The sequence below is a fragment of the Microbacterium mangrovi genome (assembly GCF_000802305.1).
GTDB lineage: Bacteria > Actinomycetota > Actinomycetes > Actinomycetales > Microbacteriaceae > Microbacterium > Microbacterium mangrovi.
On the sequence record NZ_JTDK01000005.1, the window covers coordinates 1 to 56,392 of the forward strand.

Sequence of the window (56,392 nt, forward strand, 5' to 3'; positions counted from 1 at the left end):
TGTGGGAGAGTAGGACACCGCCGGACTTCTTTTACGAAATGGCCACCCGATCGGGTGGCCATTTCGCATTTGTGGGCCAGGATGGCCATGGGAGGCAAAATGAGCGACGCGGACGAGCGCAAGGGCGCCGGCAAGCACGACGGGAAACGTGACGCACACGGATCCGGACGACCGACCCATGGCAGCAGCCGCGGCGGACAGCGCCGCTACAGCGAACACCGGGACGGTGCCCCGCGCCGCGACGGTGAGCGTCGGTACGGCAACCGTGATGGCGCGCCGCGTCAGGGCGGTGCCCCGCGTCACGATGGTGAGCGTCGGTACGGGAACCGCGACGGTGCGCCGCGTCAGGGCGGTGCCCCGCGTCACGATGGTGAGCGTCGGTACGGGAACCGCGATGGCGCGCCGCGTCAGGGCGGTGCCCCGCGTCACGATGGTGAGCGTCGGTACGGCAACCGCGACGGTGCCCCGCGCCGAGACGGCGACCGGCACGGCAACACGGGCTCGTACCGCGGCGAACACGGCCGGCCCGATTCGCCCCATTCGCGCGACGGGGAGCGCCGCCCCTGGTCCGGCGACAAGCGCCATGACGAGCGAAAGCCGTACCGCGGTGGCAAGCCGGCAGACCGGTCCGACGACCGCCGTCACGACGACCGTCGTCATGGTGGCGGGTCCAAGGGCGACGGCAAGTACGGCGCGTCGCGCGACGGCCGCCACGGCGGTCCCCGCCGCAACGACCGCGACGACAGTCGGCGTTCCTCGCGCCCGCCGCAGGACGAACGCGCCAAGCGCGCACCCGAGCCGGAACTGCCCGAGGACATCACCGCGCGCGACCTGCACCCGTCCGCACGCAACGAGCTGAAGACCCTCAGCAAGGAGAACGCCGACGCGGTCGCGCGACACCTGGCGATGGCCGGCATCCTCATCGACGAAGACCCGCAGCTCGCTCACGAGCACGCCCTGGCGGCAAGTCGGCGCGCGGGTCGCGTGGCCGTCGTGCGGGAGACTGTGGCGATCACCGCCTACGCGATCGGCGACTACCCGCTCGCCCTCCGTGAGTTGCGCACGTACCGCCGCATCTCGGGGCGCGACGACCAGATCGCCCTCATCGTCGACAGCGAGCGCGGCGTCGGCCGCCCCGAGCGTGCCCTCGAGGAGGGACGCGCCGTCGACCGCTCGACGCTTCCGATCCCGGTGCGCGTGCAGCTCGCGATCGCCATGTCCGGTGCGCGTCTCGACCTCGGCCAGGCCGACCGCGCGCTGATCGAACTCGACATCCCCGAACTCGACCCCGACCGCGCCTTCGAATGGAGCCCGGCCCTCTTCCTCGCCCGCGCCACGGTGCTCGACGAGCTCGGCCGCACCGACGAGGCCGAGCAGTGGAACCGCCGCGCGGCCATCGCCGCCGAGGCCCTCGACGCGGCCGCGGGCGTCGGCGAAGACGAGACGATCGAGGTCGAGGAGATCTTCGAGGAGCACGACGACGAAGAAGCTCCGGCCGAGGACGCCACGGCGGAGGAGATCGTCGTCGTCGACGAGCTCATCGAGGACGAGCGCGACTGATGGGCCTGTTCCGCAAGGGCGCCCGCGCCGACCGGTCGGTCGGTCACGCGCCGATCGCCGGCATCGACGCCCTGCTCGCCGACCTCGACGGCGTCGTGTACGCGGGCGCCGCCGCGCTTCCGCACGCGGTCGACAGCCTCAACCGGGCGAGCGCGGACGGCATCCGGCTCGGCTACATCACCAACAACGCGTCGCGCACGGATGCCTCCGTCGCGGCCCACCTGCGAGAACTCGGGCTCGGCGCCACCACGCCCCACGACGTCGTGACCAGTCCCCAGGCCGCCATGCGCCTGCTGCGCGAGCGCATCGCTCCCGGCGCGACCGTGCTCGTCGTCGGCGGCGACGGCCTGGTCGTCGAGGTGGAGAAGGCCGGGTTCGTCGTGACGCGCAGCGCCGACGAATCGCCCGCCGCCGTCGTGCAGGGCTTCGCGCCCGAGGTCGGCTGGAAGGACCTCGCCGAAGCGGCGTTCGCACTGGCCGTCCCCGAGGACGAGGGCGGCATCCCGTGGATCGCCACCAATACCGACTGGACCATCCCGCAGGGGCGCGGCATCGCTCCCGGCAACGGCACCCTGGTGTCCGCCGTGCACACCGCGGTCGGCCGCCTGGCGACCGTCGCCGGCAAGCCCGAGACGCCGATCTTCCACGAGGCGGTCGCGCGGTTCGACGCGCAGAGCCCCCTGTTCCTCGGCGACCGTCTGGACACCGACATCGCCGGAGCCCAGGCCGCCGGCATCCCGTCGGCGCTCGTGCTCACCGGGATCGACCGGCCGAAGCACGTGCTGGCCGCACCGGCGAACTCCCGGCCGACCTACATCCTCGAGGACCTCCGCGACCTGTTCGAGCCCTACCCGAACACCGTCGTCGACGGCGACGTCACCCGCGTGCGCGAAGCGGCCGTGCGCATCGACGGCCCCGATCTGAAGCTGGTCAGCGCCGGTTCCCGACCCATCGACATCGTCCGCGCCGCCTCCGCGGCGGTCTGGGCATCCGGTCGGGCCATCTTCGGATTCCAGGTGGACGAGGCGCTCTACGCCGACCCCTTCCGCCGCCCCTGAGCCGCGCTCGGCGCGTGCGGAGACCCCCGATGTCGCACACGTGGAATACCGTGGAGACATGAGCCAGGACACCGAGTCCACCGAGCAGGAAGCCGACGAGCTGATCCCGCGCCTGCGCGTCATCGAGCAGCAGCCGCTCTCCGAGCGCGCCCCCGCGTACGCGGCACTGCACGACGAACTCGCCCGTCACCTGGAATCCGGTCCGACCGGATGAGCGAGCGTCTCGACGTCGTCCTCGCCGCCCGGGGTCTCGCACGCTCGCGGACGCACGCGGCATCCCTCATCGCCGCAGGCTCTGTCACCGTCGACGGTCGCGGCATCGTCAAGGCCGGCGCGCGCGTCGACGAAGACGCCGTCATCGAGGTCGCCGGCCTCGACCACTACGTCAGCCGGGCCGCCCACAAGCTCATCGCCGGACTCGACGCGTTCGGCGTCGACGTCGCCGGACGCCCCGCCCTCGACATGGGCGCCTCGACCGGCGGCTTCACCCAGGTGCTGCGCGAACGCGGGGCGGAGCCGGTCGTCGCCGTCGACGTCGGCCACGGGCAGCTCGCACAGCCCGTCGCCCTCGACCCCGGCGTGATCGCCGTCGAGGGCTTCAACGTCCGCCACATGACCCGCGAGAGCCTCGCTGCCGCCGCCGGCACCGACATCGTCCCCCGGGTCGTCACCGGAGACCTGTCCTTCATCTCCCTGACGCACGTGCTCCCGGCCGTGCGTGCGGTGTGCTCCGACGACGCCGACATCGTGCTGCTGGTCAAACCGCAGTTCGAGGTCGGGCGGCAGGGCGTGCGCGAGGGCCTCGTCACCGACCCCGCCCTCCGCGTCGACGCCGTCAGCGACGTGCTGTGGGCGGCGTGGGACGCCGGATTCGGCACGCTCGGCGTCATCGCCTCACCCATCGTCGGCACCCACGGCAACCGCGAGGCGGTGGTGCACCTGGCCCCGGGGCGGGGGAGCGATCCGTCAGAATGGTGGGGCACCGTGAACGAGACGATGGGGACGCGATGAGCACACCGCACCGCAACATCCTGGTCGTCGCCCATGCCCTGCGCGACGACACGGTGCGCGCGGCCGAACGGGTCGTCGCGGCGCTCCACGGCGCGGGCGCGCAGGCCGTGGTCGCGCTCGACGACCGCAGCGACCTCGCCGCCGCGCACCCCGCTTTCGCCGACCTGCCCGCCCTCGGCGAGGAGATCGCGGTCGCCGACATCGAGCTGGCGATCGTCCTCGGCGGCGACGGCACCATCCTGCGCGCGGCCGAGCTGGTCCGCGGCGGAACCGCGCCCGTCCTCGGCATCAACATGGGCCACGTCGGCTTCCTCGCCGAGATCGAGCGCGACGACATGGATGCCGCGGTGCGCCGCGTCATCGACCGCGACTACACCGTCGAGGAGCGCCTTGCGATCTCGATCCGGGTGAAGGATGCCGACGGCACCGTCATCTACCGCACGTGGGCCCTCAACGAGGCGACCGTCGAGAAGGCCAGTCGCGAGCGCATGCTCGAGGTGGTCATCGAGATCGACGAGCGGCCGCTGTCGAGCTTCGGCTGCGACGGTGTCGTCGTCTCGACCCCCACCGGCTCCACCGCCTACAACTTCTCCGGCGGCGGCCCGGTGATCTGGCCCACCGTCGAAGCGATGACCGTCGTGCCGCTGTCCGCCCACGCGCTGTTCGCGCGGCCCCTGGTCGTCGGGCCCGAAGCGGCCATTGCCATCGAACTGCTGCAGCGCACCGACGGGGCCGGCATCCTGTGGTGCGACGGACGCCGCTCGCACCCGCTGCCGCCCGGGGCGCGCGTCGTCGTGCGCCGCTCCGACGACCCGGTGCGGCTCGCCCGGCTGCACCCGGCCGCGTTCACCGACCGGCTCGTCCGAAAGTTCCGGCTGCCGGTCGCGGGCTGGCGCGGACCCGACGCCCACCCCGCGAAGGGACTCCCACGATGATCGAGCAGATGCGCCTGCGCGACCTCGGCGTGATCGCGGAGGCGACCCTCGAGATCGGGCCCGGCTTCACCGCCGTCACCGGCGAGACGGGCGCCGGCAAGACCATGGTCGTCACCGGACTCGGCCTGCTGCTGGGCCGCCGCGCCGACTCCGGAGCGGTGCGCGCCGGAGCGGCGCAGGCGTCGGTGGACGGGGTCTGGATCGTCCCCGAGGAGGGCCCGGTCGCCGAGCGGGTGCGCGAAGCCGGCGGAGACCTCGAACCGATCGGCGGCGGCGACGCCGAGCTCTACATCGGCCGGACCGTGTCGGCCGAAGGCCGCGGCCGCGCCTCGGTCGGTGGGCGCGCTGCGCCGGCCGGCGTGCTCGCGGACCTCGCCGACGACCTCGTCGTCGTGCACGGGCAGTCCGACCAGCTGCGCCTGAAGTCGCAGGCCGCGCAGCGCGACGCCCTCGACCGCTACGCCGGCGAGCCCGTCGCGGAGGCGCTGACCGCCTACCGTGCGGCGTACGACACCTGGCGCGCCCTCGACGCCGAACTGGAGACGCTCACCCGGGACCGCGACGACCGCGCCCGCGAGGCCGAGGCTCTCCGCGAAGCCCTGACGCTCATCGAGCACGCCGCCCCGCAGGCGGGCGAAGACGCCGACCTCGCCGAACGCGCCGAACGGCTCGCGAACGCCGAAGAGCTGCGGGATGCCGCGGCATCCGCCCACGAGGCGATCTCCGGTGAGGGCGACGCGCCCGACGTGCTCACCCTCATCGCCGAGGTGCGGCGCGGGCTCGAACGCGCCGCCGACCCGGCGCTCGCCGACCTCGCCGCCCAGGCGGAGGACATCGGGTACCGGGCGGCCGACCTCGCCGCCGCACTGTCCAGCTATCTGGCCGACCTCGACGAAGCCGGGCCCCAGGAACTCGCCGCCGTCGAGGAGCGCCGCGCGGTGCTCGCCGGCCTCGTGCGCGCCCACGGCACCCTGGACGCCGCGATCGAACTCCTCGACACCGGCTCGGCACGCCTCGCCGAACTCGACGACGACGGCGACCGCATCGAGCGGCTGACCGAGCAGCGCGAAGCGGCGGCAGCCGCGCTCGACGCCGCCGCCGACGCGCTCACCGCCGCCCGCACAGCCGCGGCCGTGCGACTGGGAGACGAGGTCTCCGAACAGCTGCACGAGCTCGCCATGCCGGATGCCCGCGTGACCGTGTCCGTGGCCCCCGGAACCCCGGGGGCGGCCGGGCGCGACGAGGTGTCCATCCTGCTGGCCCCGCACCCGGGCAGCGACCCGCGACCGGTCGCGCGCGGCGCCTCCGGCGGCGAACTGAGCCGCGTGATGCTCGCCATCGAGGTCGTCATCGCCGCCACCGACCCGGTTCCCACGTTCGTCTTCGACGAGGTGGATGCCGGCATCGGCGGCGCCGCGGCCATCGAAGTCGGGCGGCGCCTGGCGCGGCTCGCCCAGACGTCCCAGGTGATCGCGGTGACCCACCTGGCGCAGGTCGCCGCATTCGCGTCGAACCACCTCACGGTGGTCAAGGCCTCGGACGGCTCGGTGACGGCATCCAGCGTCCGCCGCCTCGCCGGCGCCGACCGCGAAGCCGAGATGGCCCGCCTGCTGTCGGGCATGTCCGACTCCGAAGCGGCCCTCGCGCACGCGCGCGAACTGCTGGAACTGACCGTCGACGCGTGACGCGCCGGGGTGTCGCCGGGCGACTCACACCCGCATGTCAGTCTCGGCTGATAGGGTGAAAGCCCGTGACGGACACATCGACCACGGGTATTAACAACGACACCACCAAGCACATCTTCGTGACGGGCGGTGTCGTTTCGTCTCTGGGCAAGGGACTGACGGCGGCCAGCCTGGGCAACCTCCTCACCGCGCGTGGACTGCGCGTCGTGATGCAGAAGCTCGACCCGTACCTCAACGTCGACCCGGGCACGATGAACCCGTTCCAGCACGGTGAGGTCTTCGTCACCGACGACGGCGCCGAGACCGATCTCGACATCGGCCACTACGAGCGCTTCCTGGACGTCGAGCTCAGCCAGGCGGCCAACGTCACCACCGGCCAGATCTACTCGCAGGTGATCGCGCGCGAACGGCGCGGCGAGTACCTCGGCGACACCGTGCAGGTGATCCCGCACATCACCGACGAGATCAAGCGCCGCATGCGCCTGCAGGCCGGCGAGACGCCCAAGCCCGACGTCATCATCACCGAGGTCGGCGGCACGGTCGGCGACATCGAGTCGCAGCCGTTCCTCGAATCGGCCCGCCAGATCCGCCACGAGCTCGGCCGGGCCAACGTGTTCTTCGTGCACGTGTCGCTGGTGCCGTTCATGGGCGCCTCGGGCGAGCAGAAGACCAAGCCCACCCAGCACTCGGTCGCAGCGCTGCGCTCCATCGGCATCCAGCCGGACGCGCTCGTGCTGCGCAGCGACCGGCCCGTGACCGAGTCGAACAAGCGCAAGATCGCGCTCATGTGCGACGTCGACGAGCGCGCCGTCGTGAACGCGGTCGACGTGCCGAGCATCTACGAGATCCCCACCATGCTCAACGCGCAGGGCCTCGACGAGTACATCGTGCGCTCCCTGAACCTCGACAAGGCGCAGGACGTGGACTGGACCCGCTGGAACAAGGTGATCCAGGCGGTGCACAACCCGAAGCACGAGGTCAACATCGGTCTCGTCGGCAAGTACATCGACCTGCCCGACGCCTACCTGTCGGTGACCGAGGCGCTGCGCGCCGGCGGCTTCGCGCAGGAGACCAAGGTGCAGATCACCTGGATCCCCTCCGACGAGTGCGAGACGCCGGAGGGCGCGCAGAAGGCGCTCGGCGGCCTCGACGGCATCGTCGTGCCCGGCGGGTTCGGCATCCGCGGCATCGAGGGCAAGCTCGGCGCGCTCCGCTTCGCTCGCGAGCAGGGCATCCCGACCCTCGGCCTGTGCCTGGGAATGCAGTGCATGGTCATCGAGTACGCGCGCAACATCGCCGGGCTCGACGGCGCCTCGTCGAGCGAGTTCGACGAGAACAGCCCGCATCCCGTCATCGCGACCATGGCCGAGCAGATCGACATCATCGAGTCGGGCGACATGGGCGGCACGATGCGCCTCGGCCTCTACCCGGCGCGCCTCGCCGACGGGTCGATCGCGGCCGAGGTGTACGGATCCACGACCGTGCAGGAGCGGCACCGCCACCGCTACGAGGTCAACAACGCGTACCGCGGCCAGCTGGCCGACGCCGGGCTCTGGTTCTCGGGCCTGAACCCCGACCTGGACCTGGTCGAGTTCGTCGAGCTGCCCCGCGACGTGCACCCGTACTACATCGCCACGCAGGCGCACCCCGAGCTGCGATCGCGTCCGACCGAGCCGCACCCGCTGTTCCGGGGCCTCGTCGCCGCGGCGCTGGAGCGGCACCGCGCCAGCGAGCTGTTCGAAGTCGAGCCCTTCGACAAGCTCAGCGACCTGGCCTGAGCGGCGGGGGGAGCAGCGACATGACGAACGCATCGGTGGCGGCGGACCTCCGCGACGAGCCCTTCGAACCCACGGTGCTGGAGAGCACCGTGGCGATGCACGGCCGGGTGTGGGACATCCGCCGCGACGTCGTCGCGTACGGCGACGGCGAACTCGTCCGCGAGTGGATGGTGCACCCGGGTGCCGTCGCGATCGTGGCCGTCGACGACGACCAGCGGGTGCTGCTCATCCAGCAGTACCGGCATCCGCTGCGCCACCGCGACTGGGAGGTCCCGGCGGGGCTCCTCGACATCCCGGGGGAGGACCCCCTCGAGGCCGCCAAGCGCGAACTCGCCGAAGAGGCCGACCTGGAGGCGACCGACTGGGAGCCGCTCACCAGCATCTGGTCGTCGCCGGGCAGCAACTCCGAGATCGTGCACATCTATCTCGCCCGCGGCGTGACGACCCTGGAAGCGTTCGCGCGGGAGGCCGAGGAGGCCGACATCCGCGCCGAATGGGTCCCGCTGGATGCCGCCGTGGACGCCGTGATGGGCGGACGGATGCACAACGGCATCCTCGTCGCCGGCATCCTCGCGGCAGCACGCCGCCTGCAGGCATGAGATGACGCCCGCGCGCGCCGTCGACGCGTACCTGCGACACGTCGCCGTCGAGCGCGGGCTGTCCGCCCACACCGTCGCCGCCTACCGGCGCGACCTCGGCCAGTACCTGGCATGGCTCGATGCGCAGGGCGTCGACGACGTCGCCGCGGTCACCCCCGAGCAGGTCTCGGCCTTCATCGCCGAGCGCGCCGGCGCCGAACCGCGGCCGGCATCCTCGAGCCTCGCCCGCCTGCAGTCGTCGGTGCGCGGCATGCACCGGTTCATCCTGCGCGAGGGGATCGTCGACGACGAGCCCACCAAGCGGCTGCGTCCGCCCAAGCTCCCGCAGCGCCTGCCGAAGGCGCTCACGATCGACGAGGTGCAGCGCCTGCTGGATGCCCCCGACCCGGAGACTCCCGCCGGCATCCGGGACCGGGCCCTGCTCGAGCTGCTGTACGCGACCGGCGCCCGCGTCTCGGAGGCGGTCTCGCTCGACCTGGACGACGTCACCCACGGTGACATCCTGCGGGTGCGCGGCAAGGGCGACAAGGAGCGCATCGTGCCGCTCGGATCATACGCGCGCGACGCGATCGACACCTACCTCGTGCGCGTCCGCCCGGGCCTCGCCGCGCGAGGGCGGGCGACGTCGAAGCTGTTCCTCGGGATGCGCGGCGCGCCGCTGTCCCGGCAGAGCGCCTGGCTGGTCATCCAGGAGGCCGCCGAGCGGGCGCACCTGACCTCGCACGTCTCGCCGCACACGCTGCGGCACTCGTTCGCCACCCACCTGCTGCAGGGCGGCGCCGACGTGCGCGTGGTGCAGGAACTGCTCGGCCATGCGTCGGTGGCCACCACGCAGATCTACACGCACGTCACGGCGGACACGCTGCGCGACATGTACCTCACTGCGCACCCGCGGGCCCGGTAGTCCGGGACAGACCGGGCCGGATACCGGCGCGGACGCCGGCCCGGGCCGCCCTCCGCCGAGGCCGGAACCAGTCGGCGGCGGCCGCCAGGGCCACGCGACGCGAGGGCATGTAGGCGTGGAAGAAGAACCAGCGCGCGCCCCACGCCGACCAGCCGGTGAGCGGGATGCCGTACAGCTCGGCGATCCCGCGCCCGACGCCGAGGCTCGCGCCCTGCCCCAGACCGGGGAACCGGAACGGCCGGGGCGGTCGGCCGTCGAGCGCGCGCACGATGTTGCCGCCGATGCGGGTGCCGTGGTGGATGGCCCACAGCGCATCAGCGGGGCAGGCGCCCGACGTGTGCGGATGCGGCACGGCGGCGCCGTCGCCGCCCGCCCACAGGCCCGGGCCGATGCGCAGGAACCGGTCGGTGACGAGCCGGCCGGCGGCGTCGCGCGGCAGGGCGTCCAGGCCGGGCAGGGATGCCGGGGTCTGACCGATCGCCGCCACGACCGTGGCGGCCGGAAGGGAACCCGCCGCGCCGAACTCGGCGCCGTCCGCCGTCACGGCGGTCAGTCGCGCGTGCGGCAGGAACTCCACGCCGGCCGCCCGCGCCTGGACCACGGCGTAGTCCGCGACCCGGTCGAACCGCGGGCGCAGGGAGGGAAGGACGTGCGCGCCCGGATGCGCGAGGACGACCCGGGGAGCCGGCCCGCCCACGTCGCGCAGTCGCTGCGCGATGGCCGTGGCCACCTCCACACCGGTGAAACCGCCGCCGGCGACCACGACCGTGCGCAGCCGCGCCGCGACCGTGCCCTCGGCCAGGCGCTCCCGAGCGAGCACGTCGGTGAGGTGCCGGCCGAGCTTCTCGACCCCCTCGGTGTCCTTGAGCGACCAGGCGTGCTCGGCGAGCCCCGGCACCCGGTCCGCCGCGTCCCGGCTGCCGGCGGCGACGACGATGTGGTCGCCGATGAGCGTGCGCGAGCCGTCCGGGGTGGCGACGACGACGGCGCGCCGTTGCGGATCGACGCGGCGGACGCGCCCGGCGACCAGGTCGACGCCCGGCAGCAGGTCGCGAAGCGGGACGCGGGCGTGCTCGGCGCGGACGTGGCCGGTGAGCACCTCCGCGGTCCAGCCGTGGAACGAATGATACGGCCTGTCCGAGACGAGCGTGACCACGACGCCGGGTCGCGCCCGGGCGATGCGCCGGGCACACCACACCCCGGCGTAGCCGCCGCCGATGACGATGATGCGGGCCACGTCAGACTCCCCGGGGCACGGATGCCGTGGCGGTCGCGGCGTCCGGCCAGGCCGCCGGCCGACCGAACGACAGCGGTTCGGCGAGGGTGAATCCGAGATGGGCGAACCGGCGGGCGGCATCCCGCATCCGCCGGGCATGCCCCACGTCGGCCTGGCCGGTGGACGACGTCGTCTGCCCGTCGAAGCTCATGAGCATGGTCTCGCACAGGCACGCGTAGGCGAGGCCGCGCGGCAGTCCGATGTCGCCGCGGATGTCGATGCCGGGAACGGCGGCGACGCCGCCGTCGATGACGAGCACGTCGGGGCGTTCCGACCGCAGTCGCGGGTCGGTGTTGCGCGGCTGCGTGTCGTCGAGGACGAGGGCCCCGCGCTTGAGGTGCTGGGATCCGAGGAGCGCGTCCGCGGCGGAGGTCAGCACGAGGACCAGGTCGGCATCCCGGACGGCATCCATCGACGTCGCGGTGCGTACGGCGACCCCGGAGCCGCGCACCTCGTCGCCCAGCGCCTCCAGCCGCGGCCCGCCGCGGGAGACGAGCGTGAGATCGCTCGCGATCGGCTCCTCGGACAGCAGCCGCACGACGCAGGACCCGACGCTGCCGGTCGCCCCCACGATCGCGAGGTGCGAGCCGGATGCCGCGCCGGCGAGGCGCCGCAGAGCCTCCACGGTGAGGTGTGCGGTGAACGCGTTGCCGGTGGTCACCGCCAGGCCGGGCCGTTCGCGGAGCATCCGTCCCGCGCGCGTCGCGGGTGCCGTGAGCGCCCCGAGTCCGACGATGCCCGCCCCGAGCGCCTCGGCCCGGTCGATCGCGCTCTCCACGCGCGAGAGCACCCACCCGCGGTCTTCGGTGAGCAGCTGCCGGGGCGTGGCCGGCACGACGAGGATCCAGCCGGCCGGCTCGTCGGTCGTCGCGTCGCGGCGGTGGACGGCCGCGAGCCGCAGCGGCGGCACCGGAAGGCGCCGGAGTCCGTACTCCCACGTGCGCGCAGGGATGCGCCCGAGCGGGCGCCACACCCGGGCCATGTCGGTCGCGACGGCGCTGCGCGGATGGACGAGGAAGGCGAACTTCCCGGGGGTCGGCGGGTGCGGGATCATGCCGTTTCCTTCCGTCGGCTCATGACCTCGAAGAGGACGCCCGGGCCCCGCTGATACGCCGCGGCGCGACTGAGATCGTCAAGGGTCTGAAGTCAGACCATTGACACGCGTGTCGGCCCGGGCCAGAATCGGCGCAACCGCACATCCCGCGCGGGCCCCCGAAAGACAGGCACACATCCATGACTGATGAGACAAAGGCGCCGCCCAGTCATCTCGACGACGACGCCGCCGAACTCGCCAAGCTCGGCTACAAGCAGGAACTCCACCGCGGCATGTCGGGGTTCTCCAACTTCGCCGTGTCGTTCTCGATCATCTCGATCCTGGCCGGCTGCATCACCTCGTACGCGATCGCCCTGAAGTCGGGCGGGGCATCCGCCATCACGATCGGCTGGCCGCTCGTCGGCGTCTTCGTGCTGATGGTCGCCCTCGCCATGGCGGAGGTCTGCTCGAAGTACCCCACCGCCGGCGGGCTGTACTTCTGGGCCGGACGCCTCGCCAAGCGGAACAAGCGCCAGTGGGCGTGGTTCGTGGGCTGGTTCAACTTCCTGGGCGAGGTCGCCGTCACCGCGGCCATCGACTTCGGCGCCGCGACCACCATGATGGCCTTCGCCAACCTGGTGTGGGGCGTCGAGGTGAACCCGTTCAACACCTTCGGCCTGTTCATCGTGCTGATCGTCGTCCACGGGCTGCTGAACACGTTCGGGGTGAACCTCGTCGCGATCCTGTCGAACGTGTCGGCGTGGTGGCACATCGTCGGCGTGCTCATCATCGTCGCCGCGCTGTGGATCATGCCCACGCAGCACCAGTCGGTGGCCTGGACGTTCACCGGGTACTTCAACGGCACCGGGTGGTCGTTCGCCCCGTACGTGTTCCTCATGGGCCTGCTCATGGCGCAGTACACGTACACCGGGTACGACGCCTCCGCGCACGTGGCCGAGGAGACCAAGGGCGCCTCCACCGCAGCCCCCAAGGGCATCGTGATGAGCGTCGTGATCTCGATCATCGGCGGCTGGATCCTGCTGTACTCGATCACCGCCTCGATCCAGGACAACTCGGACAAGGGCATCACCGCGCTGCTGGGCTCGGCCACCGGCCTGCCGCCCGCGCAGATCTTCCTGGACGCGCTGAACAACCCCACCATGGCGAAGTTCCTGCTGTTCATCGTCTGCGGGGCGCAGTTCTTCTGCGGCATGGCATCGGTCACCGCCAACTCGCGCATGAGCTATGCGTTCTCGCGCGACAACGCCATCCCGGGCTCGCGGCTGTGGTCGAAGGTCAACCCGCGCACGGGCACGCCCACCAACTCGATCTGGCTGTGCGTCGTGCTCTCGATCCTGCTCACACTGCCGGCCATGTGGAACCTCACCGCGTACCTCGCGGTGACCTCGGTCGCCGTCATCGGCCTCTACATCGCGTACGTCACGCCGGTGCTGCTGCGGCGCCTCGACAAGGACTTCGCGCCCGGCCCGTGGAACCTCGGACGCTGGAGCGCGATCATCGGCTGGATCGCCGTGGTCTGGGTGGCGTTCATCATCGTCCTGTTCGTGCTGCCGCCGCTGTACCCGATCACGATCGACACGTTCAACTACTCGCCGATCGCGGTGCTCGTCGTCGCGCTCCTGGCCATCGTGCTCTGGTATGCACGCGGCAGGAAGCACTTCATGACCCGCGAGGAGGCGGAGCGCCTGACGCTGCCCGCCGACGAGCTGCTCGAGGAATAGCCGGCCGATGGGGGAGAAGGCGCAGTCGCCGCTGGTGGATGCCGTCCTCCAGCCGGTGCGGGGCCAGATGGCGTTCGAGTCGTGCGTGGAGCAGCTCGGCTCGGCCATCCGGCTCGGGATCTTCCGCGAGGGCGAGAAGCTGCCCGGGGAGCGCGAGCTCGCCGAGCGCCTCGGAGTCTCGCGGGCGACCCTGCGCGAAGCGATCAGCGCCCTCCGCGCCGCCGGGTTCGTCACCACGACCCGGGGGCGCGGAGGGGGCACCGTCGTCGAGCCGCCGACGGCCGCCTGGCCGGCCGACCAGCGACCGGCCCGGGACGCCGAGGTGGCCGACATCCTCGTCTTCCGCTCCGTCATCGAACCGGGCGCCGCCTACCAGGCGGCGCGGACGCCCCTCACCGACGAGCAGGGAGGACTGCTGGATGCCTGCCTCGCCGACCTCGCCGCCGCCCGCACCCCGGCCGAGTACCGCCAGTCCGACGCCCGGCTGCACCTCGCGATCGCCACGGTGTGCGGCTCGGACGAGCTGACCAAGGCATCCAGCGTCATCCAGGTGAAGATCCACCAGTTCCTCGCCGAGATCCCGTTCCTGCGCAAGAACATCGAGGGATCGGACGAACAGCACCGCGCGATCGTCGCGGCGATCCGCGCCGGCGACGCCGAGCGGGCCCGCGACATCATGCACGCGCACTGCGACGCCACCGCGGCCCTGCTGAAGGGCCTCCGCGGCCGCGTCGCGCCCACGACCGACCAGAAGGACGAATGAAGATGAACACACCCGTCAGACCCCGCAACGACCGGATGCTGAGCATCGGCCAGCTGCGCGACGCGATCCTCGCCGACGAGATCGACACGGTCGTCCTGGGATTCACCGACATGCAGGGACGCCTTCAGGGCAAGCTCCTGCACGGACGCTTCTTCCTCGACAGTGTGCTGGAGCACGGCACCGAGGGCTGCAACTACCTGCTCGCGGTGGATGTCGAGATGAACACCGTGGACGGCTACGACATCTCCAGCTGGGACTCCGGCTACGGCGACATGATGTTCGAGCTCGACCTCGCCACGATCCGCCGGCTGCCGTACCGGCCGGGGACCGCCCTCATCCAGTGCGACCTGACGCTGCTCGACGGCACCCCGGTGCGCGTGTCGCCCCGGGCGATGCTGCGCGCGCAGGTGGAGCGGGCGGCATCCCTCGGGTACTCCGCGATCGCGGGGACGGAACTGGAGTTCGTGGTGTTCGACACCAGCTACGAGGATGCCTGGGACAGCGGATACCGCGACCTCACACCCGCGAACCGGTACAACGTCGACTACTCGATCCTCGGATCGAGCCGGGTCGAGCCGCTGCTGCGCGAGATCCGCAACATGATGTACGGCGCGGGGATGACGGTCGAGTCCGCCAAGGGCGAGTGCAACTTCGGCCAGCACGAGATCGCGTTCAAGTACGACCAGGTGATCGCCACCGCCGACAACCACTCCGTGTACAAGACGGCCGCCAAGGACATCGCCCAGCAGCGCGGCAAGTCGATCACCTTCATGGCCAAGCCCAACGAGCGCGAGGGCAACTCGTGCCACATCCACATGTCGCTGCGCGGGCAGGGCGACGAGCTGGTGTTCTGGAAGGACGGGGCCCGCACGGCCGTCTACGACCACTTCATCGCCGGGGTGCTGGCCACCATGCGCGAGTTCACGCTGTTCTACGCGCCCAACATCAACTCCTACAAGCGGTTCGCGAAGGGATCGTTCGCCCCCACCGCCGTCGCGTGGGGACTGGACAACCGCACCTGCTCCGTGCGACTCGTCGGTCACGGGCCGTCCGCCCGCATGGAGAACCGCCTTCCGGGCGGGGACGTCAACCCCTACCTGGCCCTCACCGCGATGCTCGCCGGCGGGCTGTACGGCATCGAGCACGAGCTCGCCCTCGAACCCGAGACCGCCGGCAACGCCTACGAGTCCGGGGCGCCGACGGTCCCCACCACGATGCGCGAGGCGCGCGATGCGCTCGCGGCATCCGCCATCGCCCGCGAGGTGTTCGGCGAGGACGTCGTCCGCCACTATCTGAACTACGCCGACGTCGAGCTGGCGGCGTTCGAGTCCGCCGTGACCGATTGGGAGCTGCGGCGCGGATTCGAGAGGCTGTGACGATGCGCTTCCCCGAATCGACCGTCGCCGCGGGCGGCGTCACCGTCGTCCGAAACCCCGCCACCGCCGACCCGGTCACCGAGGTGACCCTCGCCGACCTCGCCGAGACGGATGCCGCCATCGAGCGCGCGCATCGCGCCTTCCCCGCCTGGCGCGCGGTGGCCCCCGGCGAGCGGGCGCGCCTGCTGCGGGCGTTCGCCGCGGTGGTCGACGCCCACAACGAGGAGCTCGCCCGGCTCGAGGTGATCGGCGCCGGCCACACGATCGGCAACGCCCGGTGGGAGGCCGGCAACGTCCGCGACGTGCTGAACTACTACTCAGCGGCTCCGGAACGGCACTTCGGGCGCCAGATCCCGGCGCCGGGCGGACTGGACGTGACCTTCCACGAGCCCCTCGGCGTCGTCGGGATCATCGTGCCGTGGAACTTCCCGATGCCGATCGCCGGCTGGGGGTTCGCGCCGGCGCTCGCCGCCGGCAACACGGTCGTGCTCAAGCCCGCCGAACTCACCCCGCTGACCGCGATGCGCCTGGGCGAGCTGGCCCTGGAAGCCGGCATCCCGGAGGGCGTCTTCACCGTCATCCCGGGGCGCGGCCGGATCGTCGGCGAGAGGTTCGTCACCCATCCGCTGGTGCGGAAGGTCTGCTTCACCGGGTCCACGGACGTCGGCAAGGGCATCATGCGCGGCTGCGCGGACCAGGTCAAGCGCGTGACCCTGGAGCTCGGCGGCAAGAGCGCGAACATCGTCTTCGCGGATGCCGACCTGGAGCTGGCGGCGGCCACCGCCCCCGGCGGCGCGTTCGACAACGCCGGGCAGGACTGCTGCGCCCGCTCGCGGATCCTCGTGCAGCAGAGCGTGTACGACCGGTTCCTCGAGCTGCTGCAGCCCGCGGTCGAAGGGTTCCGGGTGACCGATCCCGCCGATGAGGCCGCGCAGATGGGCCCACTCATCTCGGCCGGCCAGCGCGACGGCGTGGCCGCGGCCCTCGACGGGGCGGACATCGCCTTCCGGGGGCAGACCGTGGACGGCTCGAGCGGGTATTGGCTCGCGCCCACGGTCGTGCTGCCGCGCTCGGCGCGCGACCGCGTGTGGACGCAGGAGCTGTTCGGACCGGTCGTGGCCGTCATGCCGTTCACCGACGAGGCGGACGCGATCGCCAAGGCCAACGACACCGAATACGGTCTGTCCGGCTCGATCTTCACCCGCGACGTCGGCCGCGCCCTGCGCGTCGCCCGCGGGGTGGAAAGCGGCAATCTCTCGGTCAACTCGCACTCGTCGGTGCGGTACTGGACCCCGTTCGGCGGGTTCAAGCAGTCCGGGCTCGGACGCGAACTGGGGCCGGATGCCCCGGATTCGTTCTCCGAGGTCAAGAACGTCTTCATCGCCACAGACAACTGAAAGGCAGCATTTTCATGGGCAAACTCGACGGCAAGGTCGGCGTCATCACCGGCGGATGCAGCGGCATCGGCCTCGCGACGGCACGCAAGTTCGTGGCGGAGGGCGCGACGGTCGTGATCGGGGACGTCGACCGCGAGAACGGTCCTCGCATCGCGTCCGAGCTCGGCGGCTCGTTCGTCTTCGTCGACGTGACCGACGCCGAGCAGGTCGAGGCGCTGTTCGCGCACGCGAAGGGGCGCTACGGCCGCATCGACATCGCGTTCAACAACGCGGGGATCTCGCCCGCCGACGACGACTCCATCCTGAAGACGGGGATCGACGCGTGGGACCGCGTGCAGCGCGTCAATCTGCAGAGCGTCTACCTGTGCTGCAAGGCGGTGCTGCCGTACATGCTCGAGCAGGGGAGCGGATCGATCATCAACACCGCGTCGTTCGTCGCGATCATGGGGGCGGCCACGTCGCAGATCTCGTACACCGCCTCCAAGGGCGGCGTTCTGGCGATGACCCGCGAGCTCGGCGTGCAGTTCGCCCGCAAGGGCATCCGGGTGAACTCGCTCTGCCCGGGGCCGGTGAACACCCCGCTGCTGCGGGAGCTGTTCGCGAAGGACCCGGAGCGCGCCGCGCGCCGTCTCGTGCACGTGCCGATGGGCCGGTTCGCGGAGCCCGAGGAGATCGCCAACGCCGTGGCGTTCCTCGGCAGCGACGAGTCGAGTTTCATCACCGCCACCGACTTCCTGGTCGACGGCGGGCTGTCCAACGCGTACGTGACGCCGGTGGAGTCGGATTTCGAATGACCGGCACGGCGCCGCTCGTCGGCATCTCGATGTACCGGGTGCCCGCGTCCTGGGCGATGTGGCACGGCGTTGCCGCCGACCTGCTCCCGGCCGCGTACGCGCGCGCCGTGGAGCGGGCCGGTGCCGTGCCGGTGCTGCTTCCGGCGTACGCCGACGAAGCGGCCGCACGCACCGCGGCATCCCGACTCGACGCCCTGATCATCGCGGGCGGCGCCGACGTCGACCCGCACCTGTACGGCCAGGAGCCGGACGACGCCGTCGCGGGGTGGGACGAGGACCGGGACCGTTCCGAGCTGTGGCTGCTGCAGGCCGCGGAGGATGCCGCGATGCCGGTGCTCGGCATCTGCCGGGGGATGCAGCTCATGGCGGTGGCCGCGGGCGGGTCGCTCGTGCAGCATCTGCCCGACCTCGTCGGCAGCACCCGCCATGGCGGCGGCGACGGATACGAGCAGATCCCGCTGCGGGTCGAACCCGGCCACCGCATCTCGGCGCTCATCGAGGCATCCGGAACCGTTCCCTGTCACCACCACCAGTCGGTGGCCGCGCATCCGGGCTTCGTCGCCACCGCGACGACCGACGACGGCGTGCTCCACGCCATGGAGGCGCCGGGGGAGCGGTTCGCGGTCGCGGTGCAGTGGCATCCCGAGACGGGCCACGATCTGGGTCTGTTCCGAGGGCTTGCCGACGCCGCTCGGGACCGGACGCCCGTGCGTCGCTAGAATCGACGGAGCATCCGTACCCGGCGGACGCGGCAGGCAGGAGTGATTCGGTGGCGGGCAGCGCGACGAAGTCAGAAGAGGAACGGCCGATCGGCCCGACGGGCAGGCCCTACAACGGGTTCCCGACGCCTCCGAAGCTCGACGCGCACGGACCGGCGCGCATCATCGCGATGTGCAACCAGAAGGGCGGCGTCGGAAAGACCACCTCCACCATCAACCTCGCCGCGGCCCTGGCGCACTACGGGCGCCGGGTGCTGTGCGTCGACTTCGACCCGCAGGGCGCGCTGTCGGCGGGGCTCGGCATCGCGACGCACGAGATCCCCACGATCTACGACCTGCTGCTGGACACCAAGCGCGACGCGCACGAGGTGATCGTCTCGACGCGCGTCGACGGGCTCGACGTCATCCCCGCGAACATCGACCTGTCCGCCGCCGAGGTGCACCTGGTCAACGAGGTCGCCCGCGAGACGATCCTGTCGCGGGTCCTGCGCGGCGTCGCCCACGAGTACGACGTCATCCTCATCGACTGCCAGCCCTCGCTGGGCCTGCTCACCGTCAACGCGCTCACCGCCGCGCACGGCGTCATCATCCCGCTCGAGTGCGAGTTCTTCGCGCTGCGCGGCGTGGCTCTGCTCGTCGAGACGATCGACAAGGTGCGCGACCGCCTCAACCCCAGCATCACCCTGGACGGCGTGCTGGCGACCATGTACGACCCGCGCACACTGCACTCGCGCGAAGTGCTCGAGCGCGTGGTGGAGGCCTTCGGCGACGACGTCCTGGAGACCGTCATCGGCCGCACGGTGAAGTTCCCGGACGCGTCGGTGTCGGGGCTTCCGATCACCGAGTTCGCGCCCGAGCACTCGGCGGCGCAGGCGTATCTGCGTCTGGCGCGCGAACTCGTCGCGCGCGGCGCCGTCGCCTGAGGCGGACCGTGAACGACCCCGCGGTCGTCGAGCAGGGCCAGGGCGGCCGGGCCGAATCGTCCGATTCCGGGTTCCGGGTGTCGCTCGGTGTGTTCGACGGACCGTTCGATCTGCTGCTGACCCTCATCTCCAAGCAGGAGCTCGACATCACCGAGGTCGCGCTGTCGAAGGTCACGGACGAGTTCATCGCCTACCTGCGCGCCGCCCGCTCGGCGGACGAACTCGAGGAGGCATCCGAGTTCCTCGTCGTGGCGGCGACCCTGCTCGACATGAAGATCGCCGGGCTCCTGCCGCAGGGCGAACTGGTCGACGCCGAGGCGGCGGCGCTGCTCGAAGCCCGCGACCTGCTGTTCGCCCGGCTGCTGCAGTACCGCGCGTTCAAAGAGGTCGCGGCCTGGTTCGCGCGCAGCATGCAGCGCGAGGAGCGACGCCACCCGCGCGAGGTGCGGCTGGACCCGAAGTACCGGGCGCGCGTGCCGGAACTCGTCTGGACCCTCACCCCGGACGACTTCGCCGCGCTCGCCGTGCTCGCCTTCACCCCGAAGGAGATCCCCACCGTCGGCCTCGACCACCTGCACGCGCCGCTGGTCAGCATCCGCGAACAGGCCGCCATCGTGGTGGACATGCTGCAGAGCGCCGGCACCCTGACGTTCCGCGACCTGGTGGCCGGCATCCGCGAGCCCGGTATCGTGGTGGCCCGGTTCCTCTCCGTGCTGGAGCTCTACCGGCACGCGGCACTCTCGTTCGACCAGGACGAGCCGCTCGGGGACCTCATCCTGCAGTGGACCGCCGTGCGGTGGACCGACGAGAACCTTGCTTCCCTGGGGGCCGACTATGACACGTGATGCGCCAGAGGCGCCGACACCTGATGCGCCCGAGGCGACCGCACCCGACTCCGGGGTCGACCCGGAGCTGTGCCGCCGGATCGAGGCGATCCTGCTGATCGCGGAGGAGCCGCAGGGCATCGTCGCGCTCGCCGCCGCCGTCGCGAGCCCGGTGCGCCCCGTGCGCGCGGCGGTGAGCTGGCTGGCCGCCGACTACGACGGCGAGCACGGCGGCTACCGGCGCGGGTTCGAGCTGCGCGAGGTGGGCGGCGGCTGGCGGCTGTACGTCCGCGAGGAGCTCGACGACCTGATCAGCGACTACGTCGGCAGCCAGGTGCCCACGCGCCTGTCGCAGGCGGCTCTGGAGACCCTCGCCGTGATCGCGTACAAGCAGCCCGTCACCCGGGGGCAGGTGGCATCCATCCGCGCCGTCAACGTCGACTCGGTGGTGCGCACCCTCCTGGCCCGCGGACTGGTCACCGAGGTGGGCAGCGACCCCGAGACCGGCGCCATCTTCTACGGCACGACCGACGCGCTGCTCGCTCACCTGGGCATCAACAGCCTGGACGAGCTGCCCCACATCTCGCCGCTCCTCGACGACGTCGACGACGTGGCCACGTTCGACGGAGAGGTTCGCCGATGAGCGACGAGACCAACGAGACCAACGAGACCACGATGCGCCTGCAGAAGGCCCTCGCGAACGCCGGGGTGGCGTCCCGCCGCGTCGCCGAGGAGATGATCGTCGCCGGCCGCGTCCGGGTGAACGGGCAGGTCGTCACCGAGCTCGGGTCCCGGGTGGACGTCGCCTCCGACCTCGTGGACGTCGACGGCACGGCGATCCAGTTCGACCAGTCCAAGCGCTACATCATGCTGAACAAGCCGACCGGCGTCGTCAGCTCGATGCGCGACGACCGCGGCCGCCCCGACCTGCGCCAGTTCACGAAGGACTGGGACGAGCGCCTCTACAACGTCGGGCGGCTGGACGCCGACACCTCGGGGCTGCTCGTGCTCACCAACGACGGCGACCTCGCCCACGTGCTCGCCCACCCGTCCTTCGGCGTGACGAAGGTGTACCTTGCACGGGTCCGAGGGCGGGTGACCCCCGCGACGATCGCGCGCCTGACCCGCGGCATCGAGCTGGAGGACGGACCCATCGCGGCCGACAAGGCGCGACTGAAGGACGCTTCGTCAGGCTCAGCGACCGGGGGCGGGGCATCCAGCCTCGTGGAGCTCACCCTGCACTCCGGACGCAACCGCATCGTGCGGCGCATGATGGCCGAGGTGGGGCATCCGGTGCTCGAGCTCGTGCGGCGCCAGTTCGGCCCGCTGCACCTGGGAACCCTCCCAGTGGGAAGGACGCGGGAGCTGACTAAAATCGAACGAGGCGCGCTTCTGACTCTCTCGCGTCAGCCCGACCAGGAGAACCAGTGACCGACACGAGCAGCGCTCCCGCGCGCAATCGCGTCGCCGCGCGCACCCACGGCACCGTCCGCATCGTCGGCGCGGGCCTTCTCGGATCGAGCATCGGCCACGCCCTGGTCGCCCTCGGCGTCGACGTGGCGCTCGCCGACACGTCGCCCGCCCAGCTGCGCCTCGCGATCGACTACGGCGCCGGCCGTGCCGCGCGCGACGACGACGCCCCGCGCCTGGTGGTCGTGGCCGTGCCGCCGGACGTCGTCGCCGACGTCATCGCGCGCGAGCTCGCCGCCTTCCCCGACGCGGTCGTCACCGACGTCGCCAGCGTCAAGCTGCAGCCGCTGCGCGACCTCGAACGGCGCGGCATCGACCTCACCCACTACATCGGCTCGCACCCCCTCGCCGGACGCGAGCGCGGCGGCGCGATCGCCGCGCGCGCCGACATCTTCATCGGCCGGCCCTGGGTGGTGTGCCGGGATGCCGACACGTCCGCGGCCGACCTTGCCGTCGTCGAGGGTCTCGCGCTCGACCTCGGCGCCACGCCGGTCGAGATGGGCCCGGAGGAGCACGACCGGTCGGTCGCGCTCGTCTCCCACGTGCCGCAGATCGTCGCGAGCCTCCTCGCCGGACGCTTCACGGATGCGCCCGACGGGTCGCTCGGGCTCGCCGGGCAGGGCGTGCGCGACACCACGCGCATCGCGGCATCCGCCCCCGAACTGTGGGTGCAGATCCTGGACGCGAACGCCGCGCCCGTCGTCGACGTGCTCGACGCGCTGGCCGCCGACCTGGCACAGGTCGCCGATGCCCTCCGCGCCCCCGACGCGCCGGGAGCCCGCCGCACCGTGGCCGACGCGATCCGCCGCGGCAACGACGGGGTGGAGCGCCTCCCCGGCAAGCACGGTCAGAACCGCCGTTTCGAGCAGCTGGTCGTCATGGTCGACGACACCGCCGGTCAGCTGGGGCGCCTGTTCGGCGACCTCGGCGAGCTCGACGTCAACGTGGAGGACCTGCGCCTGGAGCACTCTCCGGGCGCCCAGTTCGGCCTCGCCGAGATCAGCGTCGCCCCGGCGACCCTGCGTCCGGCCGCCGAAGGCCTGGCCGCCCGCGGCTGGAAGATTGCGAGCATGAATGACTGACCCGGAGACGCGCTCAGGGACCCCGATCATCGCCATCGACGGACCCGCGGGCAGCGGCAAGTCGAGCGTGTCCAAGCAGCTCGCCCGCGTCCGCGGCTACGGCTACCTCGACACCGGGGCCGCCTACCGCGCCCTGGCGTGGCGGGTGCTCGAGGCGGGGGCGGATGCCGCAGACCCGGCCGCGGTGCTCGATACCGCGTCCCGCCTGGACTTCGCGATCTCGCTCGACCCGGACGACTACTGGGTGCGGGTGGGCGACGCGGATGTGACCGCCGCGATCCGCGAACCGCGCGTGTCGGCCGCCGTCAGCGCGGTCGCGCGCATCCCCGAGGTGCGCCGCGCCCTCAACGAGATGTTCCGCACGTATGCGGCTTCCTCGGACCGCGAGGCGGTCGTCATCGAGGGCCGGGACATCACCACCGTGGTGGCGCCGGACGCGCCCGTGCGCATCCTGCTGACCGCGGACGAGGCGGTGCGCGCCGCGCGTCGCAGCGCCGAGGTGACCACGCAGGATGCCGCCGCCGTCGCCCACGCGCTGCGCACGCGGGACGCCGCCGATTCGAAGGTGGTCGACTTCATGACCGCCGCCGAAGGCGTGGTGACGGTCGATTCGACCGAACTGGACTTCGACGGGACCGTGGACGCGGTGCTCGCCGTGATCGATACTGTGCTCAATGGGCAGGCGCCCACCGACGAGGGGCACTGTGCAGAAGAGCTGGAGGAGCGCGGATGAGCGCTGAGGACGAGTACGAGGGCGCACCGGACCATCTGGTCGAACGCCTCGCCGAGATCGACGACACGCTCGCCGAGCAGCGCGCCGAGACGCTGCGCGCGTCGCTGGCGGACTACGAGCTCGACGACGACGACGCCGCCGTCCTCGAGGGGCTCGGATTCGGGCAGGACGGCATCGAGTTCTTCCCCGCGCTCCCGGTCGTGGCGATCGTGGGGCGCCCGAACGTGGGCAAGTCGGCCCTCGTCAACCGCATCCTCGGCCGGCGCGAGGCCGTCGTCGAAGACACCCCCGGTGTGACGCGCGACCGCGTGTCGTACAAGGCCGAGTGGATGGACCGGCGCTTCACCCTCGTCGACACCGGCGGGTGGGAGCCGGATGCGAAGGGCATCGACGCGTCGGTCGCCGCGCAGGCCGAGATCGCGATCGAACTGTGCGACGTCGTGCTGTTCGTCGTCGACGCGATGGTGGGCGCCACCTCGACCGACGAGCACGTGGTGCGCCTGCTGCGCAAGACCCGCAAGCCCGTGTTCCTCGTCGCGAACAAGATCGACGACGCGCGGCAGGAGCCGGAGGCCGCGGGCCTGTGGAACCTGGGTCTCGGCGAGCCGCACCCGGTGTCCGCCATCCACGGCCGCGGGGTCGCCGACCTCCTCGACGAGGTCGTGAAGTCCCTGCCCGAGGTCTCGGCGGTCGCCAAGAACGAGATCGGCGGTCCCCGCCGCGTCGCGATCCTCGGCCGGCCGAACGTCGGCAAGTCGTCGCTGCTGAACAAGGCCGCGGGCGAGGAGCGCGTGGTCGTCAACGACCTCGCCGGCACCACGCGCGACCCGGTCGACGAGATCGTCGAACTCGGCGGCAGGATGTGGCGCTTCGTGGACACGGCCGGCATCCGTCGGCGCGTGCACCTGCAGCAGGGCGCCGACTTCTACGCGTCGCTTCGCACCTCCGCCGCGCTGGAGAAGGCCGAGGTCGCGGTCGTCGTGCTCGACGTCTCGGAGCCGATCAGCGAGCAGGATGTGCGCATCATCGACATGGTGCTGGAGTCCGGCCGCGCCCTGGTCATCGCCTACAACAAGTGGGACCGCCTGTTCGACGACGACATGGAGAACCAGGATCGTCGCCGGTACCTGGAGCGTGAGATCGAGCAGGACCTCGCCCACGTCGCCTGGGCGCCGCGCGTGAACATCTCGGCACGCACGGGTCGCCACCTCGACAAGCTGGTGCCGGCTCTCGAGACCGCCCTGGACTCGTGGGACACCCGCATCCCGACCGGCAAGTTCAACGCGTTCCTGTCGGAGCTCGTCGCCGAGCATCCGCATCCGCTGCGCGGCGGCAAGCAGCCGCGCATCCTGTTCGGCACGCAGGCGGGCACCCGTCCGCCGACGTTCGTGCTGTTCACGACCGGATTCCTCGACCCCGGGTACCGCCGGTTCATCCAGCGTCGCCTCCGGGAGATCTACGGCTTCGAGGGTTCGCCGATCGTGATCAACATGCGCATCCGCGAACGTCGCCACCGCTGAGAGTCGCCACCGCTGACATCACAGGGAGCGCCCATGACGATCGAACCGCCCGAGTTCACTCGGCGTCCGCACCCGGGTCCGATGGACCCGGGTGACGCGTGGGTCGTCGCCCCGTCCGGTGAGCGGTACTGGGGCCGGTACGGTGCGGCGGGTCTGCTGCTCATCGACGCGGAGCGGCGCATCCTCATGCAGCACCGCGTGGAGTGGAGCCACTTCGGCGGCACGTGGGCGCTGCCCGGAGGCGCGCGCCACGAGGGCGAGACGGCGCGGGATGCCGCCCTGCGCGAGGCCGGGGAGGAGGCCGGGGTCCCGGCCGACGCCGCCGCCGTGCGCGCGATGCACATCTTCGATCTCGGCTACTGGTCGTACGCGACCGTGATCGCCGACGTCCGGTACCCGTTCGAGCCGCGCGTGACCGACCCCGAGAGCAACGCGCTGGAGTGGGTGGCGGTCGACGCCGTCGACGACCTGCCGCTGCATCCCGGATTCGCCGCCTCCTGGGGCGAGATCCGCACGCTCCTCGACGAGCACCCGGTGATCGTGGTGGATGCCGCGAACGTCGTCGGGTCCCAGCCCGACGGCTGGTGGAACGACCGGGCCGCCGCCGCGGACCGGCTCGTGGCCCGCATCCGCCCGCACGTGCAGCGCGGGATGGATGCCGCGTTCCTCCGGCTCGGCGGCAACGTGTGGTTCCCGGAGTGGGTGCTGGTGCTCGAGGGGGCGGCGCGCACGGCCCGCCCCGTCGCCGGCATCGAGTTCGTGATGGCGCAGGGCCGTTCGGGCGACGACGAGCTCGTCGCCGAGGTCGCGCGGCTGCTCGGAGCCGATCATGCTGCGACCGTCGTCACGAGCGACCGCGAACTGCGGCGCCGCGTCGAAGTGCTCGGCGCGCACGTGCGGGGTGCGGGCGCCCTGCTCGACCAGCTGTAGGAGGCCGACCGCATCCTGACGGATCAGGATGCGGCATCCTGCGCGATCAGTGCCGCGTTGCGCAGGAACAGGACGATCCAGGTGAACACCATGATCCCGGCGATGAGCTCCACCGCGGTCAGGGTGTAGTAGCCGACGAAGTAGAAGACGGCGATCAGCAGTGTCGTCGCGACGAACGCCCGGCCGAGCCACACGAACCCGCGGGCGAGGTCCGGCATCCACACGTGCACGCGGAGTGCGATCGTCATGAACACGATCGCCATGCCGGAGGCGGCGAGCGTGTGCACCCAGAAGAACTCGTCGACCGGGAAGACGCCCACCAGGGCGAGGAGGACGCCGAGCAGGGCGAGGCACGTCCGCACCTGTGCGATGCCGCGGTCGGTCGCGCCGGGCAGCTCCCGGGTCATGAAGCGCGTGAGCGTGGTGATCATCACGCCCGCGACGATGAGGGTGAGATTGAAGGCGAGCGCCGACAGGTCGTCGGTCATGCCGAGCGCGCTCAGGTGCTTCATCCACCAGTGGGGGTCGCTCGCGCTCAGCATGCTGGCGAAGATGCCCTCGGCGAGGAACGTGGCCAGCACGATGGAGAGCGTGGTGAGGCTCGTGCGGATGGCGGAGTTGAACACCAGGTAGGCGGTCAAGGCGGCCGAGGAGCCGGCGAGCATGACGAGCGGGATCGGGTAGACGAGCGCGTCGATGAAGCTCGCCGCCGCGATCGAGGCGACCAGCGACCAGGTGAGCAGGGCGATGACGCCGTGCACGAGCGCGACGACGGACAGGTCGATGATGTCCAGGACCGCGGGGCGGGCCTTCGCGCGCACGATGTAGCGCCCGAACCCGAACGCGACGAGCGCGACGACGGCGCTGCTGATCGCGGCGAACTGCCCGATCGATCCCGGCCCGTCGATGGGGGCCGGCTCGAGCCGGAAGGTGAGGAGGGACCCTGCCGCCGCGACGAGGAACGCGACCGCCGAGAGGCCGATCGCGATCGATTCGCGGTTGCGTCCGTCGTTCATCGTCTCGTCCTCCGGGGAAGGGCACGGGGCGGCCGAGAGTGCTCTCGGCCGCCCCGTGTCAGGGTGAGTCGAGGCTCAGGCCAGGGCCTTCGCCTTGAGCTTCTCGTACTCTTCGGTGGTGATCGCACCGGACGCGAGGAGCTTGCCCGCGCTGGCGATCTCTTCGCTCGGGCTCTGGGCGCTGCCCGCGACCGACTTGATGTACTGGTTCTGCTCGCGCTGCGCGGCGGCGAGGTCGGACGCGTTGCGCTGTGCCATCCCGCGGCCGCGTGCGACCAGGTAGATGAGGGCGCCGAGCACCGGGATGAAGATCAGGAAGATGATCCACAGGGCCTTCAGCCAGCCGTTGAGGTCCTTGTCGCGGAAGATGTCACGGAAGATGCCGAACAGCACGAACAGGAAGGCCATGAAGATGTAGATCCACAGCATCCAGACGATGAAATCCCAGAAGTTGGTCACTGGGGTTCCTACTTTCTCTTGTTTCTCAGGGTGGGGAGGGAAGGGTCTAGAAGGCGGCGATGCCCTTGCCGATGAGCACGACACCGATGACGAGCAGCAGCACCGCCATGATGACGGGGTTCTCCTTGGCGAGCCACTGGTGCAGCGACTCGAGCGGTCCGCGCAGCTTGTCCGCCGCGAGCAGGTAGCCGACGACGGGGATGAGCACGGTGCAGGCGGCCAGCACGGTGAAGATCGCGATGACGACGATCTGCTCGAGGATGCCGATCGTCGACGATCCGATGGTGACCCCGGCCGAGGCTGCCATCAGCAGGTTCTTCGGATTCACCGCGGCGAGGATGAACGCGAGGCCCGCGGCCCGGACGAAGGTGATCTTGTCGATGGCCTGCATCCAGCCCGGCATCTTGGGCTCTTCGCCGGGGCGCGGCCGCGATCGCCATTGGCGGACCGCCACGAGCAGCAGGAGTGCGCCCAGCAGGATCTGGATGACGCCGGTGATGGGCTTGGAGGCGTTCGGGTCGGACGGCGGGATAAGCCCCGACAGCAGGGTGAAGACCGTGACGGCGACGACGATGCCGACCACCCAGCCGACGAGGAACCCGACGCTCGTCACCCGCGCGCGCGGCGACAGCAGCATCAGGATCGCGGCGATGATCGGGATCGGACTGATCGCGATCCCCAGCGCCTGCGGCAGGATCTCCCCAATGACCGACCCCAAAACCAACGACCTCCCCAAGTCTGCTTTCCGTTCACCGCCGGACCGGCCGGCGGCGGTTCTCACACTAGTGGTCGGATCAGTCGCGGCCGCGCAGGCGATCGATCTCGCGTCGCTCGCGCTTGGTGGGGCGCCCCGCTCCGCGATCGCGCACGGCGATGCGGGGGACCGGATCGCGGGGCGGCGTGCGCTCCTCGACGGCCGCGGCGGCCAGCGGTGCGCCGACGCGCTTGCTGATCGTCTGACGCACGACGAGGATGCGGTCGAACCCGTCGATGCGCACGCGCACCTCGTCACCGGCTTTGATGGTCTGGGCGGGCTTCGCGCTCGCACTGTTCACCTTGACGTGGCCGGCCTTGCAGGCATCGGTCGCGAGGGTGCGGGTCTTGTAGATGCGGATCGCCCAGAGCCAGGCATCCACCCGGGCGGTGTCGCTCACGCGACCGCCGCAGCCGGACGGCGCAGTGCCGCGCGTGCTGGTGCGCGCAGCACACCCACCGCGATGAGCAACTGGCCGGCGCAGTACGCGGTCATGACGGCGACGTCGCTCCAGGCGCCGAGCGGAGTCGGCGGGAAGAGCTGGAACGCCAGCAGCGAGTCGGACAGCAGGAACACCGCGCCGCCGGTGGCGATGAGCCGGGTCGTCGCCACGGAGGTGGTCGCCATCGCGCCGAGGATGAGGCCGTACACCGCCATCGGAACGGCGAGGGCGCCCAGGCGGGGCCAGAGCACGCCGATCATGACGATCCACCACGCGGCGTAGACCAGCGTCCACCAGGGCAGCCGGCGCTGCCTGAGGTGCCGGGTGAACAGCCAGATGTAGCAGATGTGGGCCAGGGCGAAGAAGCCCACCATGGTCGGCACTTCGGGCAGCATCCCGAAGAACGTGCCGGCCTCGTCGCCGAGCCACGAGAACGCGATCGCCGCATACAGAAGTACGCCCCGGGCGCCGCGGATCCGGATGCCGGACACCGCCACGCCGAGGGCGAGCGCCGGCATCAGCAGCATCTTGCTGATCGTCTCGGCCGGGCTGGCCGTCGGCATCCCGGGCACCAGCGTTACGAGGTGCCAAAGGGTGACGACGACGTACGGAGCGAAGGCCCACCATCGGGCGCGAGACGGCATGCACTCATCGTAGGTGCAGGTGCACCACCGGCCTGTTCGGCTTGGCGCGCGCGGTCTCGGTGAAGCCGGCGGCGAGGAACGTGGACAGCACGCCGTGCCACAGGTCGTTCACGCGGTCGTGCCCATCGGGTTCGACCGGGTACGCCTCGATGAGGGATGCCTCGTGGTCGCGGGCGAAGGCGACGGCGGCCTCGAGCAGGGCGGCGTTGAGGCCCTCGCCGCGATGTTCGCGCCGCACGACGAAGCACGAGATCGTCCAGATGTCGTCGGTGTCCCATGGCTCGGCGAGGTGCGGGGCGAGCGCCCGGGTACGGGGGAGGCGCTGATGCGTGCGCCGCGGACCGACGCGCACCCACGCGGCCGGCTCGTCGTCGACGTACGCGATGAGCCCGGGCGGCAGGGGTCCCTCGGTCTCGTCGCGCAGCAGCTGCTCGCGGTCGCTGCGCGTCGTCGCGTTGAAGTCCTTGTTGGTGAGCGTGAGCCACGCGCACTGGCACGAGGCGCCGTCGCCCCCGCCGGTGAGCGCGTGCTGCAGGTCGTCGAAGCGGTCGGCGGATGCCGGATGGATCGTGATCTCCATGCTCCGACGCTAGCGGGAGCATCCGACAGTGAGAGGCATCGGCTTCCGCGGGTCTGTCGTGCTGCGGTGAAGGGCATCCGGCCGGCCGGTCAGAAGGGCACGGGGCTTTCGACCCCGCGGTCGGGATCGATCCGTGTTGCGTGGCGCGATGGCCGTCCGGGTGGATTTCCGGATTGTCCGGGTGGTCGGTCGGGGTGTTCGGGTGGCCGGTCGGGGACGAACCGGACTGCGGCCGGGGGCCGGGTGCGGTAGCCGCGGCGGGTGGGTGAGGTGAACTGCAGGATGCCGCCGGGGAGCTGCTCGACATGCCAGTCGGTGTGGTGTTTGACGGTGTGGTGGCGTTCGCACAGGCAGGCGAGGTTGCACAGCGCGGTCGGTCCGCCCTCAGCGTGTGCGGTGGTGTGGTCGATGTCGCATTTTTTGGCGGGGCGGCGGCAGCCGGGGAACCGGCAGGTCTCATCCCTGGCTTGCAGGAGACGTTTCATCGCGGTGCAGGGTCGGCGTTTGTCGACGGTGACCGGGACCCCGGTGGCCGGGTCGGTGAAGATCCGGTACCAGTCGTCGGATCCGCCGGCGAGGGTGCGGGCGGTGTCGTCGTCGACGAGTCCGCCGCCTTCCACGGTGGCGCCGCCGGTGGTGGTGCCGGCCAGGGTGCTGGCGGGGATGGTGAGGTGCACGGTGGCTGTGATGGCGCCGAGGGCGTTGCGGTGTTCGGGGGTGGTGCCGTGTGCGTCGGGGACGTTGGTGAGCAGTAGGTCCAGGGCGACATCGGCCATGATCTGCGCCCGGGTGCGCTCATCCGGAACGAACTCTGCTGCTTCGGCGTCGGTGTGGCCGGCGGGCGTGCCGGTGTTCGGGGCGGCACCGTGGGGCAGAGCTGTGTCGGCGTCCTCGCCGGGGCGCCCGCCCGCGTCCGCGGTTCCCTCGGCGGCTTCGGCTGCTGCCGCGTCGGTCTGGTTTTGGGTGTGGAGTTCGGTGGCGATGTCGGTGAGCCGGTTGTAGGTGCCTTCGATGTGGGCGGTGGGGCCGGTGATGATCAACTGCCCCACCCCGGGCTCCACGCTGCGTTTGCGTACCGAGCGGCGGGCCACCGCTTCCTTGATCCGGGCCTGGGTGCCGTCCGGGTCGAGCCGGTCCACCAACACGCCCAGGGCGTCCTTCAACTGGGCGGGGGTGAGCTCTGCGGCCAGGTCGATCGCGTACCGCTCGTACTCGGCCCGAGTGTCGGGGTCGTCGATGACGCCGCCGACATCCGCGATCGTGGTCGCGTGCTGCGGGGACACGTTGCCATCGCCGACCTCGTACATGGTCTCCGTGAACCGGGTCATCAGCACGTGTGCCTGGTTCACCCGGGACGCGACCTGGTACTCGGACAGGCGTACCGCGGCGGCGATCTCGGCGTAGATCTCCCGCATCGCCAACTGCGACGCGGACACCACCGCGCCGGTGTCGGCCTGCTGGGCGCGCTCGTGTTCCCGCCGTCGTACCAGGGCGGCGACCCCGGCGAAGAAGTGCATCTCCACTGCGAACGCGGACGCGGCGCGGGCCCGCGCCGCCCCCAGGTCGTCGACGAGCATGTCCAGGTCAGCCAGCACCGGGGAGAGCCCACCGTGTGACGTGTCGGCCATGGTGCCCCCTTCGATCCGTTGGAATGTTCGAACTCGATACCTCCACACTATCGAACATGCATCCAGAATGCAAGCGGGTTGCAGGACATCTTGATACCGAAACCCGGGGCGAGCGTTTCGTCTCGCTTCGCTCGCTCAACGACCGGGGGGGTGCGCGGATCCGGGGTGTTCGGGGCCGTCGCACCCGGGGTGGGCGTTCGGCCCGCTGGGCGCTCAACGACCGAGGTGTGCAGGTCACGCGGGTACGGATGGCGGCGATCTGAACGCCGGGCGGCATCCCTCGCGCGTGTCGTGCCGCCATCCGTACCATCCACCGCCATCCGGACCGGCATCCACTGTGGTTCGAACCTGCCCGGCGGGTCGGGTAGGATGGTCGAGTTGCCTGCACGCAGGCGGCGACAACAGAATCACGGGATGTGGCGCAGCTTGGTAGCGCACTTGACTGGGGGTCAAGGGGTCGCAGGTTCAAATCCTGTCATCCCGACGTGAAAGCCCTGGTGAGAGAAGATCTCACCAGGGCTTTGTCGCGTCTGGCGATAGTCTGGGGTGAGCGTCGCGTGCTGGTGGCAGGCAGTGTCAGGTATGGAGGCGCGGGATCTGAAGGGCCACGATGACCACATCGTTCTCTTCGCCTCCTCGTGGCTGAGGGCGAGAAGGCCAGGCTCATCGCCTGGGGAAACGAACTGCAGGCCGTGCACCGCCGGCTGCGGCAGACGTTGCAGGCAGCGCGAAGCGCGATCCGCGCGGGCTCGTCCAACGCGCCCGCAGAGCATGATCTCCTGCTGTTCTGTCACGGCTTCTGCGCCGCCCTGACCGGCCATCATGAAGGCGAGCGCGACGAGCTCTTTCCGGCGATCGCGACGCAATACCCCGAATTGCGCGACGCGCTGCGCACGCTGGAGGAGGATCACTCCTTGATCGCCCGTCTTCTGGATGATCTGCGCGCCGCAACCGATCGGGCCGATGCGCCCGACCGTCTCGAACGGCACCTCGACGGGATCGCGGCCATCATGGAATCCCACTTCCAGTACGAGGAGCGGCAATTGCTCTCGATCCTCGAGACGCTGCAGTTGGACGCGGATCCGCGCCACGTCTTCGGCCGTCTCTGATCGGGCGGCAGCTCGTTCGGTCGAAGGGGTCATGTGGTTTCTATCTGTACCCTTGCGGGTACGTAACAAGAAGGGTACATTAACCATCATGGATGCAGTGCTTCAGGCTCTCGGGGATTCGAGCCGACGGACGGTGCTCGCGATCCTGCGCGATCACGACGCGACGGCGGGGGAGCTCGCCGACGCGTTGCCGATCGCCAGGCCGGGTGTCTCGCGGCACCTGCGCGTGCTGCGCGAGGCGGGTCTCGTCGACGTGCGCCAGGAGGCGCAGCGACGGATCTACAGCCTGCGCTCGGAACCGCTGAAGGAACTCGACGACTGGCTCGACGAGTACCGGGCGCTCTGGCACGGCCGCTTCGACGCACTGCACACCGAGATCGCTCGAGGAAAGAGGAACAAGCGATGAGCATGAACGCAACGATGCGGGCGCTGGATGTCACGCGCGGTGTGGTCCGAGTGGAGGACGTGTTCGACACGGACGTCCACGACCTGTGGGAGGCGTGCACCGAACCGGAACGCCTCGCCCGCTGGCTGGCCCACGTCTCCGGAGATGTGCGAGTGGGAGGGGCCATCCACCTGACGTTCACGAGCACGTGGGACGGGCCGGCACGCGTCGAAGCGTGCGATGCTCCGCATCACCTGCTGATCACCGCTGAGCCCGGCACTGCCGGGGAGGCCCAGATCGAAGCCTGGCTGACAGCAGAGGGTGAATCCAGCAGGCTGGTCGTCGAGGAGCGCGGCCTGCCCCTCGAGGAGCTGTACTTCCATGCGGCCGGATGGCAGGTGCACCTCGAGGATCTCGGGCGTTCGCTCGCCCTCGACGCCACGGCTCACCCCGACGGGTGGTCGGTTTCCGAAGCGTCCCCGGCGTGGCGCGACCGATGGATGGAGTTAACCGGCGCGTACAAGGCCGAACCGATCGCCGCCGTCGCAAGCGAAGGGTAGGTGCGAATCGAGCGTCCCGGCGTGCCGGGTGCGAGGCTCCGGAGTCATCAGGGCTCCGGAGCCTTCGTGTCGCGACCGGGCTGATGTGACCCGCGCACCAGGTGATGTATCGGACGATACATTGCCTGGCGAGAGGCAGAATGTGATCCTCGAATTGCCGGATTAATCGCAATGAGGAAGGAGCTGACATGTCTGTAATCGAAAAGGCCCTCGAGGAGCAGCCGACGATCACCGCGTGGTCGTTCTCGACCGATCCGCACTGATCAACTCAGAAGTGGATCGAATAGGCCCGCCCGAAGAATGAGCTCGGGCGGGCTCCCAACATTATCGGGGGAAATGTGGCCGGAATCGACACTTTCATAATCAAGACGGTCGAGTGGTGCAATCTCGAATGCGCGTATTGCTACTTCTATTCGGGTCAAGACACGAGTTGGATGGAGCGGCCGAAATTCATGACGCCGCTCATCTTCGACAAGACGGTCGAACGGATTCGAGACCATGCGTTGCGCCGCGGCATCGACAAAGTCTGGATAGTCTTCCACGGTGGTGAGCCGCTGCTGCAGCCCCTGGCGGTCTTCGATGAGATGGTCGCCTCTGCCAAGACATTGAGCGACGACGGCATCGAGGTCGTGTTCAAAGTGACGACCAACGGACTCCGCCTCGACGATGCCTGGGCACGCCGTTTGGCCGTGTCCGCATTCAACGTCGGCGTGAGCTTGGACGGACCACGCGAGGTCAACGACTCGATGAGACGTGACAAGGCCGGCCGCGGGTCATATGACCGCGTCGTGAAGGGGCTCCGCAAAGCTCAGGAATATGAGAGCGAAGGCCTTCGGGTGGGCACGATCTCAGTTCTCAATCCGGCGGTCGACGGCCGGGAGATGTATGACCACCTGCGCAGCCTCGGGATATCGAACATCAACCTCGTCCTTCCTGAGGCCAATTACGTCCAAGACCCCCTCCCCACGAGACGAGGATACGGGTACTTCGAGCTCATGCGCGACATCTTCGACGCATGGGTCGCTGAAGATGACTCGCGCGTCAATATCCGGCTGTTCTCGGACATGATCCGCGCGCTGGCGGGTTTGCCCTCGGCGAGCGACCAATTCGGCTACGCGCCGGTAAACGTCGCCGTCATCGAGACCGACGGCAGTCTTCAGCCCACCGACAACTTCCGTTCTTGGGCCGATCGAATGACCGATCTCGGCTACAACATCGTGCACGATGAGATCGATCACCTGTATGACGATGACTTCTTTCGGTACTGCCGCGACCAACAGGGAATCGTCCCGGCGGAGTGCCTCGGATGCCGATTCCTCCAAGTGTGCGGGGGAGGACGCGTCACCACGCGGTACTCGGGCGCGGACGGATTCACGCGAAAGTCCGTGTACTGCCGTGACCTCTATGCGATGTTCGATCACGTCGCCGCGGTTCTCGCCGACCGCACTGACGGCGAGGCGCGAGCTTCGGTCGATGTCTGAAGCAAGGACTTCGCCCGCACGGTCCAGTCGATTCGGCTCCCGTCGGCGATTCGGCATCGCCTCGGTTGCGGAGGGGATCGTCAGGTCGACCGGGCCGTTCCAAACGGTGGCGGTCACCTTCTGGCTCCTGCAGGTCGGGGCGGACTATGCGATGGTCGGGTTCGCCGTCGCGCTTCCGATTTGCGGTGCGATCGCCGGTTCGATCGTCGGCGGGTGGTTGGCGGATCATGCCGGACCTGTCGTCCTGTTGGCTCGCCTCAACCTCGTCCTCGCGCTGCTCGCGGCCGTGGCACTTGCGACGGCGGTTCACTTGCCCGGAAACCCGTGGCTGCTGGTCTCGGTGGTCGCGGTCTATGCGGTGATCAACGGCGCGAGCGGACCAGCGCAACGGTCGTTGACCCCGGCCCTGCTCGAACCCGATGACTATCAGCACGGAAACGCGGTCTACAGCGCGATTTCGAATACCTCCTCCGTCGTGGGGCCGCTGCTGGGAGGCATCGCCTTCTCATTCGGAGGTGTTGCTCTCACGATCGGGGTGAACATCGCGGCGCTCACACTTGCCGCCTTGGTTCTCGCCATCCTCGCCGCCAACGAGCAGGGTGAGCCTACGGCCGATTCCCAGAAGGAACGTGCCTCGTTCGTCCGGTCCGTTCGCGGTGCGCTTTCGTATACCGCGCGCAACCAATGGCTGATGGTTCTGCTGGTGATCGACGCGATCATGGACTTGGTCACATCGGGGCAGTTTCAGGTGGGATTCCGTGTTCTCGCCGACCGCCACGGCGGCGCGGCGGTGTTCGGGCTTCTCATGGCCGCCTACGGAGTCGGGGCCATCGGTGGAGCGGCGATCGGCTCTCGCCTGAGGGCAGGGAACCGGCTTCAGTACAAGCTCATCATGTGGAGCAACATCGTTCAGGCGCCACTCATCGCCTTGCTGCCCTTCGCCGGCGCCGAGGCTTCGTTGGGCCTGCTCGTCCCTGTCGGAATCCTCAACGGAGTCTCGGGAGTCTTGTACATGACGCTCATCTTCCGCAACACGCCCAAAGCCATGGCCGGCAGGATCTCGGCGCTGTTCCTGGCCGCGAGCCTGTCGTTGCAGCCGATCGGCATCGTCGTGTTCGGCTCCGTCGCCGGCGCCGGCCATATCGTGCTGCTCTTCGTGTGCACGGCGGCTCTGATGATCGGGGTGTCGATCGCGGGCCTGGCAGTCTGGCGTCGCTACGGTTTGCATGACGCGCCGAAAGGGGGTGATGGGCGACCGTGATCGGCCCGATTTCAGACGCCACGAGACCTCTCCCTGGAGGGGGCACGCAGTGGATGACCGAGGAACTATCCGGGTACCCCTTGCTACCGTGGAGTGAGCCGCCTGGCGCGTGCGGGTGGAGCTGACGGGGCGATCGGCGCGAGCATCGATCGCGACGGGAGGGGTCGCGTGAATCCGGACGACACGGACGTACCTGCACTCGAGCCCGGCCAAGCAGAGGACCGCGCCGCGCTCGCCAGGGAGATCCACGATCGCGTCGCCAATGGCATCATGGCCGGCATTCTACGGTTCGACCTCGCGGACAAGGAGGATGATCCGGTGGTCGTATCCGAGCTGCGAGCGGCAGGGCGCAGCATCCTCGCGCAAGCCCTGACAGCGGCGCAGACCATCGCGACGGGACTGAGGTACCCCGATCGCGGCGAGTCACTGCAGGCGCGAATCGAAGAGCACCTGGCCCGTGCGATCCGCGGCACGGCGATCCAAGCGCGGGTGGTCAGCACGGGCGAACCCCGAGGACTCGATGACTCCATCCGAGAGCACGTGTTCCTTCTCGCTCGGGAGGCCGTCCGTAATGCGGTGGCGCACGGCGAGCCTTCGAGAGTCGAGGTCTCCCTCGCATGGGGTCCCGCAACCCTGACCGTCACGGTCGTCGACGACGGGCGAGGGTTCGAGCTGTTCGATGTTCGCCGGGGAGCCCTCGGGCTGGTCGGGATGAAGGAGCGTGCGGACGTGATGGGCGCCCGACTGACGATCGTTTCCGAACAGGACCGCGGCACCGATGTTCGCGTCGAGGTGCCGTATGCGCCCTGACGGCCCGCTCGGCGTCGTCCTCGTCGACGACCACCGGATGTTCGTCGAGGGACTCGGGATGATGCTCGGTCAGGATCGGCGGCTCGACGTCCTCGGAATCGCATCGTCTTCATCCGAGGCGAGCGACCTCGTGAAGAGAGTGATGCCGGACGTCGTCTTGCTCGACGTGGACATCGATGACCAGCCCGCCGATCGAACGATCCGCCAGCTGCTCCGCGGCGATCCGTCCTTGTGCATCGTGATGCTCACCATGCACACCTACCAGCCGCTCTTGGACTCACTCATCCGCGCCGGGGCTCGCGCATGCGTGAACAAGAACCTCACGGCAGACGACCTGGTCCGGGCCGTCCTCGAGATCGCGGCGAATCCGGGGTTCGGGCGCCGAGAATCGGACTCCGCGCCGCCGGATTGTCACCATGTGACGCATCGTGAGCTCGAAGTTCTTCGCCTCGTGAACATGGCGAAGTCGAATCGGCAGATCGCGCAAGAGCTGGGGATCTCCGAGGGAACCGTCAAGCGACACCTCCATGAAGCGAACGTCAAGCTCGTCGCGGTGAATCGGTTGGATGCCGTCCGTAAAGCCGAGATGCTGGGTCTGCTCGACCACTCGTCGTTCGAGCGGGTCGCTCGGAGTTCATAGAAACGCCCTTCCCTCCGGCCCGGCCGCCGACCACAATGGACGCGTGGACGCGCAGAACGAGCAACACGCACTCGAAGAGGTCGGCGACCGGCTGTCGCAGCTTTTCCCGTCGGTCGATCGCACGACGATCGACGGCATCATCCAGGAGGAGTACGCGCGCTTCGACGACGCGCACGTGCGGGACTACGTCCCGACCCTCACCGAGAACGCCGCGACCGAGCGGCTCCGCGAGCTCGCACCCCTCGTGCTCCCGGTCGCGCCGGAGGGCGGGGAGGAGCTCCAGCCCGTGGATTCCGATGTCAGCCTCGACCCGTACGAGATCGAAGCGCGGTCGGAGCGGACCGGCCAGCTGAACGGCGAGGTCAGCAACAACTGAGTTCGCCGTCACGCCTCCGCGAGCGCGGCGAGCGCCTCCGTGACCGCACGCCAGCCCTCGAAGAACCCCAGCTCTTCGTGGCGCGCCCGCGCCGCGGCATCCGCGTGGCGCACGACGGCACGATAGTCGGTGCCCTCGGGATGCTCGCCGAGGATGATCTCCGCGGTCATCGGAACCGGGGCAGGGGTGGCCGGATGCCACGATGCGGTGATCGCGTTCGTGAACACGAGGCGGCGGACCGGCTCGACGACGAGGAAGATGCCGTCGGTGTGCGCCAGGAACGTGTCGCCGTCGTCGCTCATGCGGGTGATGATCGCCCCGCCGGGACGCGGATCGAGCACGTCGATCCGGGCCACGGCGGGCGGCGGCACCCACCAGGCCGCCAGCAGGGTCGGGTCGGTCCACGCATCCCACACCCGGCCGCGCGGGGCCCGGATCACCCGCTCGATGACGAGGTCGCGGTCACGGTCGATCTCCATGCTCACGGGCGTCCTCCGGGTCAGAGCTTGTAGCCGATGGCACGCAGCAGGTCTCGGCGGTCGGCGGCATCCTGCTCGGTCTCCACGCCCACCGGCGGGTCGCCGTCGATCACCCCGGCGACCCCGCGGCCGGCCTCGGTGACCGCGACCAGCAGCTGCACCGGGTTGGCGGTCGCGCAGTACACCGTGCACACCTCGGGCACGGCCTTGACCTGGTTCAGCACGTTCACCGGGAAGCCCTCGCGCAGCATGATGACGAACACGTGTCCGGCGCCGACCGCGACGGCGGCGTGCACCGCGAGGCCGACGAGGGCGTCGTCGTTGCCGGTGCGCCTGACCAGGCGCGCGCCGGATGCCTCGTTGAAGGCGACCCCGAACCGCAGCGTGCCGCCGACCCCGGCGAGCGCCTCGTGCAGGTCTTCGACGGTCTTGATGAAGTGCGACTGGCCGACGATGACGTTGACGTCATCCGGCTTGTCGATCGGTACGACCTCGATGTCCACGGCCATGGCGGACCTCCCTCGACGTGGGTCAGCCTAGCCGGGAGGCGGCGCCGATTCGAGGGACCGATCGGAACGCCGGGCGACGCCCGTTACGCTTGATCCGATGACGAACACGCGCGCCGAGGCCGCCTACCTGCGCTCCCTGGCTGCGTTCCGCACCCCGACGCTCGACCTGCTGCACGGCCGGTACGCCCCGTTCGTGGTCGCCGCGCTGTCGGTGGTGTTCACCGTGGACCGTCCGGCGGTCGCGGTCGCCGACGCGCACGCCGAGGTCGGCGAGATCCTCGACGAGCTCCGAGCGAGCGGCTACGACGACGGCGAACGAGCCCTCCCGGCCGGGACGGCCCGCGAGATCTGCCGGTCCTGGGTACGGGTCGGGTGGCTCGTACCGCAGATCGACGGCGACGTCGAGGTGTACCGGCTCACCGCGCACGCGGTGGGGGCGCTGGAGATCACCGGCCGCACCGGCGGCGGACGCACCCGGGTGTCGAAGTCACGGGTGCGCACCCTGCTGGAGGCGGTGGAGCGGCTCTCCGCGGATGCCGAGGCCGACCCCGAGCGGCGGATGGCCCGGCTCATCGAGGAGCGCAACGCCCTGGACGCCGAGATCGCCCGGCTCGCCGCGGCGGGCGACGCGGAGCCGGTCGATGACGAGCAGCTCCTCGAAGAGGCCGAGAACATCCTGCATCTGGCCCGCGAGCTGCCGGCGGACTTCGCCCGCGTCGCCGAGTCGATCAAGGCCATGCAGCGCGATGTCGTCGCGGATCTGCGCCGCGACGTGCGCCCGACCGGCGAGGTGCTGCGCGAGTACCTGGAGCGCGGGCAGCACGTCATGAAGGCCACCCCGGAGGGTCGCGCGTTCGCCGGCGCGCTGCGGCTCATCGGCGATCCCGCCCGCATCGACGATCTCACTGAGCAGCTGCACACCCTGCTCGCCCAGCCCTTCACACGGCTCATGGACACCGACCAGCGCGCGGAGCTGGATGCCATCGGCCGCCGCGTGGAGCTCGGCGTGCAGGAGGTGCTGACCGCGCAGCGGCGGGCATCCCACGTGATCACCGGGCAGGTGCGCACCCACGACCCGGTGCGCGACCGCCAGGTCGACGACCTGCTGCGCGACGTCATGTCGGGACTGCAGAACTGGACGCGACCGGGCACGCCGGATGCCCCCGTCGACCCGCTGCGCTCCCTGCCGGTGGCCGGCATCGGGCACCTGCGCCAGTCGGTGGGCGACATCCGTCCGCCCGGCGCACCCGCCGCCCTGACCGCGGCGGACGACGTCGAGTTCCTCGATGCCGACACCCGGGCCTGGGGCGGCCCGCACTATGCCGAACTCGAGGCGTACGTGTCGGGTCTGGGCGCGGAGTTCGATCTCGGCGCGGCGTTCGCCGAGGCGCCCGCTGACGCCCGGCGTCCGGTCGACCTGCTGGGCCTGCTGGAGATCGCCCACCGCAACGGGATGAGCGAGGGCGACGACGTCTCGATCGCCCTCGCGCATCGCCCGGACGGGACCACGCGCCGGTTCGCGTTCGGATCCGTGACCGCCCGGGCCTCGGCCGCCCCGGCCCCGAAGGAGTACGACGATGAGTGAGTCCGCCACCCTGGTTGCCGCGGCGGCCGAGGATGCCGTGCCCGCCGCAGCGCCGACGGATCCGTTCATCGCCCCCGTGGCGATGGAGGACGACCCCGACGAGCTGTTCGCCGGTGACCGCGGGGTGCTCGACCCCGAGGTGCGGCGCGTGCTCGTCCACGTGCTGCAACGGCGCTTCCTCCTCGCCGACCGGCACCGCGATGCATGGACCGTGCTGCTGGACAACCAGCAGCTCATCGAGTCGCGGCTGAACGACCTGTTCGTGCGGCTGGTCGTCGACCACGACCGCGGCGTGGCGTACAAGCAGCAGGTGCGCTCCGACGAGCTCGACGTGCCGATCCTGCTGCGCGACTCCGCCTACTCGCGCTCCGAGACCCTCGTGCTCGTGCACCTGCGCACCGTCTACCAGCGCGAGACAGCCGCCGGCGAGCCGTCGGCGCGCGTCGACATCGAAGACGTCGAGCAGACCGTGCTCAGCTACTTCGCGGATGCCGACGGCGACACCGCCCGGCGGCAGAAGGCGATCCGCAAGGCGCTGGACCGCCTCGCCCGCGACGGCATCGTCGAAGAGGAATCCTCCGGCCGGTTCCGCATCAGCGCCCTCGTGGAGATCGTGCTCAGCGCCGAGAAGCTGCGCGAGCTGCGCGACTGGCTGCGCGAGCAGACCGTCGACGCGGACGACGACGCGCTCGCCGGCGAGGACCCGGATGCCGGCGACGACCCGGAGACCGCGGAGAACGCCCCGTTCGAGGAGAGCGCACTGTGACCATGCTCGACACGCTGTTCGGACTGATCCCGGCGGCATCCCGCGGCCAGCAGTGGCTCGCCGAAGACCTGCAGCTGGTGAACTGGGGCGGCTACGACGGTGCGCACCGGGTGCGCTTCTCGCCGGCGGCGACGCTGCTGTGCGGCGGATCGGGATCGGGCAAGTCGACGCTCATGGACGCCTACATCGCGCTCATGATGCCGCACACCACCCCGTTCAACGGGGCGTCCAACGGCGGAGTGACCGGCCGCCCGCGCGGCGAGGAGCAGCGCAACATCCTCTCCTACGCCCGCGGCAAGCTCGACGAGTCGCGCACCGAGGACGGCACGAAGATGCGCGTGCTCCGCGGCGACGGCGAAGACACCTGGACCGCGGTCGCGATGACGTGGCTCGACCACGACGGGTCCCGGTTCACCGCCCTGCGGGCCTGGTACCTCCCGGCGGCGGCGCGCGTCCTCGAAGACACCGTGCGGGTGCGGGCGACGACAGACCGGGCGTTCGACCTCACCGTGCTGGAGAGCGCGGCGGCCGCACACTTCACCGACACCTCTCTCAAGGCAGTGGGCCTCGACCCGGTGGGCACGGACCGCGAGTTCTCCGCGCGACTCCACGCCGTGCTCGGCATCGGGGCCGCCGGCGCCGGGGCGAAGGCGATGAGCCTGCTCGCCCGCATCCAGGCCGGGCAGCAGATCACCACCGTCGACGACCTGTACAAGCGGCTGGTGCTCGAAGAGCCCGAGACCATGGCGACGGCCGACGCCGTGGTGGCGCACTTCGACGAGCTCGAGGGCACCCGCACCCGCATGCTGACCGCCCGGCAGCAGGTGGCGGCCCTGGAACCGATCCGCGATCTGCGCGAGAAGATCGCCGGCGCCGAGCAGCGCGTGCGGCTCATCGACGAGGTCGGCGACTTCGCCGATCCGGCATCCCTCGCCTCCCTGTGGCGCGCCGAGCGCCGTCTCGACCTGCTGCGAGAGGTCGAGACCGAACTGCGCGACAGCAAGCACGCCGCCGACACGGCCCTGCGGGAACTGCGCTCGCGGGCGGATGCCGCCGAGTCCGAGCGCGACGGCCTCGCCGACGTGCTGCGGCTCTCCGGCGGCGACCGGCTCGAGACCGCGCAGCGCGAGCTTCGTGACGTCGAGCGGCGACTGGCGACCGTGCAGCGCAACCGCGGCGCGTTCGACGAGGACCTGCGGGTGCTCGGCGCCGAGGCATCCACCGCGGATCAGTTCACCGCGCTCGCCGGTCGCGCCCGCGAGGCGCTCGCGGACACCGACGCGAAGCGCACCGCCCGTCAGGAGTTCGCCGAGGCCATCGCCGCGCATCGCGCCGTGGCCGCCGAGATCGCCGACCTCGAGGCGGAGCGCCGGCGCGCGGCCGAGGGGCGCGACAGCATCCCGCGCCCCCTGCACGAGTCCCGGGCGCTCCTCGCCGAGGCCGCCGGGCTCGACATCGCCGACCTGCCGTTCGTCGGCGAGCTCATCGAGGTGCGCACCGAGTTCGAGCCGTGGCGGGAGGCGTTCAACCTCGCGCTCGGCGGCTTCGCCACGACCCTGATGATCGACGTCGCGCACGTGGCCCGGTTCCGCGACGCCATCAACGCGGTCCGTACTCCGGTGCGACTGCGCTACGAGGGGGTGCACACCGGACTCGACGAGGCCGGGGCCCGCGACGGGTCCACCCTGCCGGGCCGGCTCGACTACCGCTCCACGCCGTTCACCGGCTGGCTGCAGCAGCGGCTCGACGAGCGCTTCGGGTTCGTGTGCGTGGACTCGGCGACCGACCTCGCCGCGCACCGCATGGCCCTCACGATCACCGGGCAGATCTCGCAGGGCAACCGCGGCGCGCACGGCGGGCACGGGCGTGAGAACGTGCTCGGCTTCTCGAGCGAGCGGCGGGTGCGCGAACTCGCCGGGCAGATCGATCGCGCCCGTGCACGGCTCGTCGACGCGATCGAGGCCGCCGAGGCGGCCGAGGCGGCACTGGACGCGGTCGATTCGCGCCTGGCCGCGTACGCGCGCATCGAGGACCTCACCTGGGAACAGGTCGACGTGGACACCGTGACGGCCGAGCGCGACCGGTGGACCGCCGTCGTCGACGACGTGACGGCATCCAATCCCGAGATCGCCCGTGTTCAGGGCCAGATCGCCGCAGCCAAGGGCAAGGCCGAGAACCTGCGCGCGGAGATCGCGCGAGCGACGGTCGAACGTGAGCAGATCGAGGCGCGCTGGGCGGACGTGACCGACGACGTGGATGCCAGCCAGTCGACGCTGGACGACGCCGAGGATGCCGGGCTCGCCCTCAGCGACGACCAGCGCGGATTCCTGGATGCCCGGTTCACGCTGCGCGAGACGGCGGCCGCCGCGGCCCCGTCGGTCGTGCTGGCCCGCTTCGACGCGGCGCTGGCCACGGCGGCGCAGCGGCTCGACGAGGACCGGGCGGCGGCGACGGCCTCCCACGAGGAGCAGCGCGACAGCCTGCGCCGGGTGATGGCGGGGTTCCTGGAGCGGTGGCCCAACCCGAACCTGCTGCCCGACCCGGACACCTCGACCGCCGACTTCGAGCACATCCTCGCCGCGCTCCAGGCGAGCGGCCTGCACGAGCTCGAGGCGGAGTGGCGGGACAGCCTGCTGAACCTGTCGGGCAACGACCTCACGAACCTCGATTCGACCCTCAGCCGGTCGCTGCGCGAGATCCGCGAGCGCATCGACCCGATCAACCGCATCATGCAGGACCTCCCGTTCTACGACGACGATCACCGCCTGCAGATCACCACGCGCGAGAACCAGTCCGAGGCGCGCCGCCGCTTCCGGCGCGAACTGCGCGACGTGCGCGGGCTGATCGACACCGCCTCGACCGACGACGAGCGCGAGCAGGTGTACCGGCGCATGGCGCGGCTGATCGGCCGGATGCGGCGCACCGCCCCCGACTTCGGCGACCTGATCGACGTCCGTAACCACGTGCGCGTCAGCGCGGAGCGGGTGGATGCCGCCACCAAGCAGCATGTGGCCCTCTACGACCACATCGGCGAGAAGTCCGGCGGCGAATCGCAGGAGCTCATCGCCTTCATCGTCGGCGCCGCGCTCCGCTACCAGCTGGGGGATGCCGGCTCCGAGCGCCCCCGGTACGCCCCGGTGTTCATGGACGAGGCCCTCATCAAGGCCGACGCGCACTTCACCAAGCGGGCGATCGGCGCCTGGCGCGGCCTCGGGTTCCAGCTCGTCATCGGCGCGCCGAACGACAAGTACAGCGCCATCGAGCCGCACGTGGACGTCGAGTACGACATCCTCAAGGACACCCGTGGGCGCTCGTGGGCGAAACCGAAGGTGGGTCTGCCGGAGTACGCCTGAGCGCGCCTTTCGCCGTGGCGTCCGTGGTTCTGCCACGATGTAATCCGCCCCTGCGGATCCTCCTCAGACGGCACCGTCTGGGGAGGTTCTCGTGAAGAAGTGGTGGCCCATCGTCATCCTCGGTCTGGCGCAGTTCGTGATGGTGCTCGACAGCACCGTCATGAACGTGTCGATCTCGACCGTCGTGAAGGACCTCGACACGACGGTCACCGCCATGCAGGCGGCGATCACGTTCTACACGCTCACGATGGCGGCGTTCATGCTGCTGGGGTCGAAGCTCGGTGACGTGTGGGGGCGCCGTCGCGCGCTTGTGATCGGCTCCATCGTCTACGGCCTCGGGTCACTGACCACCGGCCTCAGCCAGAACTTCGCGACGCTGTTCACCGGCTGGTCGATCGTGGAGGGGCTCGGTGCGGTGCTGGTGATCCCCGCGATCGCCGCCCTCGTGGCCGACAACTACACCGGCAAGGACCGGGTGACCGCGTTCGCGATCATCGGTGCGATCTCGGGCGGGGCGGTCGCCGCCGGGCCACTCATCGGCGGGTACTTCACCACCTACCTCAGCTGGCGCTACGTGTTCATCGCCGAGACCGTGATCATGCTGTTCGTGCTGATCTTCGCGCGGGTCATCGCCGACAGCAGCACGCGCACGCGCATCCGCATCGACCTCTGGAGCGTCGTGCTCTCGGCCGCCGGACTCGTGCTCATCGTGTACGGGATGCTGCAGTCCAAGGTGTGGGGCTGGATCCTGCCGACCGCACCGCTCGTGGTCGGCGACGTCACCATCGCGCCGTTCGGTCTGTCGCCGGTGCCCTTCATCATCGCGATCGGCGTCGTGCTGGTCTGGCTGTTCCTGCGCCGGCAGCGCCGCCTCGCGGCATCCGGCCGACCCGCCCTGCTGGATGTCACGATGTTCTCCATCGCGCAGCTGCGTTCTGGCCTGGCCGTGCTCGGCGCGCAGTACGCGGTGCTCGCCGGCCTCTTCTTCATGATCCCGGTCTACCTGCAGATGACGCTCGGGATGGATGCCCTCGACACCGGCATCCGGATCTTCCCGCTGTCGATCGGGCTCATCCTCTTCTCGATCGTCGGAACCGTGTTCACGCGCTTCTGGTCGCCGCGACGGATCGTGCGCATCGGGCAGCTGGTTCTGGTGGCGAGCTCGCTCGTGCTGCTCAGCTCGATCTACCCGGACCTGCGCAGCACGGTCTTCGCCATCGGCATGTTCTTCGCCGGTTCGGGGCTGGGGCTGCTCGCCTCGCAACTGGGCAACGTGAACATGTCGAGCGTCGACGAATCGCGCTCGAGTGAAGCCGGCGGCCTGCAGGGCGTGTTCCAGAACCTGGGCTCGTCGCTGGGCACCGCGCTCATCGGCTCGATCCTCATCGCGACGCTCGGCTCGACCTTCACCGTCGCCGTCGGCGAGAGCGGCCTGTCGGCCGAGTCCAAGTCGGCCGTGCTGGAAGCGACCCAGTACGGCGTCGCGATCATGCCGACCGCCGGCGTGCCCGAGGTCGCCGCTGAGGCGGGACTGCCCGCCGACGAGGGGCAGGAGCTGCAGCAGATCTACGCCGACTCGCAGCTGGATGCGCTGCGCACATCGCTGTTCGCCCTGGCCGCGATCGCCGCCCTCGCGCTGTTCTTCTCCCGCAACATCCCGAACGTCGTGCTTGGCAAGGCCGAGGAGTCGTCGGGCGGGCCCGAGCCGAAGCCCGAGCCGAGCGCCACCGCGAGCTGACCCGCCGCGCCGGGGTCAGCCCGCGCGCGTCCCGCCACGGCGGGCGGCGAGGTACTCCGCCGGCATCCCCGGGCCGATCCGCACGGCCACCTCGGCGGGCGGGACGGGACCGCACTCGTCGCACACCGTGCGGGCGTGCACGGCGCCGTCGCCGCAGGCCGTGTGCCGGTAGAGGATCGGGGGTTCGATCGGGGAGGCCCACTCGTCGCCCCACTCGGTGAGCGCGATGAGCGCCACAGCCAGCGCCCGCCCCTTCTCGGTGAGCAGGTACTGCGCGTCGTCGTCGCGGGTCATCACGCCGCTCGCGACGAACGCGTCCAGCCGCGAGGCGAGCACGTTCGTCGCGATCCCGAGGTTGTGCTGGAAGTCGCCGAACCGCGTCACGCCCGCGAAGAGCGCGTCGCGGATGATGAGCAGACTCCACCGTTCGCCGACGAGCTCGAGCGAGCGCGCGATGGAGCACACCTGCGAGTCGTATGTCTTTCCGAGCACGTTCCGAAACTACCACTTGTGTGATGCAAGCAGGGCCGGTAGCGTGACTTGCATCACGCAAGGCGATCGGCGCCGCGAGGACGAGGGAGTACGACATGGGTGACAGCTACACGGCCACGATCGAGGTCGCGGCCGACGCGAAGCGCGCGTTCGACGCGATCAACGACGTCAGCGGGTGGTGGGGCCGCATCACCGGTTCCACGGCCGCGGTCGGCGACGAGTTCGTCTACATCGTGCCGGGCCTGCACTACAGCGGGTTCCGGGTGGTCGACCGCGTCCCGGAGAGCACGATCGCCTGGCAGGTCACCGGCAGCTTCGTCGACTTCGCCGACGACAAGTCCGAGTGGACCGGCACCACGGTCCGGTTCGACATCGAGGAGACCCCCGGCGGCGCCCGCGTCGTGTTCACCCACGAGGGCCTCGCGCCCGAGATCGAGTGCTACGACGTGTGCAGCTCCGCGTGGCGGATGTTCATCGTCGGCAGCCTCAAGAGCTTCATCGAGACCGGCCGCGGCGCGCCCTACGAGTTCACCGGAGCCGAAGAGCTGACCGAGGCCGAGCACAGCGAACTGCACCGCGAGGCGGCGGCGTCGGCGCGCGCCGTCTGATTCAGTCGCGCGCGGGCTCCCGCTCGCGGTCGCGGATGAGCTCGCGCAGCTGATCGGCGGGGACGTCCGCGCCGAACGCGGGATGCCCCGGCTGCAGCCGCACGCCGTCGGCCAAGGTGCCGGCGACGACGGGGTCGAAGCCGAGGGCGTCGACGACGTCGGCGATCACCGCGAGGTCGGCATCCTGGTCGCCGGCGATGGCGATCGCCTTGCGGCCGGGGACGCCCGGCGGCCGGGTCTCCTCTTCGAGGTCGTGGTAGCCCATGTGGTTGAAGGCCTTGACGACGCGGGAGCCGGGGAGGAACTCCTGGACGATCTCGCTCGTGGTGGTGCGCGGATCGTTGAGGTCGTCGCGGATGCCGTCGGTCTCCCACCAGTAGTTCATCGCGTCGATGGCGAGCCTGCCGGCGAGCGCGTCGACCGGCAGGCGGTCGTATTTGCCGAGCGGCAGCGCGAGGATCACGAGGTCCGCGTCGCGGGCGGCGGTCTCCGGCGCGCGATGAGCACGTCGTAGCCGGCCGCGAGCGCGAGACGGGCAAGCGTCGTGCCGACCTTGCCGGCGCCCAGCACGCCGATCGTGCGGATGCCGCCGGTCATCGGGTCACCGCCGTGCCGAAGGCGGACGTGGTGCGCGGCGTCTCGGCCAGGAGCTCCCGCACCATCGGGATCACCTCGGTCGCGTACAGCTCCACCGACGTCAGGCGCGCGCTCGCGGACATCGCACCCCCGGCGGTGTAGATCATGTCGAAACGGCCGACGTCGAGGGTGCGGATGGCGTCCGCCATCTTGCGGGCGACCGTCTCGGGCGAGCCGACGTACAGCGAGCCGCTCTCGACCTCGTGCTCGAACTCGCCGCGCTGCACGGGCGGCCAGCCGCGCTGCGCGCCGATGCGGTCGCGCACCACCTTGAAGCCCGGGTAGAACAGCTCCTTGGCCTCCTCGTCGGTGGCCGCGACGAAGCCGGGGGAGTGCATCCCGACCGGGTACGCGGTGGTGCCGAGCTGCTCGGTGGCGCGGCGGTACAGATCGACGTACGGCGCGAACCGGCCCGGGGCTCCGCCGATGATCGCGAGCATCAGCCGGAACCCGTAGTGCGCGGTGCGGATCACCGACTGCGGGGTGCCGCCGACGCCGACCCACGTGCGCAGGCGCCCGGACTCGGTCTTGGGGAACACGTCCGCGTCGACGAGCGGCGCGCGCGTCGTGCCCTCCCAGGTGACCGGCTTCTCGTCGAGCAGGTGGCTGAACAGGTCGATCTTCTCGTCGAAGAGCAGGTCGTAGTCGCTGAGGTCGTAGCCGAACAGCGGGAACGACTCGGTGAACGATCCGCGTCCGAGGATCACCTCCGCGCGGCCGTTGGAGAGCGCGTCGACCGTCGCGAAGCGCTGGAACACCCGCACTGGGTCGTCGCTGGAGAGCACCGTCACGCCGGATCCGAGCCGGATGCGGGAGGTCTTCCCCGCGATGCCGGCCAGCACCGTCTCGGGGCTGGAGATCGCGAACTCGGGGCGGTGGTGCTCGCCGAGGGCGACCGCGTCGATGCCCAGCTCGTCGGCCAGGACCGCCTCGGCCACGGTCGCACGGATCGCCTCCGCGTACGAGACCGTCTCGCCCTTGTCGTTGGTGGGCAGGTCGCCGAACGTGTCGATGCCGAACTCGAGGTCTGTGAAGTCGTTCATGGATGCTCCTTGGGTGGAATTCTCAAGCATGGACGGCCTTGCCGTCCTTCGTGATGCGTGCGGTTTCGCGGCCGGTGGGGTGCCAGTCGCCGGGATTGTCGGCCAGCAGCTGCCGCACCCGCGGGGCGACCTGCTCGCCGAACAGTCGGATGGTGCGCTCCCGCGCCTCGCGGGGGAGCGCCGGGATGTCGTATTTCAGGTCGAATCGCGACAGCCGGTTGGCCCGGACGACGCGCGCGATCTTCTGCGCGACGGTCTCCGGCGACCCGACGAAGAGGGCGCCGGTGTCGACCTCCTCGCGGTAGCGCTCGAGGGTCGGCGGGTAGAAGCCGCGCTCCCGGCTCATCTGCGTGACGACCGGCTCCCAGAACCGCCAGTGCTCGGCTTCGGCCGCGGCGTCGGTGTCGGCGATGAGTCCCAGCGAGTGCTGAGCGATCGGCAGCTCCGGCATCCCGAACTGCTGGAGAGCCCGCAGGTACAGCTCGGCGTGCCCGGCGAAGCGCTCGGGGCGTCCGCCGATCACCGCCATCATGAGGGGGAGACCGTACCGCGCGGCGCGCACCACCGAGTCGGGGCTGCCGCCGATGCCGATCCAGGCCGGGATGCCGCCGTCCGGCATCCGGGGATGCAGGCGCACGTCCTGGAGCGGGCTGCGGTACCTGCCCGACCAGGTGACGCGGTCTTCGCGCATCAGGCGGACGAAGAGGTCGAGCTTCTCGTCGAAGAGCTCTTCGTAGTCGGCGATGTCGTAGCCGAACAGGGCGAACGACTCGATCGCGGATGCCCGCCCGAGGGTCAGCTCGGTGCGCCCGTTCGAGAGCGCGTCCACCGTCGCGAACGCCTGGTAGATGCGCACCGGGTCCTGCGTGGACAGCACGGTCACGGAGGTGCCGAGGCGGATGCGGCTCGTGGCCTGGGCGATGCCGGCCAGCAGCACCGGCGTCGCGGAATCGACCTGGCCCTCGCGATAGTGCTCGCCGACGGCGAAGGCGTCAAGGCCCACGGATTCGGCCAGCTGCGCCTCGGTCACGAGCAGGCGCAGGGCCTCGGCATCCGTCATCGGGCGTCCGCCCTCGGTGGGGACGTCGCCGAACGTGTTCAGCCCGAACTCGATGCCGCCGATGTGACCGGTCATGTCGCGTCACGACCCTTCTCGCCGTCCCGGACCATCCGGATTGACGTATCAATAGTGCAACGCTAGAGTTGACGTGTCAATTCCAGGGGGTCCCATGGGTCACGCGAAGCACCGGTCCACGCCGACGCACGAGCAGCTGCGCGTCTGGCGCAACTACATCGAGACGGCCAATGAGCTGCAGCGGCTGCTGGAGGCGCGGTTCCAGAACGAGTCGGCGATGTCCTCCGGCGACTACCAGGTGCTGCTGGCCCTCAGCGAGGCCCCCGGGCGCACCGTACGATCGAGCGAACTGGCCTCCCTCATCGGCTGGGAGCGCAGCCGCCTGTCGCACCATCTCGGCCGCATGGAGAAGCGCGGACTCATCGCCCGGGCATCCTGCCCCGAGGTCGCCCACGGCGTCGACGTGACGATCACCGACGCCGGGCTCGACACGTTCCGCTCGGGGTCGGTGCACCACCTCCGCGCCGTGCGCGAACTGTTCGTCGACGCGCTGTCCGACCAGCAGCTGACCGAGGTCGACGCGGTCGCGGCATCCCTGCGCGTGCACCTGGGAACACGGCAGTGATCCGCCGCGCGACGGTCGTGGTGATCGGCGGCGGGCAGGCGGGGTTGTCGGCCGCCTTCCACCTGCACCGGCGGGGATTCGCCAGCGCTCTCACCGATCCGGATGCCGAGCGCACCTTCGTGGTGCTGGATGCCGAAGACGGCCCGGGCGGGGCCTGGCGGCACCGCTGGCGTTCGCTCAGCATGGCGACGGTCAACCACATCTTCGACCTGCCCGGCATGCACCAGAGCCCGGTCGACCCGGCGACGCCGAGCAGGGATGCCGTGCCGGCGTACTTCGCCGCGTTCGAGGCGCAGGAGCAGCCGCCGATCCTGCGGGCGGTCACCGTCACGGGCGTGCGGCGCGCCGATGACCTGCCGGACGGCGACCTGATCGTGTCGTCGACGGCGGGGGAGTGGGTGACGCGGGCCGTGGTCAACGCGACCGGCACGTGGACCAACCCGGTGCGGCCGGCGTATCCGGGAGCCGAGACGTTCCAGGGCCGCCAGCTCCACACCAAGGACTACGTGTCCCTCGACGAATTCGCCGGACTCCGGGTCGCGATCGTCGGCGGTGGGATCTCGGCGGTGCAGCAGCTCGAGGAGATCTCCCGCGTCGCGCAGGTGTTCTGGTACACGCGGCGCGAGCCGGTGTTCCGCGCGTCGGGCTTCAACCCCGAGGTCGAGGGCCGCGAGACGATCGCCAAGGTGGTCGCCGACGTCGAAGCCGGCAACCCCACCGGCAGCGTCGTGTCGTACACGCAGCTCGCGTGGACGCCGTACGCGCTCGCGGCCCGCGACCGGGGCGCGCTGGTGCGTCGCCCGATGTTCACCGCGATCGAGCCGCACGGCGTCCGCGAGGCGGACGGCACCTTCACCGCGGTGGATGTCATCCTCTGGGCGACCGGGTTCAAGCCGGCGCTCGCACACCTCGACCCGCTCGGCTTGCGCAACGACCGCGGCGGGATCGAGCTGCGCGGCACCCAGGTGGCGGCCGAGCCCCGGGTGCACCTGATCGGCTTCGGGCCGTCGCAGTCGACCGTCGGCGCGAACCGGGCGGGCCGGGCCGCCGTGGCATCCCTCGTGCGGTACCTGGAGCGGGAGCCCGCGGGCGTCCCCGTCGGATGACGGGGCCGCACTGGTCGTAATCTCCTCCGCTCGCGACGCTCGATCGGCGTCGGCGGAGGAGATGCGACGGGCGGAGGACCAAACCAGGACGGATGCTCCTCTCCTCTCCTCATCTCCTCCGCTCGAGTGTTCACCTGCCCGACCTGCCGCTGTGCATCGACGGGCCACCGGGCGCCTCGTCAGCGTTAGTCGTTCTGCGAGCGTTTGCTCCATCGGAGGGCGATCGCCCGCCGGGCAGCAAACCCGGCGATGAGCGGTACGCCGATCAGCAGCAGGTACTGCAGCCAGATCGGCGAGATTGCCGGGGGCGCGGCGAGGATCAATGACAGGCAGATGATGAGGAACAGCATCCCGAGGGCGACCCGGCCGACGCCTCCTGACCACACTGGTGTGTGGGATTCCCAAGCGGCGGCGATCGCGAAAGCAAGGATGAAGCTTGCGATCACGAGCCCGGGAACGGCGAGGAACGTCATGAAGCCCACGTGTTGCACCTATCGGGTCGTCGCAAGCGAGTAACAGGATCCCAGCCCGAGGACGTTGAACACGGACCGTCCAACTGCACGGATGAAGGTTTCGAGCGCCTTGATCTGGGCGCTGGTCAGGCTACTCCTCCGCTTCGCGTACTTCTTCAGGAGGGAGACGACCTTGCTCATAGTGCCGCCGAGGGCCCGGTACGCCTTGATGACGGCCTTCGCGCTTTTGACGATCTTGTCAGCCTTCGCAAACGCGCGCACGACCTTGGCCGCCCCGACGGCAAGCGAGGCGATCTCCGCAACGCAGAGTGCGGATGTGCCGATCCACCAGAGCACACTCGGGTCCGCAGTCACAGGGAACGCAGTGTTACTGTTTGCATCGATGACCTGAGAGACGGCATTCCCATTGATCACGTAGTGGGTGTCCACCGACTTGCCGTTCGCGTCGACCGCCCACGGTGCGGCGAGGGTTGCAATCCGCTTGGTCGTGGTGATTTCGGCTGTCTTTGCGGGCTTGATCGAATCAAGTGCCGACTGCTGTTCGTCGGTCACCGGTTGGTCGTCGGCCAAGTTGCCCAGCACGGCGTCCACGGCATCCGAGATCCGCTTGACTTCCGCCTCGGACGCCACCTCCTCGGTGATGGGAACATGGATTGCGACGGAACCATCTGCCTGGGTGGTCAGGTGGGCGCCGTCGGGTAGGTCAAGGTCGAAGTGGACCGTTCGCGATGCGCTCTGATCGTTGAGGACGGCGACCATCTGCAGACCGTCGGAAGTCGCGCGGGTGACGACATCGGTGCTTGGCGCCACATCGGACTGGACGAGCGCGCCGTCGGTCAGCTCCGTGGCAGACGGTGCACCCGCGGGGGAGATGCCAATTTCGGGGCCAATCAGGCGGGACATCGTCGCGATGCCGGTGGCGGACACGGTTGTCGTGGAGCCGTCGGGGAGCACCGCAGTCATGCTGCCTCCTCCGACCTGCAGCGGAAAGGATGCCTGCGCGCTGGCAGCATCCGCCAGCCTGGCCACGGTTGCCGGGTCAGATGCATCGAGCTGGTCGGCCGCCTCAGAAATGCCGGCCACGTCGGTCGATGAACCCAGGGCGGCAGACGTTGTGGTGCCGGTGGAGTCCGCTGCCTCGGCGTGAGCAGGCGCGGCGAGCCCGTGGTCGCCGCGGCTACAGACATCGCCGTGGCGAGGCCGAGCGTCACGGCGAGCAAACGAGACTTAGAGATACTTCCTTTGCGATTGCGCACTACTTCGTGAGAGTCAAATGCATCGTTGCTGGCCATTCGGGTCCCTTCCTCATGTGGCGTGGGACTGCACGCGGGACAGCCTCCCAGCGGGATCGAGACGCTGAGCCGGGTTCGGTGCCTGTTCAGTGATGCTCACAGCTTTTTCTTTGAGGACTCAAGGACTGCACTCAGCAATGCGCGCAGAGAGTCGCTCAGGCCGGCAGCCGCACGGTCACCACGGCGCCGCCGGCCTGCGGGACGAAGCGGAGCTCGCCGCGATGCGCGGTGACGATGTTCTGCGCGATCGCCAGCCCGAGGCCGGTCCCGGCATGGTCGGCACCGGGGGTGCGCGCCCGGCCGCGCCCGCGCTGGAACGGCTCCAGCAGCACCGGGATGTCGGCGGCATCCAGCTCCGGTCCGGTGTTCTCCACGCGCAGCAGCACCGCCCCGGGCTCGGTGGCGGTGGTCACCGTCACCGTTCCGCCGACGGGGAGGTTGTGCACGACGGCGTTGTGCACGAGGTTGGTCGTCAGCTGCAGCAGCAGGGCCTCCGACCCCCGGCAGGGGGCGGCGACACCGCCGACCTCGAGGCTCACGCCGCGCCGCTCCGCGAGCGGCAGCAGGTTCTCGGCCGCCTCCTCGGCGACGAGCGACAGGTCGACCGGGTCGTCGGCGGCCGGAGCCCGGCTCGTGCGGTGCAGCAGCAGCAGCGCATCGGCGAGCTCGATCGCGCGCGTGTTCACCGCCTGGAGGCGCTCCAGCAGCAGATCGACATCCCTGTCCGGATCCTTCCGGGCGACCTCCAGCATCGTCTGCGTGATGGCCAGGGGCGTGCGCAGCTCGTGGGAGGCGTTCGCGGCGAAGCGCTCCTGCTCGTCGACGTGGGCCTCCAGCCGGGCGAGCATCGTGTCGAACACGTCGGCCAGGCGCCGGAACTCGTCGTCGTCTCCGTCCATCCGGATCCGGTGCGACAGGGACCCGTTCCCGGCGAGCTCGGCCGCGTCCGAGATGCGGGCGAGCGGGGCCAGTATCCGCCCGGCGAGGAACCATCCGCCGGCGAGCCCGAACGCGACCAGGAAGACCATCGCCCACTCCGCCCGCGGGGCGAACGCCCGCAGCAGATCGCTGCGGTTCGGCACGAACTGCGCCGCCTCGATCGCACCGTCGGGCACATAGCGCAGCAGGAACAGCCAGACGAGACTGAGCAGGAGGAAGCCGGCGACGAGCACGAATCCGGCGTAGCTGAGCGTCAGGCGCAGGCGGACGCTCACACCCTTGGGCCTAGGCATGCCCCGGCGTCCCGGGGTCGTCGCCCGACGCGATGCGATAGCCCACTCCGGGCACGGTCGCGATCAGCCACGGTTCCCCGAGCCGTTTGCGCAGCGCCGACACGGTGATGCGCACCGCGTTCGTGAAGGGATCGGCGTTCTCGTCCCACGCCCGCTCCAGCAGCTCTTCCGCGCTCACCACGCCGCCCTCCGCCGCGACGAGAACTTCCAGCACGGCGAACTGCTTGCGGGTGAGGGCCACGTATCGTCCGTCGCGGAACACCTCCCGGCGGAACGGGTCCAGCCGCAGGCCCCCGATCTCCCGCACGGGCGGGCGCGACCGCCCGCGCCGCCGGTCGAGGGCGCGCAGCCGCAGCACGAGCTCGCGCAGCTCGAAGGGCTTGGTCAGATAGTCGTCGGCGCCGAGCTCGAACCCCGACGCCTTGTCGTCGAGACGGTCCGCGGCGGTGAGCATCAGGATCGGGATGCCGCTCCCCGACGCCACGATCCGGCGCGCCACCTCGTCGCCCGACGGACCGGGGATGTCCCGGTCGAGCACGGCCAGGTCGTACCCGTTGACGTCGAGCAGCTCGAGGGCCGTGTCGCCGTCGCCGGCGACATCCGCCGCGATGGCCTCCAGCCGCAGCCCGTCGCGGATGCCCTCGGCCAGGAGGGGTTCGTCCTCGACGATCAGCACGCGCATGACTCCGATGCTACGGACCCGGACATATCGGGAACATATGCGACAGCGCATACGCCCTCGCAACACCCGCCCGGGTGGACTGGTGCGGTGAACCAGATCGTGCATCCTCACCCCCGGCCCCGTCCGCGGACCGGCGCCCGGCGCACCGCCCGCCGGATCCTCGTCGCGGGCCTGGGCGCCGCCGCCCTCCTCGTGACCGCGCTCATGCTGCCCGGCATCCTCGGCGCCGCAGCGGCACTGGGGTCCTGGGCCGGGGCCGGTGCCGGCGGCACGCACACCGCCGGCGGCACGCACACCGCCGGCGGCTCCTTCGCGCAGGGGGCGCCGACGGCGGCGGACGGCGTCATCGCCGGCGGGTCGGTGTCGGTGTTCGACGACACCCTGCCTGCCGTCACGAAGCTGGACCCGGCACTCCTGGCCGCGGTGCGCACGGCCGCGCGC

Annotated in this window: 59 protein-coding genes and 1 tRNA gene (1 of these 60 cut by a window edge); 40 read left to right on the plus strand and 20 right to left on the minus strand. The window is 70.5% G+C overall.

The genetic code is table 11. From position 1 onward, the window contains the following. The first annotated feature begins 99 nt into the window (after nt 1-99). The 9 genes from LK09_RS21890 to xerD all read left to right on the plus strand — a co-directional run bounded on the left by LK09_RS21890 (nt 100) and on the right by xerD (nt 9,530). Nucleotides 100-1,560 carry a primosomal protein gene (locus tag LK09_RS21890; RefSeq protein ID WP_231562945.1) on the plus strand — a complete coding sequence of 487 codons (1,461 nt, stop codon included), beginning with the start codon at nt 100-102 and terminating at the stop codon, nt 1,558-1,560. Then, nucleotides 1,560-2,618, plus strand: coding sequence for an HAD-IIA family hydrolase (locus LK09_RS03510; protein ID WP_039396067.1), 1,059 nt, complete (start codon nt 1,560-1,562; stop codon nt 2,616-2,618). Before LK09_RS21890 ends, LK09_RS03510 begins: the two co-directional genes overlap by 1 nt. Nucleotides 2,619-2,676: 58 nt before the next feature. Continuing rightward, nucleotides 2,677-2,832, plus strand: coding sequence for a hypothetical protein (locus tag LK09_RS21705; RefSeq protein ID WP_197060959.1), 156 nt, complete (start codon nt 2,677-2,679; stop codon nt 2,830-2,832). Next, nucleotides 2,829-3,629, plus strand: coding sequence for a TlyA family RNA methyltransferase (locus LK09_RS03515; RefSeq protein ID WP_039396070.1), 801 nt, complete (start codon nt 2,829-2,831; stop codon nt 3,627-3,629). Before LK09_RS21705 ends, LK09_RS03515 begins: the two co-directional genes overlap by 4 nt. Then, on the plus strand, nt 3,626-4,564 hold the full coding sequence (locus LK09_RS03520) for an NAD kinase (protein WP_039396073.1): 939 nt from the start codon (nt 3,626-3,628) through the stop codon (nt 4,562-4,564). The genes LK09_RS03515 and LK09_RS03520 overlap by 4 nt, the downstream gene beginning before the upstream one ends. After that, a complete protein-coding gene (recN, locus tag LK09_RS03525; protein WP_039396076.1) occupies nt 4,561-6,249 on the plus strand; it encodes a DNA repair protein RecN in 1,689 nt (562 codons plus the stop codon). The genes LK09_RS03520 and recN overlap by 4 nt, the downstream gene beginning before the upstream one ends. Before the next feature lie 65 nt (nt 6,250-6,314). Then, nucleotides 6,315-8,027 carry a CTP synthase gene (locus LK09_RS03530; RefSeq protein ID WP_039396079.1) on the plus strand — a complete coding sequence of 571 codons (1,713 nt, stop codon included), beginning with the start codon at nt 6,315-6,317 and terminating at the stop codon, nt 8,025-8,027. A gap of 20 nt (nt 8,028-8,047) precedes the next feature. After that, nucleotides 8,048-8,626, plus strand: a complete 579-nt coding sequence (locus LK09_RS03535) for an NUDIX domain-containing protein (RefSeq protein WP_039396082.1) — start codon at nt 8,048-8,050, stop codon at nt 8,624-8,626. A gap of 1 nt (nt 8,627) precedes the next feature. Further along, the gene (gene xerD, locus LK09_RS03540) at nt 8,628-9,530 is read left to right on the plus strand and encodes a site-specific tyrosine recombinase XerD (protein ID WP_039396085.1); all 903 of its coding nucleotides are present in this window, start codon (nt 8,628-8,630) and stop codon (nt 9,528-9,530) included. On the opposite strand, the gene LK09_RS03545 is transcribed toward xerD, so the two are convergent. Next, nucleotides 9,505-10,767 carry an NAD(P)/FAD-dependent oxidoreductase gene (locus tag LK09_RS03545; RefSeq protein WP_039396089.1) on the minus strand — a complete coding sequence of 421 codons (1,263 nt, stop codon included), beginning with the start codon at nt 10,765-10,767 and terminating at the stop codon, nt 9,505-9,507. The two genes, xerD and LK09_RS03545, sit on opposite strands and share 26 nt — an antisense overlap. A 1-nt stretch (nt 10,768) precedes the next feature. After that, a complete protein-coding gene (locus LK09_RS03550; RefSeq protein WP_039396090.1) occupies nt 10,769-11,860 on the minus strand; it encodes a hypothetical protein in 1,092 nt (363 codons plus the stop codon). 179 nt (nt 11,861-12,039) lie between these two features. On the opposite strand from LK09_RS03550, the gene LK09_RS03555 reads away from it, so the two are divergent. From LK09_RS03555 to LK09_RS03620, 14 genes are read left to right on the plus strand one after another with little or no spacing between them, the layout of a single operon-like run. Then, nucleotides 12,040-13,581 carry an amino acid permease gene (locus LK09_RS03555; RefSeq protein WP_039396092.1) on the plus strand — a complete coding sequence of 514 codons (1,542 nt, stop codon included), beginning with the start codon at nt 12,040-12,042 and terminating at the stop codon, nt 13,579-13,581. Between the two features lie 7 nt (nt 13,582-13,588). Further along, entirely contained in the window at nt 13,589-14,344 is a 756-nt protein-coding gene (locus LK09_RS03560; protein WP_052226381.1) for a FadR/GntR family transcriptional regulator, read from the plus strand. A gap of 2 nt (nt 14,345-14,346) precedes the next feature. Continuing rightward, nucleotides 14,347-15,720: a glutamine synthetase family protein gene (locus LK09_RS03565; protein ID WP_039396094.1), complete on the plus strand. Its 1,374-nt coding sequence runs from the start codon at nt 14,347-14,349 to the stop codon at nt 15,718-15,720. A gap of 2 nt (nt 15,721-15,722) precedes the next feature. Beyond that, nucleotides 15,723-17,117: an aldehyde dehydrogenase family protein gene (locus tag LK09_RS03570; protein ID WP_039396096.1), complete on the plus strand. Its 1,395-nt coding sequence runs from the start codon at nt 15,723-15,725 to the stop codon at nt 17,115-17,117. A 14-nt stretch (nt 17,118-17,131) separates the two neighbouring features. Then, nucleotides 17,132-17,911 carry a 3-oxoacyl-ACP reductase gene (locus LK09_RS03575; protein WP_039396098.1) on the plus strand — a complete coding sequence of 260 codons (780 nt, stop codon included), beginning with the start codon at nt 17,132-17,134 and terminating at the stop codon, nt 17,909-17,911. Continuing rightward, on the plus strand, nt 17,908-18,630 hold the full coding sequence (locus tag LK09_RS03580; protein WP_039396101.1) for a gamma-glutamyl-gamma-aminobutyrate hydrolase family protein: 723 nt from the start codon (nt 17,908-17,910) through the stop codon (nt 18,628-18,630). Before LK09_RS03575 ends, LK09_RS03580 begins: the two co-directional genes overlap by 4 nt. Nucleotides 18,631-18,680: 50 nt before the next feature. Beyond that, nucleotides 18,681-19,553 (plus strand): ParA family protein, encoded by an 873-nt coding sequence (locus tag LK09_RS03585; protein WP_039396104.1) that lies wholly within the window; start codon nt 18,681-18,683, stop codon nt 19,551-19,553. An 8-nt stretch (nt 19,554-19,561) separates the two neighbouring features. Continuing rightward, nucleotides 19,562-20,398 (plus strand): segregation and condensation protein A, encoded by an 837-nt coding sequence (locus tag LK09_RS03590; protein ID WP_052226382.1) that lies wholly within the window; start codon nt 19,562-19,564, stop codon nt 20,396-20,398. Then, nucleotides 20,388-21,020, plus strand: a complete 633-nt coding sequence (gene scpB, locus LK09_RS03595) for an SMC-Scp complex subunit ScpB (RefSeq protein ID WP_039396106.1) — start codon at nt 20,388-20,390, stop codon at nt 21,018-21,020. The genes LK09_RS03590 and scpB overlap by 11 nt, the downstream gene beginning before the upstream one ends. Then, nucleotides 21,017-21,808 (plus strand): pseudouridine synthase, encoded by a 792-nt coding sequence (locus LK09_RS03600; RefSeq protein WP_039396109.1) that lies wholly within the window; start codon nt 21,017-21,019, stop codon nt 21,806-21,808. The genes scpB and LK09_RS03600 overlap by 4 nt, the downstream gene beginning before the upstream one ends. Next, nucleotides 21,805-22,929: a prephenate dehydrogenase gene (locus LK09_RS03605; RefSeq protein WP_039396112.1), complete on the plus strand. Its 1,125-nt coding sequence runs from the start codon at nt 21,805-21,807 to the stop codon at nt 22,927-22,929. The genes LK09_RS03600 and LK09_RS03605 overlap by 4 nt, the downstream gene beginning before the upstream one ends. Continuing rightward, the gene (gene cmk / locus LK09_RS03610; protein WP_052226383.1) at nt 22,922-23,662 is read left to right on the plus strand and encodes a (d)CMP kinase; all 741 of its coding nucleotides are present in this window, start codon (nt 22,922-22,924) and stop codon (nt 23,660-23,662) included. The genes LK09_RS03605 and cmk overlap by 8 nt, the downstream gene beginning before the upstream one ends. After that, nucleotides 23,659-25,182 (plus strand): ribosome biogenesis GTPase Der, encoded by a 1,524-nt coding sequence (der, locus tag LK09_RS03615; RefSeq protein WP_039396115.1) that lies wholly within the window; start codon nt 23,659-23,661, stop codon nt 25,180-25,182. Before cmk ends, der begins: the two co-directional genes overlap by 4 nt. 33 nt (nt 25,183-25,215) lie before the next feature. After that, nucleotides 25,216-26,112, plus strand: coding sequence for an NUDIX domain-containing protein (locus tag LK09_RS03620; RefSeq protein WP_039396118.1), 897 nt, complete (start codon nt 25,216-25,218; stop codon nt 26,110-26,112). Between the two features lie 23 nt (nt 26,113-26,135). Here the strand turns inward: LK09_RS03620 and LK09_RS03625 are convergent, their stop codons facing one another. The 7 genes from LK09_RS03625 to LK09_RS03655 form a co-directional block, all read right to left on the minus strand. Next, nucleotides 26,136-27,128, minus strand: a complete 993-nt coding sequence (locus LK09_RS03625; RefSeq protein ID WP_052226384.1) for a hypothetical protein — start codon at nt 27,126-27,128, stop codon at nt 26,136-26,138. A 75-nt stretch (nt 27,129-27,203) separates the two neighbouring features. Then, nucleotides 27,204-27,587 (minus strand): SHOCT domain-containing protein, encoded by a 384-nt coding sequence (locus LK09_RS03630; RefSeq protein ID WP_039396121.1) that lies wholly within the window; start codon nt 27,585-27,587, stop codon nt 27,204-27,206. Nucleotides 27,588-27,633: 46 nt separating this feature from the next. After that, on the minus strand, nt 27,634-28,305 hold the full coding sequence (locus LK09_RS03635) for a GAP family protein (protein ID WP_039396124.1): 672 nt from the start codon (nt 28,303-28,305) through the stop codon (nt 27,634-27,636). A gap of 76 nt (nt 28,306-28,381) precedes the next feature. Further along, entirely contained in the window at nt 28,382-28,741 is a 360-nt protein-coding gene (locus tag LK09_RS03640; RefSeq protein ID WP_039396127.1) for an RNA-binding S4 domain-containing protein, read from the minus strand. Further along, entirely contained in the window at nt 28,738-29,427 is a 690-nt protein-coding gene (locus LK09_RS03645; protein ID WP_039396130.1) for a lysoplasmalogenase, read from the minus strand. The genes LK09_RS03640 and LK09_RS03645 overlap by 4 nt, the downstream gene beginning before the upstream one ends. 4 nt (nt 29,428-29,431) lie before the next feature. Further along, entirely contained in the window at nt 29,432-30,007 is a 576-nt protein-coding gene (locus LK09_RS03650) for a GNAT family N-acetyltransferase (RefSeq protein WP_039396133.1), read from the minus strand. Nucleotides 30,008-30,096: 89 nt separating this feature from the next. Beyond that, the gene (locus LK09_RS03655) at nt 30,097-31,635 is read right to left on the minus strand and encodes an HNH endonuclease signature motif containing protein (RefSeq protein ID WP_052226385.1); all 1,539 of its coding nucleotides are present in this window, start codon (nt 31,633-31,635) and stop codon (nt 30,097-30,099) included. 410 nt (nt 31,636-32,045) lie between these two features. Between LK09_RS03655 and LK09_RS03660 the strand changes: the two genes are divergently transcribed. From LK09_RS03660 to LK09_RS21710, 9 genes are all read left to right on the plus strand, one after another. After that, nucleotides 32,046-32,119 (plus strand) — tRNA-Pro (locus LK09_RS03660). A gap of 154 nt (nt 32,120-32,273) precedes the next feature. Continuing rightward, nucleotides 32,274-32,744, plus strand: a complete 471-nt coding sequence (locus tag LK09_RS03665) for a hemerythrin domain-containing protein (protein ID WP_039396136.1) — start codon at nt 32,274-32,276, stop codon at nt 32,742-32,744. 88 nt (nt 32,745-32,832) lie between these two features. Further along, complete coding sequence (locus LK09_RS03670) at nt 32,833-33,150, plus strand: ArsR/SmtB family transcription factor (protein ID WP_039396139.1); 318 nt, start codon at nt 32,833-32,835, stop codon at nt 33,148-33,150. Further along, entirely contained in the window at nt 33,147-33,689 is a 543-nt protein-coding gene (locus LK09_RS03675) for an SRPBCC domain-containing protein (RefSeq protein WP_039396142.1), read from the plus strand. The genes LK09_RS03670 and LK09_RS03675 overlap by 4 nt, the downstream gene beginning before the upstream one ends. Nucleotides 33,690-34,027: 338 nt before the next feature. Further along, nucleotides 34,028-35,170, plus strand: a complete 1,143-nt coding sequence (locus tag LK09_RS03680; RefSeq protein ID WP_039396145.1) for a radical SAM protein — start codon at nt 34,028-34,030, stop codon at nt 35,168-35,170. A 106-nt stretch (nt 35,171-35,276) separates the two neighbouring features. Next, nucleotides 35,277-36,431 (plus strand): MFS transporter, encoded by a 1,155-nt coding sequence (locus LK09_RS03685; RefSeq protein WP_039396148.1) that lies wholly within the window; start codon nt 35,277-35,279, stop codon nt 36,429-36,431. Nucleotides 36,432-36,599: 168 nt separating this feature from the next. Next, complete coding sequence (locus LK09_RS03690) at nt 36,600-37,241, plus strand: sensor histidine kinase (protein WP_039396151.1); 642 nt, start codon at nt 36,600-36,602, stop codon at nt 37,239-37,241. Then, nucleotides 37,231-37,881 carry a response regulator transcription factor gene (locus tag LK09_RS03695; RefSeq protein WP_052226386.1) on the plus strand — a complete coding sequence of 217 codons (651 nt, stop codon included), beginning with the start codon at nt 37,231-37,233 and terminating at the stop codon, nt 37,879-37,881. Before LK09_RS03690 ends, LK09_RS03695 begins: the two co-directional genes overlap by 11 nt. 43 nt (nt 37,882-37,924) lie before the next feature. Further along, nucleotides 37,925-38,257 carry a three-helix bundle dimerization domain-containing protein gene (locus LK09_RS21710; protein ID WP_197060960.1) on the plus strand — a complete coding sequence of 111 codons (333 nt, stop codon included), beginning with the start codon at nt 37,925-37,927 and terminating at the stop codon, nt 38,255-38,257. A gap of 8 nt (nt 38,258-38,265) precedes the next feature. Here LK09_RS21710 and LK09_RS03705 read toward each other — a convergent pair whose 3' ends face one another. Together LK09_RS03705 and LK09_RS03710 are read right to left on the minus strand one after the other, a co-directional pair. Further along, nucleotides 38,266-38,736, minus strand: a complete 471-nt coding sequence (locus tag LK09_RS03705; protein WP_039396154.1) for an SRPBCC domain-containing protein — start codon at nt 38,734-38,736, stop codon at nt 38,266-38,268. 20 nt (nt 38,737-38,756) lie between these two features. Continuing rightward, a complete protein-coding gene (locus LK09_RS03710) occupies nt 38,757-39,245 on the minus strand; it encodes an adenosine-specific kinase (protein ID WP_039396157.1) in 489 nt (162 codons plus the stop codon). Between the two features lie 97 nt (nt 39,246-39,342). Between LK09_RS03710 and LK09_RS03715 the strand changes: the two genes are divergently transcribed. The 4 genes from LK09_RS03715 (at nt 39,343) to LK09_RS03730 (ending at nt 46,687) form a co-directional block, all read left to right on the plus strand. Beyond that, nucleotides 39,343-40,830 carry a DUF3375 domain-containing protein gene (locus LK09_RS03715; protein ID WP_039396161.1) on the plus strand — a complete coding sequence of 496 codons (1,488 nt, stop codon included), beginning with the start codon at nt 39,343-39,345 and terminating at the stop codon, nt 40,828-40,830. An 82-nt stretch (nt 40,831-40,912) separates the two neighbouring features. Further along, the gene (locus LK09_RS03720; protein ID WP_052226395.1) at nt 40,913-41,596 is read left to right on the plus strand and encodes a DUF4194 domain-containing protein; all 684 of its coding nucleotides are present in this window, start codon (nt 40,913-40,915) and stop codon (nt 41,594-41,596) included. After that, the gene (locus LK09_RS03725) at nt 41,593-44,949 is read left to right on the plus strand and encodes an ATP-binding protein (RefSeq protein ID WP_039396164.1); all 3,357 of its coding nucleotides are present in this window, start codon (nt 41,593-41,595) and stop codon (nt 44,947-44,949) included. Before LK09_RS03720 ends, LK09_RS03725 begins: the two co-directional genes overlap by 4 nt. A gap of 91 nt (nt 44,950-45,040) precedes the next feature. Continuing rightward, nucleotides 45,041-46,687 carry an MFS transporter gene (locus LK09_RS03730; RefSeq protein ID WP_082008037.1) on the plus strand — a complete coding sequence of 549 codons (1,647 nt, stop codon included), beginning with the start codon at nt 45,041-45,043 and terminating at the stop codon, nt 46,685-46,687. Nucleotides 46,688-46,702: 15 nt separating this feature from the next. Here LK09_RS03730 and LK09_RS03735 read toward each other — a convergent pair whose 3' ends face one another. Beyond that, on the minus strand, nt 46,703-47,179 hold the full coding sequence (locus LK09_RS03735; protein ID WP_039396167.1) for a winged helix-turn-helix transcriptional regulator: 477 nt from the start codon (nt 47,177-47,179) through the stop codon (nt 46,703-46,705). 95 nt (nt 47,180-47,274) lie between these two features. On the opposite strand from LK09_RS03735, the gene LK09_RS03740 reads away from it, so the two are divergent. Then, nucleotides 47,275-47,787 carry an SRPBCC family protein gene (locus LK09_RS03740; protein ID WP_039396170.1) on the plus strand — a complete coding sequence of 171 codons (513 nt, stop codon included), beginning with the start codon at nt 47,275-47,277 and terminating at the stop codon, nt 47,785-47,787. A gap of 1 nt (nt 47,788) precedes the next feature. Here the strand turns inward: LK09_RS03740 and LK09_RS03745 are convergent, their stop codons facing one another. From LK09_RS03745 to LK09_RS03755, 4 genes are read right to left on the minus strand one after another with little or no spacing between them, the layout of a single operon-like run. Next, complete coding sequence (locus tag LK09_RS03745) at nt 47,789-48,250, minus strand: NADPH-dependent F420 reductase (RefSeq protein WP_231562946.1); 462 nt, start codon at nt 48,248-48,250, stop codon at nt 47,789-47,791. Next, nucleotides 48,247-48,384, minus strand: coding sequence for an NAD(P)-binding domain-containing protein (locus LK09_RS21895; RefSeq protein ID WP_231562947.1), 138 nt, complete (start codon nt 48,382-48,384; stop codon nt 48,247-48,249). The genes LK09_RS03745 and LK09_RS21895 overlap by 4 nt, the downstream gene beginning before the upstream one ends. Then, a complete protein-coding gene (locus LK09_RS03750; RefSeq protein WP_039396173.1) occupies nt 48,381-49,466 on the minus strand; it encodes an LLM class flavin-dependent oxidoreductase in 1,086 nt (361 codons plus the stop codon). The genes LK09_RS21895 and LK09_RS03750 overlap by 4 nt, the downstream gene beginning before the upstream one ends. 22 nt (nt 49,467-49,488) lie before the next feature. After that, entirely contained in the window at nt 49,489-50,601 is a 1,113-nt protein-coding gene (locus LK09_RS03755) for an LLM class flavin-dependent oxidoreductase (protein WP_082008038.1), read from the minus strand. A gap of 94 nt (nt 50,602-50,695) precedes the next feature. On the opposite strand from LK09_RS03755, the gene LK09_RS03760 reads away from it, so the two are divergent. Further along, entirely contained in the window at nt 50,696-51,166 is a 471-nt protein-coding gene (locus tag LK09_RS03760; protein WP_039396176.1) for a MarR family winged helix-turn-helix transcriptional regulator, read from the plus strand. Beyond that, complete coding sequence (locus tag LK09_RS03765; RefSeq protein ID WP_231562948.1) at nt 51,163-52,272, plus strand: NAD(P)-binding domain-containing protein; 1,110 nt, start codon at nt 51,163-51,165, stop codon at nt 52,270-52,272. Before LK09_RS03760 ends, LK09_RS03765 begins: the two co-directional genes overlap by 4 nt. Nucleotides 52,273-52,457: 185 nt before the next feature. Here the strand turns inward: LK09_RS03765 and LK09_RS03770 are convergent, their stop codons facing one another. From LK09_RS03770 to LK09_RS03785, 4 genes are all read right to left on the minus strand, one after another. Continuing rightward, nucleotides 52,458-52,754, minus strand: a complete 297-nt coding sequence (locus LK09_RS03770) for a hypothetical protein (RefSeq protein WP_156138640.1) — start codon at nt 52,752-52,754, stop codon at nt 52,458-52,460. A gap of 9 nt (nt 52,755-52,763) precedes the next feature. Then, on the minus strand, nt 52,764-53,828 hold the full coding sequence (locus LK09_RS03775; RefSeq protein ID WP_156138641.1) for a hypothetical protein: 1,065 nt from the start codon (nt 53,826-53,828) through the stop codon (nt 52,764-52,766). A 364-nt stretch (nt 53,829-54,192) separates the two neighbouring features. Then, the gene (locus tag LK09_RS03780) at nt 54,193-55,251 is read right to left on the minus strand and encodes a sensor histidine kinase (RefSeq protein ID WP_269430916.1); all 1,059 of its coding nucleotides are present in this window, start codon (nt 55,249-55,251) and stop codon (nt 54,193-54,195) included. Nucleotides 55,252-55,261: 10 nt separating this feature from the next. Further along, nucleotides 55,262-55,951: a response regulator transcription factor gene (locus tag LK09_RS03785; protein WP_039396187.1), complete on the minus strand. Its 690-nt coding sequence runs from the start codon at nt 55,949-55,951 to the stop codon at nt 55,262-55,264. A gap of 87 nt (nt 55,952-56,038) precedes the next feature. On the opposite strand from LK09_RS03785, the gene LK09_RS03790 reads away from it, so the two are divergent. Next, nucleotides 56,039-56,392: the 5' portion of a M15 family metallopeptidase gene (locus LK09_RS03790; protein ID WP_231562949.1), read on the plus strand. The gene runs 339 nt beyond the window's last position; only the first 354 of its 693 coding nucleotides appear in the window; it begins with the start codon at nt 56,039-56,041; its stop codon lies beyond the right edge, outside the window.

What these genes read in the sequence shown, in the direction of transcription:
- LK09_RS21890 (WP_231562945.1), top strand. Translation starts at nt 100, where the DNA reads ATGAGCGACGCGGACGAGCGCAAGGGCGCCGGCAAGCACGACGGGAAA.
- LK09_RS03510 (WP_039396067.1), top strand. Translation starts at nt 1,560, where the DNA reads ATGGGCCTGTTCCGCAAGGGCGCCCGCGCCGACCGGTCGGTCGGTCAC.
- LK09_RS21705 (WP_197060959.1), top strand. Translation starts at nt 2,677, where the DNA reads ATGAGCCAGGACACCGAGTCCACCGAGCAGGAAGCCGACGAGCTGATC.
- LK09_RS03515 (WP_039396070.1), top strand. Translation starts at nt 2,829, where the DNA reads ATGAGCGAGCGTCTCGACGTCGTCCTCGCCGCCCGGGGTCTCGCACGC.
- LK09_RS03520 (WP_039396073.1), top strand. Translation starts at nt 3,626, where the DNA reads ATGAGCACACCGCACCGCAACATCCTGGTCGTCGCCCATGCCCTGCGC.
- recN (WP_039396076.1), top strand. Translation starts at nt 4,561, where the DNA reads ATGATCGAGCAGATGCGCCTGCGCGACCTCGGCGTGATCGCGGAGGCG.
- LK09_RS03535 (WP_039396082.1), top strand. Translation starts at nt 8,048, where the DNA reads ATGACGAACGCATCGGTGGCGGCGGACCTCCGCGACGAGCCCTTCGAA.
- xerD (WP_039396085.1), top strand. Translation starts at nt 8,628, where the DNA reads ATGACGCCCGCGCGCGCCGTCGACGCGTACCTGCGACACGTCGCCGTC.
- LK09_RS03550 (WP_039396090.1), bottom strand. Translation starts at nt 11,860, where the DNA reads ATGATCCCGCACCCGCCGACCCCCGGGAAGTTCGCCTTCCTCGTCCAT.
- LK09_RS03555 (WP_039396092.1), top strand. Translation starts at nt 12,040, where the DNA reads ATGACTGATGAGACAAAGGCGCCGCCCAGTCATCTCGACGACGACGCC.
- LK09_RS03560 (WP_052226381.1), top strand. Translation starts at nt 13,589, where the DNA reads ATGGGGGAGAAGGCGCAGTCGCCGCTGGTGGATGCCGTCCTCCAGCCG.
- LK09_RS03565 (WP_039396094.1), top strand. Translation starts at nt 14,347, where the DNA reads ATGAACACACCCGTCAGACCCCGCAACGACCGGATGCTGAGCATCGGC.
- LK09_RS03570 (WP_039396096.1), top strand. Translation starts at nt 15,723, where the DNA reads ATGCGCTTCCCCGAATCGACCGTCGCCGCGGGCGGCGTCACCGTCGTC.
- LK09_RS03575 (WP_039396098.1), top strand. Translation starts at nt 17,132, where the DNA reads ATGGGCAAACTCGACGGCAAGGTCGGCGTCATCACCGGCGGATGCAGC.
- LK09_RS03580 (WP_039396101.1), top strand. Translation starts at nt 17,908, where the DNA reads ATGACCGGCACGGCGCCGCTCGTCGGCATCTCGATGTACCGGGTGCCC.
- scpB (WP_039396106.1), top strand. Translation starts at nt 20,388, where the DNA reads ATGACACGTGATGCGCCAGAGGCGCCGACACCTGATGCGCCCGAGGCG.
- LK09_RS03600 (WP_039396109.1), top strand. Translation starts at nt 21,017, where the DNA reads ATGAGCGACGAGACCAACGAGACCAACGAGACCACGATGCGCCTGCAG.
- cmk (WP_052226383.1), top strand. Translation starts at nt 22,922, where the DNA reads ATGACTGACCCGGAGACGCGCTCAGGGACCCCGATCATCGCCATCGAC.
- der (WP_039396115.1), top strand. Translation starts at nt 23,659, where the DNA reads ATGAGCGCTGAGGACGAGTACGAGGGCGCACCGGACCATCTGGTCGAA.
- LK09_RS03620 (WP_039396118.1), top strand. Translation starts at nt 25,216, where the DNA reads ATGACGATCGAACCGCCCGAGTTCACTCGGCGTCCGCACCCGGGTCCG.
- LK09_RS03625 (WP_052226384.1), bottom strand. Translation starts at nt 27,128, where the DNA reads ATGAACGACGGACGCAACCGCGAATCGATCGCGATCGGCCTCTCGGCG.
- LK09_RS03645 (WP_039396130.1), bottom strand. Translation starts at nt 29,427, where the DNA reads ATGCCGTCTCGCGCCCGATGGTGGGCCTTCGCTCCGTACGTCGTCGTC.
- LK09_RS03650 (WP_039396133.1), bottom strand. Translation starts at nt 30,007, where the DNA reads ATGGAGATCACGATCCATCCGGCATCCGCCGACCGCTTCGACGACCTG.
- LK09_RS03655 (WP_052226385.1), bottom strand. Translation starts at nt 31,635, where the DNA reads ATGGCCGACACGTCACACGGTGGGCTCTCCCCGGTGCTGGCTGACCTG.
- LK09_RS03670 (WP_039396139.1), top strand. Translation starts at nt 32,833, where the DNA reads ATGGATGCAGTGCTTCAGGCTCTCGGGGATTCGAGCCGACGGACGGTG.
- LK09_RS03675 (WP_039396142.1), top strand. Translation starts at nt 33,147, where the DNA reads ATGAGCATGAACGCAACGATGCGGGCGCTGGATGTCACGCGCGGTGTG.
- LK09_RS03695 (WP_052226386.1), top strand. Translation starts at nt 37,231, where the DNA reads ATGCGCCCTGACGGCCCGCTCGGCGTCGTCCTCGTCGACGACCACCGG.
- LK09_RS03705 (WP_039396154.1), bottom strand. Translation starts at nt 38,736, where the DNA reads ATGGAGATCGACCGTGACCGCGACCTCGTCATCGAGCGGGTGATCCGG.
- LK09_RS03710 (WP_039396157.1), bottom strand. Translation starts at nt 39,245, where the DNA reads ATGGCCGTGGACATCGAGGTCGTACCGATCGACAAGCCGGATGACGTC.
- LK09_RS03715 (WP_039396161.1), top strand. Translation starts at nt 39,343, where the DNA reads ATGACGAACACGCGCGCCGAGGCCGCCTACCTGCGCTCCCTGGCTGCG.
- LK09_RS03720 (WP_052226395.1), top strand. Translation starts at nt 40,913, where the DNA reads ATGGAGGACGACCCCGACGAGCTGTTCGCCGGTGACCGCGGGGTGCTC.
- LK09_RS03740 (WP_039396170.1), top strand. Translation starts at nt 47,275, where the DNA reads ATGGGTGACAGCTACACGGCCACGATCGAGGTCGCGGCCGACGCGAAG.
- LK09_RS21895 (WP_231562947.1), bottom strand. Translation starts at nt 48,384, where the DNA reads ATGACCGGCGGCATCCGCACGATCGGCGTGCTGGGCGCCGGCAAGGTC.
- LK09_RS03750 (WP_039396173.1), bottom strand. Translation starts at nt 49,466, where the DNA reads ATGAACGACTTCACAGACCTCGAGTTCGGCATCGACACGTTCGGCGAC.
- LK09_RS03755 (WP_082008038.1), bottom strand. Translation starts at nt 50,601, where the DNA reads ATGACCGGTCACATCGGCGGCATCGAGTTCGGGCTGAACACGTTCGGC.
- LK09_RS03760 (WP_039396176.1), top strand. Translation starts at nt 50,696, where the DNA reads ATGGGTCACGCGAAGCACCGGTCCACGCCGACGCACGAGCAGCTGCGC.
- LK09_RS03785 (WP_039396187.1), bottom strand. Translation starts at nt 55,951, where the DNA reads ATGCGCGTGCTGATCGTCGAGGACGAACCCCTCCTGGCCGAGGGCATC.